The organism is Novosphingobium sp. RL4 (assembly GCF_035658495.1).
In the GTDB taxonomy this organism is placed as follows: Bacteria; Pseudomonadota; Alphaproteobacteria; order Sphingomonadales; family Sphingomonadaceae; genus Novosphingobium.
The window spans coordinates 460,370-517,766 of sequence record NZ_CP141945.1 but is presented as its reverse complement, the minus strand read 5'-3'; the positions used below and the strand labels follow the sequence as shown (position 1 = coordinate 517,766).

Sequence of the window (57,397 nt, the reverse complement as noted above, 5' to 3'; positions counted from 1 at the left end):
GGGTACTCGTCGTCGGAGCCGGAGGCTTCATCGGGCGGCATCTGGTAGGACGGCTGGTAGTCGAAGGACTGCAGGTCGTCGCTGCCGGGCGCGAACCGAAGAGCCTGTCGCGCAGGCTTGCAGGTGTGGAAACCATCGCCTGCGATCTCGCCCGCGACGATCGCGCGCAATGGGCCGAAAGGCTGCGCGGGGTCGACGCGATCGTGAACTGCGCCGGGATCATCGGACGGGGAGCCGACTATGCCGGCGTGCACGAACACGGTGCCACAGCGCTGTTCGACGCGGCTCTCGCGGCAGGGGTCGGCAGGGTGATCCAGGTTTCGGCGCTGGGGGCTGACCACACCGGCGTCACGCCTTACCATCGCAGCAAGCGCGCGGCGGACGATTATCTCGCGCGGCTCGGAGCGGATGGGACAGTGATGGGCTGGGCGGTCGTGCGGCCGTCGCTGGTGCTCGGCAGGGGGGGCGCGAGCATGGCGTTGTTCGCGGCGCTCGCCGCCTTGCCCATCGTTCCGCGTCTCGGAACCGGGCAATGGCAGGTGCAGCCGATCCATGTCGACGATCTCGTCGATATCCTGCTGCGTCTGCTTCGAGCGCCTGCCCCGCTGCATCATCGCCTCGATGCCGTTGGGCCTGAGCCGATGACCACCGATGAACTGACCGCCGTCATCCGGCGCTGGCTGGGCCGGGGCAGGGCGCCGCAGCTTGCTGTCCCCCGCAATCTGCTGGCGCTGGCCGCTCGCCTCGGGATCGGTCCGGCGACACCGGAGAGCCTGGCAATGCTGGAGGCGGGGAATACCGCGCCGATGGCGCACCTTCTTGAAGCGACGGAGGGCAGGCCCAGCCCCGTCGAGCAGATGCTTGCATTGCATCCGGCGACGGCGGCCGACGTGGCGGCAGCCCGGCTGGCGCCGGTGATCCCGGTGGCGCGGTGGTTGCTGGCGCTGGTCTGGCTCGCAGGGGGACTGGTCTCGATCGGAGCGGCGCCGGGCTTCGCGATCGATGCCTGGCTCGCAAAGCTGGGATTGGGCGGCGCGGCTGCTTTCGCCGTGCTCTGGGCCGGATCGCTGGCCGACATTGCGGTGGGACTGGCCATTGCGGCCCGGCGGCACGGTGCCGCGCTTGCGGGCGTGGCGCTGATGGGCGTCTATACCGCGATCCTCACCACGATCGCCCCCGAACTCTGGGCGGACCCGTTCGGGCCGCTCGTCAAGAACCTTGCCGTGCTCGGCCTTTCGCTGGTCGTGCATGTTCTGGAGATGCGCCGTGGATGATTACCTGCTTCTCAAGCTGATCCATATTCTCAGTTCCACGCTGCTGTTCGGGACCGGCCTCGGCACCGCGTTCCACGGCTGGATGGTGAACCGGAGCGGACCGCTGGCCGCGCGTCGGGCGGTGAACCGCAATGTGGTTCTGGCAGACTGGCTGTTCACGACACCCGCCGTTATCGTCCAACCGGTGACGGGCGTGTGGCTGGCGCGGATCGCGGGCTTTCCGCTGACGAGCGGCTGGCTGGTGCTGGCCATGGCGCTCTATGTCGTTGTGGGGGCCTGCTGGGTACCGGTGGTCTTCATCCAGATCGCGATGCGCCGGATCGCCGACGAGACCCCTGATGGCGAAGCGCTGCCGGCGTGCTACTTGCGTCTCTCGCGCTGGTGGTTCGCGCTCGGCTGGCCGGCATTCGCCGGGGTGATCGTCATCTTCTGGCTGATGGTAGCCAAACCGGAGATCGTGTTGTGAGCCCGCCGTTGTTTCGCCAGTTGCTCGGAAAAGAGATGGATGCACTGCCGCCGCTGCTGCAGGAGGCGCATGACGCTTCCGACAGACAGCGTTGGGAGGGGCTTGCCGACATCACGGTCAGCCGTAATCCCGCCGCTTGGCTGCTGTGCCGAGTGATGAATCTGCCTGCGCGGGGCCGGGGCGTGCCGGTTATGGTGATCTTCGAGAGAAGTGAGGGCCATGAGAACTGGCTGCGGACATTCGCTGGCCGCAGCTATCGAAGTGATCTCTCCGTCAAAGGCGGGCGCGTGGTGGAGCGGATGGGACCGGCCACAAATGTTTTCCGGCTGTCGGTGAAGGACGGACGGTTGCTGCTGGACCTTGAGGAATTCCGGTTTCTCGGCCTGGCCCTGCCTTCCTGGATGCGGCCTCGCTGCCACGCCAGCGAGCGGGAGGAGCGGGGGCGCTACATATTCGACGTGCCGGTCAGTCTTCCTTGGCTGGGCCGTGTCATTCGCTACACGGGCAGCATGGAACGGCGCGATGCCTGAAGGTCACCCAATCATCCTGTTCGACGGGAACTGCGTACTTTGCTCCGCCAATGCGCAGTTCGTCCTGAAGCACGACCGGGCGCGGCGGTACCTTCTGGCGCCGATGCAGGGCGAGATCGGGGCCGCGCTGTTCCGGCAGCACGGCGTCGATCCTCTCGACCCTGACACGATTCTGGTGATCGACGGTAAGAAGGTGCTTCGGGACAGCGATGCCGTCATTTCCATCTACGCGGGATTGGGATGGCCGTGGCGCATCGCCGGCGCGGCCCGCTTCGTCCCTCGTTTCGTGCGGGACCGCGCCTATCGCCTGATCGCGCGCAACCGCTATCGGATCTTCGGCCGCCGGGAGACGTGCTGGTTGCCCCTGCCGGAGGATGCGGATCGCATGCTCTGACAGCCGCCCGGATACGGTACGGCGCTCTGCCTACAATTCGCGTCCGATGGGATAGAGCCCTGCGCGGTCGTCGCCGAACGGCGTATGGGCAACAAGCCAGGCAAGGCGGGCATCGGCATCGTTCGCGAATTGCGCGTCCTGCGCCAGCCTGCTCTCGAATTGGGCGCGAACCTGGGGGTCGGCTCGGAGCAGTTCTTCCGCCACGGACAGGCTGGCAAGGCGGTCAGGTGTATCCGGCATCTGGATAATGCCGGGAAAGAAGCCCCAGGCGAGAAACGAATCCACTGCTTCGGGTTCCAGCAATTCGGCGGCAAGCAGCCCGCGCGGCTGATCCCGCGGAATGCGCAGGGAGCCTGAAGGCATCGTTTCCCGGCGGGTCTCGTGAATCATCTCGCCGCCTACCGTCATGCGTCCTTCGCTCACCGGGCCGGGCCGGGCGTGGATCAGCCGCACCATGTCGAGATCCAGGGTGCGCGGAGCCTCGATGCGTTCATAGGCGATGCCGTGCAGGTCTAGCCGCCGGATCACTTCGGTGGCGCCCGCAGGAACCCACCAGGCTTCGGGCAGGGTGACGGTCAGCACGGGCTTCTGCCCGAACACCGGTATTCGCAGTTGGTGGGGCCTGGCGAGGTAGCGCAGTTCCATCTCGCCCGTGGCCGGGGAGCGATAGGTCTCGTGCGCCACGCCGGAAAACGTGATCCATTCCAGCGGACTGTCATCCCGCTGCCAGCGCAGGGCGAGCGTTTCGGGACGCTCGGCACGGTCGCGGGAAATGGCTCCCTGCAAGTGCGGCAGGTCCCGGGCGGTCTGGCGCAGTGCGGCTTCCATCATCGCATAGGCGCCCAGCACCCGCTGGCGGTAGGGCTTGAGGTTGTGCATTTCGACAAGGACCGTCGGTATGCGCGCGAAGTCGCCATAGCCGGTCGAATAGCGCGGTCCTTCGGCGGCGATGCGCAGGCCCTTGTCGAGATCGCGGTCGTCATTGGCGCTCGGATAGAAATGGGGGTTGTGTCCCATCCCGCGCAGGAAGGCATCCACGCCGCTGCGAAACGGGCCGTTCAGCCATTCTGTTATCGCCTGCGACTGGAAATGCCGCCCCCAGCCTGCCGAAGTGTACGTCACGTCATAGGCGTGGTCGAAGCCTTCCGAGACGTGCATGTCAATGTAGAGAACTGGGTCCAGCCGGCGCAAGAGAGACAGCATCGCCTGCGTTTCCGGTGCATCGGCCTTGGCATAGTCGCGATTGAGATTGAGACCTTGCGCCGTGGCGACCGTGCCCGGATTGTCGGGGCCGCGCAGGTGCGGGAAGTTTCGCGGGCTGGCGCGCTCGTGGCCGTCGGCATTGTATATCGGAACGAAAACAAGATCGACCTTGTCGAGCAGGTCTGCCTTGCCGCGCAGCGCAATGTCGCGCAGCAGCATGAGACCGGCGTCCTTGCCGTCGATCTCGCCAGCGTGGATGCCTGCCTGTATCAGCACGACCGGCCTGTTGCTGCCGCTGCTGGCGCGGACGTGATAGAGATCCCGGCCTTCGGCGCTCTTGCCGAAGTTCTCCAGCGCCAGCAGCGGCGAGGCGGCGACCAGTTTCTCCAGCCAGGCCCGCGTTTCCTCGTGACTGGGCGTTTTCCGGAAGCCGGCCCATTCGGCGGGGGTGATCCAGGGATCGTCCATCCGGGCGATCGACCTTTCGCTTTTCCCCGACCAGGGCAGCACCGGCGGGAGCGCAGGACGCTCCTGCGCGGCTGCGGGGCCGATGGCAAGGAGCAGGCCGATCACGCCCGTTGCCGCCCCTCTCAGGGAGCGAGACGGGCATCGCAGGCGTCGCGATGGGGTAGACGATTTGTGCACGGCGATTTCGGCCTTTTTGATCTTGCGTAGCTCGGCGCCGGCTTTATGTGACAATATATCATTACGCAATTGCTCCCGCCGAAAATCGGCCGCGGGCAACACTTTGTCAGAAAGCGCTTCGACCATGCGGACCCCGCAAATGCCCGATCGTCCGGTTTCCAACGTGCTTGGTGCCGCTCTCATGCTTGGTGCTGCCACGGCGCCTCTCCCGGTCCTTGCCGCCGAAACCGATCGCGAAGAGACGCGTGCCCGGGAAGAGGATCGCGATCACGACCACGCCTCGGTGGACGAGATCGTGGTGCTTGGTCGCAGCCGGATCGACCGGGTAAACGGTTCAGACCTCGTGACCGAGCGCATGTCGCAGGCGAGCATTGCCCTCGACCGGACGATCCTTGACGATTACGGCGTCCGCCGCCTCGCCGATGCGCTGGAACTGGTGAGCGGCATTTCCCAGCAGAACAATCTCGGCGGGCTGCGGGACAATTACGCGATCCGCGGATTTCTAGGCACGCCCGATACGGGCGCGGAGTATTTCGTGGACGGCTTTCTTGCCAATCGCGGCTTTGGCCCGCCGCGCGATCCCGCGAATGTCGAGCGGATCGAGGTGCTGAAAGGCCCGGTGGGGGCGGTGTTCGGTTCGGTGGACCCGGCCGGCGCGGTCAACGTGGTGACCAAGAAGCCGCAATTCGAGCAGGGCGGCACGATGACCGCGAGCGCGGGCTCCTTCGCCACCTGGCGGCTGGAGGGCGACGTGGAATCGCTGCTTGCCGCAAACCTTGCCATCCGGCTGGTCGGCGCGATCGAGAACAGCGACGGTTTCCGAGACCATGTGGATTTGCGCCGCCGTCTCTTCGCGCCCTCGATCGGTTGGCGCCTCGCGCCGGGCACGACCCTGATCTACCAGGGCGAGTACATCGCCTTCCGCTCCCCCTTTGACCGGGGCATCCCGGCTATCGGCACGGATACCGAAGCGGTGCCGCGTGACCGTTTTCTCGGCGAGCCTGGCGACGGACGTGTCTCATCGACCAACTGGCGGCATCAACTCACCGTCGAGCAGGATCTGGGGCAGGGCTGGTCGCTGGTCGGCGGGGGTGCCTACCGCGATGCGCGCATCCACGGCTTCTCCTCGGAAGCCTCGACGCTGCTTGCCGATGGTACGGTGCGCCGCCAGCGCCGTTTGCGTGACTGGAATCTTGAAGACCGGTCCGCGCGGGCGGAGCTTCGCGGTGTGTTCGAGGCATTCGGCACGCATCGGCCCAGCCTGGGGGTGACGTGGTACGATCTCGACTTCGACACCTGGCAGGCCCGCTTCCGCCCCACTGCCGACAATTCCTATCCGATCGATGTCTGGAACCCCGTCTATGGCGGCGCGGCAGGATTGCTGACGCCTTTCACTTCGACACTGGAGCACCGGCAGGCCAGCGCCATCTACGCACAGGATATGTGGGAGGCGACCGACAGTCTCAGTTTCGTGGCGGGCATGCGTTACGAGCGTCTTTCGCAGAGCATAGACAACCGGCTGACCGGGCAGTCCAGCAGGATGAAGCGCAAGCCGCTGGAGTTTCGCGGAGGTGTGCGTTTCCGGCCCGATCGTCGCATTGCGTTTCACGCCAACTGGGGTGAGGGCTTCCGGCCCAACTCCAGCGTGGGCAGGGACGGCAACGCCTTCGCGCCGGAAACGGGGAAGGGCTATGAGATCGGCGCAAAGCTGGTGTTTACCGCCTTCCGCGCCGGTGTAAGCTGGTTCAGTGTGTCGAAGCGCAATATCCTGGCGGCCGATCCCGCCGATGCAAACTATCTCGCCACGGTGGGCCGCATCCGTTCGCGAGGGGTGGAGTTCGATGGTGAGATCGATCTTACGTCCCGCATCCGGCTGATCGGCAACTACGCCTACACCGATGCTGAGGCGCGCGATCCGGCGTTTCCCGGCAGCGACGTGCTCAACGTTCCGCGTCATTCCGGAACCGTGCAGCTTTTCGCGAAGCTGCCTCTGGCCGGACGCGACCTCGATCTGAGCGCGGGCGGCACTTATGTCGGGCCGCGCGCGGCGGCGCTCGACGGCGGCGACTTGAGGCTGGACGGCTACCTCAAGGCCAAGGCAAGCCTTGCTTACCCGATTACGCGGCAGCTTACGGCACGGATCGAGGTGGACAACATTCTCGACCAGACTTACGCGCAGAGCAGCTACAGCGCCTTGTGGATCTACCCGGGGGCACCGCGTTCCGTCACCGGATCGTTGGCGATGCGCTTTTGAGGAAACGCGGTTAGTGCTTCTTGCGGGCGCGTCCCTGTTCCTTTCGGGACAGTCGCGCGCCCGCTTGCAGGTTACGGGTTACAGCTTGCCGCGCAGGGTCACCGTGACGTTGCGCGGCATGCCGTAGCGGGCGCTGCCGAGGAAGAGGCCCGAATAATACGTCTTGTCGAAGACGTTATCGAGGTGGACCGCAAGCGACAGGCGCTGCGAGAAGCGATAGCTAGCCAGCAGGTCGACGACCGCAAGGCTGCCTTGCGTGTAGACTTCGCCGTTGGGCCCTTCACCTTCCGCCGTGGTTTTGCCCTGCCAGCGCAAGTTGCCGCCCAGGGTCAGTCCTTCCAGGTTTCCTGGCAGGCGGTAGGAGGTGAACATCTTAAAGCTGTCCTTGGCGATTTGCGGCAACTGGCGCACGCCGTCGCGGTCCTTCGCCTTTGCATTGGCGAAGCCGCCCGCGACCAGCCAGCCGGGCAGTATCTCGCCGTTCACTTCCAGTTCGAAGCCGGTCGACTTCATGCCCGACACCGCGTGATAGGCGGCGCTGCCGTCGGGTGCGAAGATGCCGGGGCCATCGGCCATGGCATAGTTGTCCTGCTTCATGCGGAAGACCGCCGCGCTGGCGCTCAGCTTGCCGTCGAGGAAATCCGCCTTGAGACCCGCTTCGTAAGTATTGCCTTCGAGCGGGGCGATCACGTTGCCGTCGACGGTGCGCTGGGTCTGCGGCTCAAAGACGCTCGCATAGCTTACATATGCCGAAATGGTCTTGCTGAAGTCCAGCACGAGCCCCGCATAAGGCGTGAAGACGGCCTTTTCATCCGTTTCCCGCGTCCAGGTGCGGATGCCTGACGTGTCCTCGGCATAGCTGTCGCCCTTCCACCAGGTAAGTCGGCCGCCCGCGATCACGGAGAGCGGGGCGATCGGCTTGAGGCGGGCGACACCGGCAGCGGCGCTGGTCCGGATGCGATTGCCGGCAAGGTCGCCGGTGGGCGTCAGGTCGGGCTTGAAGGTCTCGCCGTTCTCGAAGAATTCGAAGGCGTTGACCGATTTCATGTAGTCGCCGCCATACCACCAGCCGGGGTAGGGGGTCTGGTCGTCGTCGAACTGGGCGTGGCTGAGCGACAGCGCGACATGCTGTTCCTGTCCGAATGCCTCGAAGGTGCCGCGAAGGTTGGCATATACCGCATCGAGCGTGAGGTCGGATGCCCACCGGGTGGAATAGAGCGTGCCGCCAAGGCCGGTGTCCTTGTCGATCGCGGTGCCGAAGAAATATCCGATCGTCTCGTCGTAGGAACCGGACTTGTGCTCGGCATCGACCTGCAGGTGCCAGTTCGGGCTGAAATCGTGCGCCACCGAGGCGAACAGGTTCACGCTCTTGCGGCTGAAGTCGGACCAGTTCGCGCCGCCGTTGGTGGAGCGCGAGAAGTGCGTCCGGGTGCCGTCCGTGAAGTAGAGCGGAACGCCTCCGCGTGAAGCGCCCTCGTTGCGGAAGTTCTGGTATTCCACCCCCGCGGTCAGCAGCGTGTTCGGGCCGAGGTCCGCTTCGACCACGCCATAGAGCGCCTGCCGCTTGGCGTGTTCGCGATCGATGAAGGTCTGGTTGTCCTGCCATGCCCCGGCAACGCGGGCGCGGACGTGTCCATCGGATGTCACCGCGCCGCCAAGATCGCCTTCGAGCCGGTACATGTCCCACGAGCCGAGCGTTGCCGAGACGCTGGCGCGGGTGGTTTCACCGGGGCGCTTGCGGATCATGTTGATCGCGGCGGAAGGCTGGCCGGTGCCGGTCATCATGCCGGCGGAACCGCGGATGACCTCGATCCGCTCGTAGGCGATCATGTCGGCGGTGTCTTCGGTGAAGCCGTAGAGGTTGCTCGGGCGCGCAACGCCGTCCACCAGGTAGTTCTTCACCTCGAAACCGCGCGCGGTGTAGTTCGTGCCGTCCGTACCCAGCGCGCTGGATCGGTTCGTCTGGATGCCGACGATCTGCTCCAGCACTTCGGAGATATCGTAGAGCCCCTGTTCCTGCATCCGCTCGCTGTCGATGACCGTGACCGACTGCGGCGTCTCGCGCGAGGAAAGGCTGAGGCCCGTCGTTTCGGTGGCGCCGGTAACGACGATCGCGTCAGGGTCAGGCCCTTCGGTAACGGCTGCGTCAGGGGCGGTTTCTTCGGTGGCGGCTGCGGCATGGGCATTGGCAGCCGTCAACAGGCTGATCGCGAGCACGGATGAAAGGGAACAACACGCGCGGATCTTGGCTCTGACGGACATTCTGGGTTCCCCTCATGGCGATGTCCGGAGAACCCGGCATCAGTTGGGGGCGGCCACTAATGAGAATGCTTCTCACATGCAATATACTGGCAATGTTCGATTGGACGAACAGCAATTTATCGGCCGGATTATGCTATGTTGTTGCAAATAGGTCGCAGTATCGCTTCAAGGGCGACCGTCAGCCCGCGCTGAAGCGTAGCGCGGCGCCGTTCATGCAATAGCGCAGGCCCGTGGGCGGCGGTCCGTCGTCGAAGACATGGCCGAGGTGCCCCGCGCAACGCGCGCAGCGAACTTCCTTGCGGATCATTCCCAGGCTGCGGTCCTGCCGCAAGGTGATCGCGCCGGGAAGATGATCCTGGAAGCTGGGCCAGCCCGTGCCGCTGTCGAACTTGGTTTGCGATGAAAACAGCGGCAGGGCGCAGCCGGCGCAGAGGAACCGGCCCTTGCGGTGTTCGCCGAGGAGCGGGCTCGAATAGGCACGTTCCGTGGCGCCCCGGCGCAGGACGGCGAAGGCCGGCGGCGGCAGGCGGGCCCGCCATCGGGCGTCCGACAGCGAGAGCCACGGCTCTGACGCCGCGCCGAGGCATGGGGCCGAGCAGAGGGCCGCGGCGATGAAGCCGCAACCGGCAAGGAATGCGCGGCGGCTGGGCCCTTGATCCTTGGGGTCTTGATCCTGGGTGTTCATCGGCCGTCATCCTGAAGGATTGCGGAGGCCGTCCACGGGAAGTCGGCTTCCGCCGGAATCCCGTGGATGAGCCGGTTCATCATCTCACGGCATCAGCACCGTGTCGACGACATGGATCACGCCGTTGGACTGCATGACGTCCGCGATGGTGATCCTGGCCTTGCCGCCCTTGGCATCGGTCAGCCACCATGCGCCTGCCTTGTCCTTCCACGCGGTCAGCATTTCGCCTTGCACGGTGGTAAGCATGGCCTTTCCGCCGTGAGCCTTGGCATTCGCGGCGATATCGGCGGCGCTCATCCGTCCCGGCACCACGTGATAGGTCAGTATGCCAGTAAGCATGGCCTTGTTCTCGGGCTTCAGGAGCATATCTACCGTGCCCGCCGGAAGTTTGGAAAACGCGGCATTGGTCGGGGCGAACACCGTGAACGGCCCCGCGCTCTTGAGCGTGTCGACAAGCCCGGCCGCCTTTACCGCGGCGACAAGGGTGGTGTGGTCCCTGGAATTGACGGCATTGTCGATGATGTCCTTGTTCGCATACATCGCGGCCCCGCCGACCATGGGGTCCTTAGCTTCGACGGCCGCCGCGCCGGTCATGAGAACGGCGGTGGCGATGAGGGCTGCTAGTGTTCTGGATCGCACTTTCATCTGAGGCATCCTTCTTCCCGCACTCCATTCTTCTGGAATGCGCGGAAGATACGGAGCCGAAGCGGCGATGGACGCAGCGGCCTTCAGATAGTGGTGATTTTTCCGGTGAGGATCGGCGCGGTGCTGGGTGCCTTGTGCGGCGCGCCGGCGCTGTCTTCCAGCGTGATCGCCAGCGTCGCCCCGTCCGTCAGCATCGGGCGCATGTCGGGCGATATCGCCAGGACCGCCGATTGCATGACCCCCAGCGAACGCGGCACGCCGTCCTCCGGGATGACCCATAGTTCCGGGCTCTTGCCGTTGCCGCCCAGCGAATGGGGGCTGAGGTGGAGCATTCCGGCTTTGGGATCGTAAGCGACCGCCATGGTGGCGGAGCCTTCGGCCCCCGCCAGTTGCGAAACCGACATGGGCATCTTCGTGCGATCTTCGGCCGGACGGACGAGGATGAACAGGGCCAGGCAGGCGGCGATGGAAGCGGCGAAAATCGCGCCCGCGCGCCAGGCACGCAGACGGCGGATGAGCGCCGGTTCCGGGTTCCGGGGCGCGCCGGAATCGATGCGGGCGGCAACCTTGTCCCAGAGGTGTGCTGGAGGTTCTGCCGCAGGGATCGCCGCCAGCAGGGGTGACAGGCGCGCGGCCCATGCATCCACTTCGCCCGCGAAGACCGGATCGGACAGGCGCAGGCGCTGTGCGGCGGCGCGGTCCTCGCCTTCGAGCAGGCCGAGAGCCAGTTCCGCCGCCACATCACTGCGGCCGAAGGGATCGGCGGGGTCAGCCATCGCTTAGGCAGTCCTTCAGTCTCTGCATTCCGCGCCTGATCCAGCTCTTGATCGTCCCGAGCGGCGTTTGCAACTGGTCGGCGAGCTGCTGGTAGGTCAGGCCATCGAGAAAGGCGCGTTGGATCGCGTTGGACTGGTGGCTGTCGAGCCCTTCCAGGCAGCCGAGCAACCGCCGATTTTCCTGCTCATCGGCAAACACGGCATCCGCCAGGGGCGCTTCGTCAGGGATGGCCGCCAGAATTTCTTCCGACACCGCGACATGCCGATGCTGAGACCGGCGCCAGTCGATCGCGCTGTTGTGTGCGATCGCCGCGAGCCAGCTTATCGGGCTGGCGCGCTCCGCATCGAATGCGCCTGCACGGCGCCAGACCTTTACATAGACATCCTGCAAGACATCCTCCGCGGCCCCCCGGTCGCCGCAGATACGCAGGCAGATGCCGAATAGTTTCGGCGCGGTCATTTCGTAGACGGCGCGCAGGCCGGAGGGTTCGCTGGCCGCGGCAAGATGGAGCGCGGCGACGAGCCTTGCCCGCTCCTCCGTTGGTTTAGCGCTGCTCCCGTTTCGCACTGCCAGCTTCTCCGATGCGGCGATCCTGCCCGTTCGCCGCGAGGAGATCAACGATTGTCGCTCGCCGCCTGCCGGCTCACGGCCGGACAAGGACGGGCGTCCTGCGATAGAGCGCGGGGAAGGCCCTTTTGAGCGCGGCGATCTTGGGCTGGTCGTTCGCGCGGATATAGGCGGAATCGGGGTGGAGCGTCAGGAAATCCTGATGATAGGCTTCGGCGGGGTAGAAGCCCTTGAACGGTTCGATGCGCGTGACGATCGGCCGCTTCCAGACGCCTGCGGCCGCAAGCTGGTCGATATAGCGCCGGGCGATCTCCTGCTGCCGGGGGGACTGCGGGAAAATGGCGGTTCGATATTGCGTGCCGTGGTCCGGTCCCTGAAAATCGCGCGTGGTCGGGTCGGCGGCCACGGTGAAGAAGATCTGCAGCAGCTTGCCGTAGCTGACCTGTGCCGGATCGAAAGTGATCCGCACCGCTTCGGCATGTCCGGTCCGCCCGCTTGCGACGGCGGCGTAGCTTGCGTTCGTGCGGTCGCCGCCCGAATATCCCGAAACGGCGCTGCGCACGCCCTTGACGTGCTGGTACACGCCCTGGATTCCCCAGAAGCATCCACCGGCAATAACGGCGGTTTCGCTTCCTGCAGGGTTGGGACTGTCGTGGAGAGGGGCGGGAACCTGCACGGCTGCGCGCTGCGGGGCCGCAGTGGAGCGGCTCTCCAGAACGGGCGCCGCGACGGCGAGGCCGCAGGCAAGGAATACGAGGCTGCAAGGAAAAGCCTTCATTTCGTCCTCCCGGCAAAGTTCGAGTACCGGAAGATACGTCCCGGAAAGCCGGAAAGATGCAGGCGCGAAAATATAGTTTCCGATGCGATCGCGGACAGCGCAGGTTCATGCGCCGATGCGCCTGATCGGCAGGCTTCATGTTGGAGGAAACAGCCGATGATCCTCTTTGTCCTTTCCTATCTGGGCGGTGTGCTGACCATCATTAGTCCGTGCATCCTGCCGGTTCTGCCCTTCGTCTTCGCGCGGGCCGATCAGCCGTTCCTGCGCAGCGGATTGCCCATGCTGATCGGCATGGCGGTGACATTCGCGGGCGTTGCCACACTGGCGGCCGTGGGCGGGGGCTGGGCGGTTCAGGCCAACGGCCTGGGGCGGATCGTGGCTCTGGTGGTGCTTGCGCTGTTCGGCCTGCTGCTGCTTTTCCCGTCGCTGGCCGATCGCGCGACCCGGCCGCTGGTGGCGATGGGCGCGCGGCTGTCCCGTTCGGCGGAAGGAGACATGGGTGGCTCCTCCGCCACGTTCTCCGCGTCGCTCCTGCTCGGGGTTGCCACCGGGCTGCTCTGGGCGCCTTGCGCGGGACCGGTGCTCGGTCTTGTCCTGACAGGAGCGGCGCTGAACGGCGCCAGTGCGCATACCTCCCTGTTGCTGCTCTCCTATGCGCTGGGCGCGGCAACTTCGCTGGCGCTGGCGCTGCTGGTGGGCGGGAAGGTGTTCGCCGCGATGAAGCGATCCATCGGCCTTGGCAACGGTGTTCGCCGCGTGCTGGGCTTGGCGGTGCTCGCCGGGGTGGCCGCGATCGCGCTGGGGCTGGATACCGGCCTTCTCACCCGCCTTTCGCTTTCGGGCACGGCGCAAGTCGAAGAGAGGCTGCTCGCCAAGTTCCGCCCCGGTACGCCTGCCGCTTCGGCCATGCGCGCCGGCCGGGCCGAATTGGGAGACGAAGGCGCGTTTCCGTCTTTGGCAGGGGCGAGCGAATGGATGAATTCGCCGCCGCTCACCGCCGAGGCGCTGCGTGGGAAAGTGGTCCTCGTCGATTTCTGGACCTACAGCTGCATCAACTGCCTGCGCTCGCTTCCCTATGTTCGTGCATGGGCGGAAAAGTACAAGGATCAGGGTCTCGTCGTCATCGGCGTTCACGCGCCCGAATTCGCCTTCGAGAAGAACCCGGCGAACGTGAGCCGGGCGATACGCGATCTCGGCATTTCCTATCCAGTGGCGCTCGATAACGATCGCGCGATCTGGCGCGCCTTCCAGAACCTCTATTGGCCCGCGCATTACTTCATCGATGGCAAGGGACGGATCCGCTACCATCATTTCGGCGAGGGGGATTACGCGGAATCCGAAAGGGTCATCCAGCGCCTGCTGGCCGAGAGCGGCAATGCCCCGCCCAGCCTGGAGGTCGTGGCGGTCAAGGGCTCCGGCGTGGGCGAGGCGCCGCAGAAGGCCACCAATCGCTCGCCCGAAACCTATCTGGGCTATTCACGAGGCGAACGTTTCGCTTCGGCGGGCGGTTATGTGCCGGACCGGCCCCACAGCTATGTGCTGGGGCAGTTGCCCGGCCGCAATGACTGGGGAATTGCGGGATCGTGGACCGCCGGGCCGGAGTTCGTCTCGCTGGATGCGGCGGGCGGGCGTATCGCTTTCCGCTTCCATGCCCGCGATCTTCATCTCGTGCTGGGGCCGGGGCCGCAAGGACGCCCGGTCCGCTTCCGCGTCACCGTGGACGGCAAGGCTCCGGGCGGCGATCACGGCATGGACGCGGACGCGGCCGGGCAAGGCACCGTGACCACGCAGCGGCTCTATCAACTGGTTCGCCAGCAGGGCACCGTGACCGACCGGACCTTCACCATCGAGTTCCTCGATCCGGGCGTGCAGGCCTTCGCCTTCACGTTCGGCTGAGGAGGCGGCGCGCCGTTTCGGCCCGTCATGCGGGGCTCAGCCGTAGGAAGGGTCTTCCAGCGCGTTCATCCAGGCGGGACATTCGTTCTCCACGCCGCCACGGAACGAAGCGCTGTTGAAGGACAGGAAATCGTGCGCGGCGTCGCGCGCGGTCATCGATGCGGGGATACGATAGCTGGCGGCAACCGCATCGCCGCAGGTTGCCGTCCATCCGGCGATATCCCGTTCGCGCTGCATCCACAGCTGGACGAGCCAGAGGAAGTCGTGTCGCTTGTCCTGTATCGTGGGCATCCCTCGGTCCTTCAAGGTTTCGGATGCCCTAGGTTGCACAACGGCTTTATTCCCGCAATATCCGCCACTTGCGGCACAGGCCGGAAAGGGCGCCGCCCCGCCTCGTTATCCGGGAACTGCCGAAGGGCTTGCATGGCCGCTGTCTTGCCGCCAATCGGTCCGGATGCGTATTGCTCTATTCGAACCCGAAATTGCCGGAAACGTCGGCGCCGTGCTGAGGCTTGGCGCGTGCCTGGGCGCGAGCGTGGATATTATCGAGCCGATGGGCTTCGTATGGGACGATCGGCGCGTAAGGCGGGCTGCCATGGACTATATCGACCATGTCACGATTACACGGCACGCCAGCTTCGATGCCTTCAGGGCCGATATCGGGCTGAGCAGGCTGGTGCTGTTCACGACCAGGAGCAGCCATTCGGCCTATGAATTCGGATTCAGGGCAGACGATGTCCTGCTCTTCGGAAAGGAGAGCGCAGGGGTGCCCCCCTCAGTGGCGGATGTCTGTGATGCGCGCGTGCGCATACCGCTGCGGCCGGAGGTGCGCTCGCTGAATCTCGCCACGTCGGCCGCGCTCGCGCTTGGCGAAGCCCTTCGCCAGACCGCGACTTTGCCGGGGTGACGGCTACCCGGCCCGCTTTCCCGGCGCGGCGGGCGAAAGCATCGCCGTAACAATACCTCACCTGCCAATACACTCTTGAACACATTTCTTGCGTGGGTTAGCGGACTGCAACCGTTTCCTTCTTTCGAAGGCGGCGGGCAAGATCGCGCCGGTGCCTCGAAAGAGGCTTAATAGGGAACGCGGTGAGAGGGCTTCGGCCTTCGAATCCGAGGCTGTCCCTGCAACTGTAAGCGGTGAGCGCGATGCATATCGCGGCAGGCCAAGGAGCCTGGCCGCAGCCACTGGGCCGGACGCTAAATCCTGCGAGGCCTGGGAAGGCCGTGCATCAAGCGATGACCCGCAAGCCAGGAGACCTGCCGGCGTCTGGTCGCTCTCGCTTTGGTCCAGGGGATGGCCGAGGCCCGGTAATTTTTCCGTCTGAGCGACGAACGAGCGGTGGAAGCCGCATCGGTTCGTGTCGCGGTCGCCTCGGGCGTCCGGCCGATGGCGCGTGCCGACCGTCTTGGACGGCACGCTTCCACCCCCAGTCGCAGGCGCCGGGGGAATTGTTATGCAAATCAACACAAAGGCGGCATTCGCCCGCCTCGCCATGGGCGGGATCGTCGCGCTTGCCTCCGTTCCGGCTCTTGCCGGCGAAGTGGCTTCGGACGGGTCGGCTTCGGATGGCGGCAACAGCGAAATCCTGGTTTTCGGACGGGGAGAGACCAACATCGGCGAAGCCCATGCCGCCAGCGAAGGCAGCGTGGCAGGCTCCGACCTGCTGGTCCGTCCGCTGCTGCGCGTGGCCGAACTTCTCGAGGCTATTCCCGGCATGGTCGCCGCCCAGCATTCGGGCAGCGGCAAGGCGAACCAGTATTTCCTGCGCGGGTTCAACCTCGATCATGGTAGCGATTTCACGACCTATATCGACGGCGTGCAGATGAACCTGCGGACCCATGGTCATGGGCAGGGGTATCTCGATCTCAACGGTTTGATCCCGGAGATCGTTGCGCGTGAAGACTTCCGCAAAGGGCCTTATCGCGCGGACGGCGGCGATTTCGCCTTGGCGGGCACGGCCTACATGACGACGATCGCCGGCTTCGACCGCCCGTGGGTTTCGCTTGAGGGGGGCTCCTACAACACCGGCCGTCTTGCGGCGGGCGGCACGATCAAAGGGCTTGGTTCCGGCGATCTTACGGTGGTGGGGCAGGCGAAGCGCTATGACGGGCCGTGGCAGCAGGAGGAACACCTGCGCCATTATGCGGGCTTTGCGAAGTACAGCATGCCGCTGGGCGAAGGTGCGCTCCAGGCTTCGCTTCATGCCTACCACGCAACATGGCGTCCAACCGAGCAGATTCCCGAGCGGATCGTCGGTTCCGACATATGCGCTGACGTGTTCTGTTCGCCCGACCCGACGGCGCGCGGCCGGACCACGCGGTTCGTCGGCAATGTGGGGATCACGCAGGCGAGCTGGAGCGCCAACGTCTACGCCCAGTATTACGACTGGAACATGTATTCAAACCCGACTTATGCCGATCCCGACGGGACCAGCGGCCAGATCGACCAGTTCGACAAGCGCTGGGTTACCGGCCTCACGGCACGCAAGCACTGGAATCCGGCGCCGGAACTGGAACTCTCCATCGGCACCGAGAACCGCTTCGACCATATCGGCAGCGTTGGCGTGAATCGCACGGAAAGTCGCGAATTCCTGTACTCGCTGGGCCGTTATCACGTCGAGGAACTTTCCGGTGCGATCCATGGCGAGGCAACCTGGCAGCCGTTGGCGGGCCTGCGCCTGACGGGCGGTCTGCGGGGCGACTACTATCACTATTCCGTGCGCGCCAGAAACGCAGCGGCGGAAGAGCTTGGTGAGGGAAGCGGGCACGATTCGATCGTTTCGCCCAAGTTCTCGGCGGCCTATGAAGTTACCCGGCAGTTCGAACTCTATGCCAACTGGGGGCGCGGATTCCACTCCAACGATGTGCGAGGGGCGGTGAATGCCGAAACGCCGGTGCCTGTTCTGGTACGCGGCACCGGCAAGGAGCTGGGCGCCCGTTTCCAGACGGACGGTTTCTCGCTGACAGGAACCTACTGGTGGCTCGACGTTGGAAGCGAACTGCGTTTCGTCGGTGATTCCAACGCGGTCGAGCCGACCGGCGCCAGCAAGCGTCATGGCTACGAACTTGTCGCTTTCTGGCGGCCGCTGCCCTGGCTTGCGCTTGATGGCAACTATACCGCCAGCCGTTCGCGATACGACAATGGCGACCGCATTCCCAACGCCTTCGAGAATGCAGCGTCAGCGGGGGCGTCCATCGTGCTGGACCCGTGGGAGACGAGCATCCGCATTCGCCATCTCGGCCCGTACCCCCTGGTCGAGGACAACAGCGTGCGGGACAGCGGCAGCACCGTAGTCAATGCCCGTGCCGCCTGGAAGGGAGGCCGGATCGAGATATATGGTGAAGTGCTCAACATCCTCGACAGCCGCGACAAGGACATTGCCTATTATTACGAATCCTACATTCCGGCTTACGATGCGGCAGGTCCCGTCGATGGGCGCCTGAGCAGGGTGATTGAGCCGCGCACTGTCAAGATCGGCGCGCGGTACACCTTCTGAGGACAGGGCGTGCCGCGGCCCTCATGCGCCGCGGCACTACTTGGTGGTTCTAGGTGGTGCTTCCGGGACCGATTGCGGTCATTCGAAGAAGGTGTAAGAGCGCCGCGAGTGCAGTGAATCAGGAACAAGAGACATGCTGGCGGCAATCGAACCGGGCGCGACCTTCAAGGACAATCTTCAGCTATTGCCGCCGATTGACGGCCTGGAACGCATCGACCTGGTCGATGATGCGGGGAACGTGGCGGCCTCCATCGCCAACCAGCCGGGCAAGCAGGGTTCGCTCGCCGTCTACAACTACCTGAAGCAGCGGTTCGACCACCTGGATGCGGCTGCCGCCGAGCATGGCCTTGTGGTGTTCGCCGAACATACCGCGGATGCACGCGAGCGTCCCGGTGCGCATCCGAATGTCGACCTTCTGCTGGATATCGCCGCACGCGGCGGCCGGCTGGGCATCGAGGTCATTCCGGCCGGGCATTGATCGCAGGTACGGGCGGGGGTTGGACCTGACGTCACCCTTTGCGTACGAATTATTCAGTAAAAATTGTTAATCTTACGGATGGGATCTTAAGTATAGTTCCCATTCGATCGCGCGTTTACTGTTGTCTGCCCGCGTTGGAAATGTCACTCATTGTCGTGTGCGAAGCGGGGGCTTTGCAGATTGTCATTTCATGACAGCTATCGGGGGGCAGGAATGTGTCCAGCGCACCTACCGGAGAAGAAATCGCGCCGGAACGGCGTGCCGATGCGGCTGCGCCGCTTGCCGAACCCAAGCGGATCGTCGTGTTCTCGGACGGCACGGGCAACAGCAGCCGCGCGTTGTTCCGCACGAACGTCTATCGCCTCTATGATGCGCTCGATCTGGGATCGAGGCCCGGCGGCCCCGATCAGATTGCCTATTACGACAATGGCGTAGGCACTTCGAGTTTTCGTTTCCTGGCGGTTCTGGGCGGCATTTTCGGCTTCGGGCTGAAGCGCAATCTTCTGCGGCTCTACGAATATGTCTGCCGCAACTACAATGGCCAGTATCCCGGCACGGACAAGGGCGACACGATCTATGCCTTCGGGTTCAGCCGGGGCGCGTTCACGATCCGGCTTCTCGTGGCGCTCATCTGCACGCAGGGCATCGTTCCTTATGAGGACGAGCGCGAACTGAAGCGCAATTGCGCCGATGCGGTGCGGCGCTTTCTGGGCGAGAATGCGCCGGACCTGTTCCCCTGGCTCTTCCAGACCGTCCGCTGGTTCAGGGACAGGATCATACAAGGCTGGCGCCGGTTGCGGGGGCAGGCTTTCAACCGCGAGGCGGAGAGTTTCCCGGACATCGAGTTCGTGGGCGTATGGGATACCGTGGCCGCCTATGGCGGGCCCATCGTGGAGATCACGCGCGGTATCGATCAGTACGTCTGGCCGCTAACCATGACCGATTACGAGCTGCATCGCCGGGTCAAGGTGGCACGGCATGCGCTGGCGCTCGATGATGAGCGGGACAGCTTCTGGCCGCTGCTCTGGGATGAAATCGCCGATCAGCGGGCGCATGCCGGCATCAACAAGGAGTGCAGGGACTGGAATGCGGCGGAGCGTCTGCGGGCCGGTTCGCGGTTGAAGCAGGTATGGTTCGCCGGCATGCATTCGGACGTGGGAGGAGGTTATCCCGATGACAGCCTCGCCTATGTGTCGCTCAAGTGGATGATCGACGAGATCAACGCCCTCGGGCCTGACCGGCTGGCGCTGATCCAGAGCGAGGAAGCCCGCATCCGCGCCTTTGCGAACCCGCTGGGGCCGATGCATGATTCCCGAAGCGGGCTTGCCGGATACTATCGCTACCAGCCGCGCAAGATCGCAGCCATGCTTCATCGCAGCATTGCCGATACCGTTGGCATGAACCAGACGCGGGTCCTGCGCGATCCGATCATTGGGGAAAAGCGCCATCGCCCGCAGGGCCTGTTGACAGCGTGCCATGTCCATCGCAGCGTGATCGAGCGGATCTGTCTCGGCAACGACAACTATGCGCCGATCGTGCTGCCCCGCAAGTTCGAGATCGAGCCCCCCTATGCCCCTGCGGACAAGTCCGCGCTGGCCGCCGCGAGCCGCACTTTGCAGGAGCGGGACCCGGCAAAGGGGCGAGGCGAAATCCAGGAAAATGCCTGGGACAATGTCTGGCTGCGGCGGACCTGCTATTTCGCCGTTGTCCTGCTGACCGCGTTCCTGGCGCTCGCTCCGTTCTGGGGGGACGGGTCGGGCTTCACGCCGGGAATGGATTCGCGATGGGTGCTGAGCGACATTTTCGTGCTGGGGCGCAAGTTCGTGCCTTCCTGGCTCCTGGCATGGTACGATCCCTGGACCGCCAACTGGGCCTTGAGCCTTGTGATCCTGGGGCTCATCGGGCTGATAGCCAATGCGATGCGGGCGCTGGAGGCCGACCTCAGGGACCGTGTCCGTATTGCCTGGTGGGACGCGCTGGCCGGGCAGACACTCGAACGGTTCGAGCCCACCGCCCTGCGCGCGCTTCGCAACAGCCTCGGCTATCAGGCAGTGATGCAGTTCTGGAAATGGCGGGTCCTGCCGTTCCTGTTCGGTGTTTCGATCCTCCTGTGCGTACCCTGGCTCGTTCTCGTACTCTGGACGCAGACGAGCCTGATCGGGCTGGAACGCGGCGTGGCCTTCTGCAAGGAATCCGCCGAAAACGATACCCCGGCAGCCGTACTCAAAACGCGATCCGCTCCGCTGGCACTCGATCCCAAAAACCCCTGCCTGCCGTTCGCGCCGCTTGCAGCCGGGCGGGGGCAAGCATCGCCCGCGATACAAAGCAAGGCGGCAGTGGCGGCGCACGGCACCGTCGTCAAAGGGCAGCGCTATTATGTCATCCTGACCTGGCCCGAACGGGGCGATCCGTGGCGGGACAAGACTCACCCTGTGGCTGCGGCAGGGCGCAACACTTTCGATTTTCCGTTTCCTGCGAATGTCGTGATGGCGGGCGGGGCGCCGCTGCGGCGCGTGGTCCTCGCGCGCTGGCTTGAGCCGCTGGTCGAGATCCGAGACCCGAAACCTGACCTGTCGCCCAGTGGCTATCGCCGCACGATCATGATCCAGCGGCTGACGCCTGTAGCGCCGGTCATCAAGGAAGCAGACGAGAGCGACAAGGGCCAGCGCAAACCGCCCGCAATCCGCTGGATGGGTTCCTTCGTTCCCACCATGAGCGGAACGGCCTGGATATTCCTCAACGACGCCGCGCTGCCGGAAGGCACGGGAGGCGCGACCTACTTCTATGCCAACAACAAGCGTACCTTCGACAATTCGCCCTCGGCAGGGGCCACGCTGTGGAAAGGGCCGGACTTCGAGCAGACCGCCCGCCAGTGCGAGGCGGCACTCGGAGATTTCGCGAAGATATCCGAATGCCTGAGACGTAAAGGCATCGACCTGAGGCCCACCGCTACAGGCGACCCCGGCTAGCGCCAGAATGTCATCCCCGGCCGGAGAGGCGAAATGTGGCCCAGATCGTGAAGGCGGCCTCTACCGCAGCGGTGCCGAGGGCTTTCCGAAGATCATGAAGCTGGCCCACATCTTCGGATCGTTGGCATAGGGTCTTTCGCCTTTTGCGTTTCGGGCATTCATCGTGGCGAACTGGGCCTTCTGCATGGCGATTTCCGGTACGTCCCCGGCCTTCAGCCGCTCGACGAACCGGGTCATCAGGATTGCGGTGGCCTGATCGCTCACATTCCAGAGGCTGGCCACGACCTGTCCCGCGCCTGCTGTAGTCCAGCTGCGGGCAACGCCGAAGCCGCCGCCGTCGAACACGCGGCCCAGCGCGGTCTGGCAGGCGCTGATGACGACCAGCGGGTGGTGCCGCTTCCAGTCCGGGAAACGGGCCTGCCGGATATCTCCGGCATAATAGTGCCCCTCCTTGCCCGACATGGCGATGAACCCGCGGGTAAGAGGGTTCCTGGGGTCGGACACCGCGTGTGTCGCCAGATAGACCAGTCCGGCGTCCGGCCGTGCTGCGATGGCTCGTGTCAGGTTGCCGCGCGTGGCCTGTGTTCCCGTCATCAGCACCGTGGCGGGATCGTCCAGTTCCCTGGAGACCATGACAGCCTCTCGCTGTGCGCCGGGAAGCGGCGCCCAATCGAACTTCCTATCGCTCGACAAGTCCGGGTTGCCCACGACAATGGCCTTGCCGATGTCGAGCGCGCGATAGTCGAACGTGGGATCGGCGCCTGTCAGCGTGTCGACATCGGGAAGGATCACGAAAGACCAGTGCGACACTGCAGTCCCATTGCGAAGCGGCAGCGCGGCATAGGGGGCGGTTCCCGTGTCCATCGCCGGGATCACGAGAAGCCGGCCGCTCCGCGTTCCCAGCGCATCGCCCACCGCGCCGGGCAGCAGCATTTCGCGGGTGCGCTCCAGTGTTTCTCCGCGCAGTTGCACGGCCTCGGGGGAGCGGTCCCGGATCAGGTTGCCGCGTTCGACATCGGGCGGCGGGGGCGGCGTGCCTTTGGGCCGGTTGCCGCGCGTGGCGGCGAGACGGCGCACGCCCAGTCCGTCAACCATCAGCGACAGTCCGGTGTAGTCCCGATCGTAGAACCCGTGCGCCACGGCCCCGTCGGGGCCGATGAGCCAGGCGTTCATCGCCGCGCCGCCGCGCAAGGTGTGGATCAGCGCGAAGGTCGGCATGCCATCGCCGGAAAGTGCTGCCAGCCGTTCGCGAATGGTGGCAAGGTCGCGTTCGGCCTTGGCCAGATCGCGCTCCTTTCCAGGCGCCACGACTTTTCCGGTGCGCTCCTTGTTGCGCAGGACCCTGGCGAACAGTTCGGAGCCCGCGATGGCTTCCAGAAGCAGCGCGCGATCCCCGGGGGTAAGCTCCGCAGGCATCGGTGCGGGGGGCGGCGCGGCAGAAGCTGGCGGGGCGGGGGAAGCGGCCTTGCTCTCGCTGCTTGCCGCGCGGTCGGCAGGCGGCTTTCGCGGCTCGGCGTTGCAGCCGGAAAGAACCAGCGCAGACAGGGCGAGGACGGCGACCGGGATCTGGCGCGGTCGCTTCATACCGGAACCGTGATCTGCTTTCCGGCGAAGACCGCCTGCCAGCTTTCGATCTCGGACACGACGATGGAATCCATGTCATGCGCAAGCTGCGCCACCACGGCATAGTCGATCCGCGCCTCATCGTCGGCGGCGAGAATTTCGATACGGCGGTCCAGCCCGTCGAGGCGTTCGGCGGTGATCCGGGAGATTGCGGAAAAGCGCTCGAAATCGCCGAAGTAGCGGATACCCGCGATGGCCGCGCCGAAGGTGGGGAAGCATACGCCGAGGAAAGTGAAGACCTTCGATGCGGCGTGCGGGAACCCCTCGGCAAGCAGGCCCGTGGCCGCGGCGATTTCGATCAGCAGGTAGATTGATACGGAAACCACTGCGAGAATGAACAGCGTCTCGGAAATACGGTCGAGGCTGTGATGGACATGCCGCAACCTCCGTGCCTTGCCGATGTGATAGTCCCGCTGCTCGGCGACGTGGGGGCTGAGCAGGCGCGTCATCGCGGTGCGCAGGTATTCATGCGTCATCGGTGCGGCGGGCAGGCCGACCTCGCGCAAGGCGGCACGTGCATAGTATTCCGGCCAACTGGTGTAGATCCCCTGGGGCCAGCGGCCCGGCGGGCGCGCTACGCCAAGGGCGAGCAGGATCGGGGCGTGACGCAGGTATTCGGCGACCCGGCGGGTGGTGAACCAGCGGCTGTGCCAGCGCCGCCGCACGCCCTGCCAGGTAATCAGGATGATGGCGATCAGCAGCAGGAATTCGATTCCGGCGAAGAACCACTTCTGCGCGCCGAGAGGCTGATAGGCGATGCCGGCGGCGATCGCGAGCGAGGAAAGCACGAAGTTCGCCACCATGCCGCCGCGATAAGCATCGGACAGGTGCGTCGATATCCCGTCCGCCCAGGCGAAGCGGCGTAGCAGGGATCGCTCCACGTTGCCGACAAAGTCGCCGTCCAGTCCTGGAAGGGCACGTATGTCGGCCAGGAGCGGCGCGCCGCTGCCGCTGGCGAAGGCCTCGGGCGGTTCATAGCGCAGGGCCAGCGGGCGGAACGGCCTGCCGTCGCCGGAAAACATCGCCTCGATCCGGCGGTATCCGCCTGAAAGCGGGTGACTGCGGGAGGGCCAGGCCTCGTCCCCGAGGCTGGCGACGCCTGCCGGAAGCTGGGCATCGCTTTCCGGGCGCAAGGCGGATCGGATGAGCCGGCGCAGCACGGCGTCGCGGCCTTCCGCCGGTGGACGCGTGACGAGCGCTTCGGGAGACTGCATGATCCGCCAGTCCGAAGGCGCGGCGGGATCGATGCAGATCACGGCGCCGTTCTGTTGGAGCGTCCTTGCGATGGTATGCCCGGTACCGCCTACAAGGCTCCGGGTCGCGCCGTCCCACACCGCGATCACGATGTCCGCCTGTTCGATCATCACCCGCCCCGCCAGCGCCACCCGCTCCGAACAGCAGGCGGAGAAGGTCTGGGTCTTGGCGGCACAGCCGGGATCGTCCAGCATGGCGAGAAGAGCGTTCGACACTTCGCTGTCACGTTCGGCCAGTTCGAACAGCCGGACCGTCTCGAAAATTCGATCCAGCGCGAGCGCGCGTTCCAGCACTTGCGGATCGGCGGGAGGACGCCCTTCAAGCAAGGCGCGCGCGTCAGCCCCGGTGGCTGTGTGGCTGGCCACGGCCCGGTAAAGCGCCCGGCCGAACGGCAATGGGGCGATCACTTCCCAGCCGAGCGCCAGTGCCATCGCGGCGACCATCTGGTCGGTTCCGTCAGCCAGCAGGCCGTAGAGGCGCACCGGTTCGATCGGCCCCAGCGCCAGCGCCAGCGCTTCGCCCGCGAGGCCGGACTGGATCGTATCGCAAATCTCGGCAAGCACGGCGGCAACGGCGTGGCGGTGGGCGGCGAAGGAGGGATTGTCTTCCCGGTGGCCGGTAACGCCCAGGGTCAGGCGAAGGGCAGGCAGCGGCGGAACTTGAACCATCTGGCGGCATCCCCCGGATTGCATGGAAACATATCCCGAATTGCCGCCGGTGACGGTAGTGCAAAGTTCCGCGTGTTCATGTTAACAGTCAAGCTATCCTAACGTCTAATACGATAAGGGCGGCGTTCTGCTCAAATTCGGGGGAAGCATGGAAAATTCCTCGCCCGATGAAATAGTTGTCCGGACGATATTCCTCAGCTACTCGCGCGATGATCGCGATCGCGTGTTGCCGATCATTGCTGCGCTGGAAAAGCGCGGCCTGATCGTGTGGTGGGACGGTTTGCTGGCGGGCGGGCAACGCTTTGCCCACACCACCGAAAGCGCGCTGGAAAGTGCCGACGTGGTCGTGGTGGTGTGGACGGCCCGCTCCATCCAGTCCCATTGGGTTCGCGATGAAGCCACGCGCGGCCGGGATCGTGGCCGCATGGTCTCTGTCACGCTGGACGGCGCCGAACCGCCGCTGGGCTTTCGGCAGGTGCAGTACATCGATCTCGGCAATTGGGGAAAGCGGACGGCATCCCCGGCATTCCGGGAGCTGCTGCGCGCGATCGAGGCGGTTGCGGCGGACCCCGGAAACTCTCTCAGCGTCGAGCGGCCCGTTCCGGCCGCGCGAGAGGGCGGGACGAAGCTGTCACGGCGGCGGGCATTGATCGCGGGCGGGGCCTGCATCGCGGTGCTGGGCGGCGGGCTTGCGGCATGGCGGCTTGGCGTGCTGTCGCCTAAGGCGGATGGCAACAGCATTGCCGTCCTGCCGTTCGAAAACCTCAGCGACGATCCCGAGCAGACCTATTTCTCCGACGGCCTCTCGGAAGAACTGCGCGCCGCGCTCAGCCTCAATCCGCGGCTTTCCGTTGCCGCGTTGACATCGTCCGACGCCTTTCGCACCGGTGCCCGAACGATTGCCCAGATCGCGCGTGCGCTGGGCGTGGCTTTCGTGCTGGAGGGGAGCGTGCGTCGGGCCGGGGAAAGCCTGCGGGTGACCGCGCGGCTGGTCAACGGGGCGACGGGGTTCCAGTCCTGGTCGGAGACTTTCGATCGCAAGCTGGCCAACGTGCTCGACGTGCAGAACGAGATTGCGGCCAATGTCGTCGATTCCCTGATCGTCTCGCTCGGCGGCAGCGGAGACGGGGCGAGCGGCAAGCAGAGGATCGGAGGCACGTCCAGCGTCGCCGCGTTCGACAGCTATCTGCACGGCATGGCGCTTTACAATCTGGCGGCGGACGAACCCTCCGACCGGGGGGCGCTGGCGGCGTTCGACCGGGCGTTATCCCTCGATCCGGGCTATGCCGCAGCGCAAGCGGCGCGGTCCCGCGCGCTGACGGTGATCGGCAGCAGCTATGCAAGCGGCAAGGAACTGGCCGGGTACTTCGACAAGGCTATCGCCGCGGCCCGCGAGGCGATCGAACTGGCGCCCGGACTGGCGGAGGGCCATTCCGCACTGGGCTTCGTGCTCTCCAACGGGCGGCTCGATCTTGCGGGGGCGCGGCAGCCTTATGAGAAGAGCTTCGAGCTGGGCTATGGCAATGCCGCCATCCTGGGCAGTTTCGCGCTTTATGCCGCTTTCACCGGGTCCTTTGCCGATGCCCGCAAGGCCGTGGCCCGGGCGCTGCGGCTGGATCCGCTCAATGCCTCGGTGCTGCGGACCGAGGCTATCGCCGAGTTCTGTGCGCGCGCTTACGACGCCGCGCAGCAGGCCGTTCGCGGTGCGCTCTCGCTCAATCCCAAGGTCAACAACGTCCATCGCATCCTTGGCGACATTGCCCTGGTGCAGGGCGATTATGGGGCGGCACGCGGCTATTTCGAAGCGGAAACCAGCCCGTTGTCCCGCATTCGCGGGCTGGCGATTGCCGACGCGCGCCTATCAGGCGAAGCCGCCGGACAACGCCATCTGGCGGAAATGGAACGGGAATACGGGGATAATTGCCTTTACCAGCAGGCGCTGGTCTTCGCGCAATGGGGCCGCAAGGACGATGCGCTCGCGGCGCTGGAACGCGGCCTCGCTATCGGAGACGCGGGCCTCGTGCTTGCCAATACCGATCCGCTGCTGGACCCGATTAGACAGGAACCCCGCTTTCAGACAGTCTTGCATCAGATAGGAATCGACCATGATCGAGTCGTTTGAAGGGGAGATGCCATGACAAGGACCTGGATAGCCGCATTGATGGGAACGGCCGTGCTCGCGCTCGCCGCTTGCAGCCCCTCGCCGGATACGACGGTGGTGCCCGATCATACCGAAACCCCGACCTCGCAGCCCACGGCGACTTTCGCGCCGCTGCCGACCGGCGAGCCGACCGCAGACGATGCAGGAGCGATGGTCGACGATGCCGTGCCGGATAACGAGCGTGGCAACGACACGGGACGCAGGCCCTGAGCGGCTGCCGGCTCTTTCGTCAGAGAGCTTCGACTTTGGCGCGTTCTTCCGCAAGGTCGGCAGAGTCCAGCGGGAGATAGCCGTTTTCCTCCCTGCTGTGGCGGGCGATGATGGACTGGCCCTGGTCCGAAAGCAGAAAGCGCAGCAGCGCCTTGGCTTCGGGCGCTGTGCGGCTGCCTGACCCCGGTTCGGGCCGGGCGTCGACGTAGACGTTGAAGAAGTAGGAGATCGGCCATTCGCCCCGGTGGCCATCGGCTGCTGGAAGAACGTAAGGGCTGCCCTGCCGTTTCGACAAGGGAAGCACGCGCACGCCCGCAGGCGCATCTCCCGCATCCATCCACGTTGCATAGCCGATGGCAAGCGGGTCTGCGGCAACGGCGGCGAGGATCGCCTTGCCGCTCGCCATGCTGCGATAGCGGGCGCTGAAGGGCAGGCCGTCCAGCTTCGAGAGGCGCATAGCGGTGCCGAAGCCGCCGTCATCGCGGGCGCCGTAGACGTGGATCGGTGCGGACCGGTCCGAATGCGGGGCGCCTTGCAACTGTCCCCAGTCCGCGATGTCCCCGCCATCGGCACCCGCCGCGAAGATGCGGCGGACCTGCTCCATGGTCAGACCGGAAACAGGATTGCTCGCATTGACGTAGATCGCGGGCGGGGTCTTGCCGTCGGGCCGGGGGCCATGGCTGGCGTAAGCGATGCGGATGCGGGTGGGGGCGTAGCCTTTTACCTGCCGGAATGCATCGATATCGTTCTGCCATGCCTCCCGCCCCATCGGCGCGATCAGCGATGTTCCCGCCGAAAGCGCGGGCATCGCCGTAGAGGAGCCGCGCAAGTCGGTCGTGAACCGAACGTCCGGCGCGCGGCGGGCATAGGCCTGCAGGATGTCCGGTAGCAGTTCGGTAAGCGTGTCACTGCCGACGATCGCGAGGGTGCCGTCCTTGGCCCTATATCCAGAACCGGCCTCTGCGTAAGTCGCGCCGGGAAGGGCGGAAAGAGCTTGCAGGGCCTCGTCCAGCTTTTCAGGAGAGAGCGGCTTGTAGGCGGGCAGAGAGCGGGTCAGTGCCGTCTGGCCGCCGGGCGCGAGCAGGGACGCCGCGATCGGCAGGGCGCGTGCGTCGACCGTGCCCGCCGCGTCGCGGCGAAGATGGGCGTAAAGCCCCTGCATCAGCGGCAGCGTGAACGGCACTCCGCCGGAGAAACGCCGTACCGCGGCGCTTTCCATGGCTGTCAATGTGCGCGGCAGGATCGCCAGCATGACCGTGCCCTGCGTGAGCAGCGGCACTGCGCCGTCAGGGCCGGATATCCGGGCCGTCAGCTTGCCTGCCGCCGCGCCTGCCACCTGTTCGGCCTCCGGCCCGCCGCCGATCGTCAGTCGCCCGTCCTCGGCGCGATACCGCGCAACGAGAGGTTTGGGTTCGGGGATCGCCCCTTCCTGCGCGAAAGCGGCAAGGGGAACGAGGGCCGCCGCCAGCAAGGCTGCATATCGCCCGGCCTTCATTTCTTGGCTCCGCAGCTTTTGCGTCCCGATGCCGCCCATGCGATCGCGGCGTCGAACAACTTTCGGCCGGTATCGGTCATCCGGGCGAAGCTGTTGTTCTCCATGCCGATGAACACGCGCCGCGCCGGGGCGAGGTGATCGTGGTCCATCGTTACCCCCGCCTCGTAGCCGAACAGCGTCGCCTTGTCCGGTTCGCCCGGCCAGGTCATGATGATGTCGGCGCCGAGGCCGGGCTTGCCCCAACCGGCGGGCGTGCGGGCCTCGGTCCAGGTTCCCAGCCCGGCAGGAACGCCTGCCGCCAGAGGATGCGGCGCGCGGACCAGCCAGATGTAGTGCCCGGTTTCCAGCTCGCCGAAATCGGTATCGCGGCGCAGCCCGGTCATCCACAAGTCGTCGAGCAGGTCGTTCTCCCAGGTCACCAGCGGTACGCCCATGTCGCGCAGCCGCGTGATGACGGTGCGATCGGCGGTGAACTGGTTGGACCGCACCGTGGACGACATCACCACGAGATCGAACCCGCAGGGATCGGGCATAGCGGGCAAGCCTTCGCTCGCGGTCACCCGGTAGCCGAGCTGCTCCAGATGCGCCTTCACTTGCGGATCGGCCGAGCCGCCCGGAGGGTCCGCGCGCATCAGGAACAGGATGCGTCCCGCATCCGCCGCCTGGACGGATGCAGGAAGGACGGCGCCTGCGAGCAGCAGGGCAGCGGCAAACGCCCCCCGCATCGTCAGAAGCTCCCGCTCAGTCCGACGAGGAAGCTGCGGCCTTCACCCGGCACGACCTGCGAGCGCGAAACCGAAGATTCCATGTAGTAGTCGTTGGTGATGTTCTTGACGTTGAGCGTCAGGCGCACCTTGTCGGCCAGCTTGTACCACAGGCTGCTGTCGAGCCGCGTATAGCCGCCGATCGAGAAGGTGTTTTCGAGGTTGCCCTGCCGGTTGCTGGCCGCAAACACGCCGCCGCCCACGCCGAAGTCACGCAGCGGGCCGTCGACCGGCTCCCAGGTCAGCCACACGCTGCCGCTCCACTTGGGCACGCCGATCAGCTGGTTGCCCTTGGCATAGTCGGTCGATTCCCGCACCGTCGCGTCGGTATAGGCGCCGTTGGCGATCACCTTCACGCTGGGGCTGATCGATCCCGACATGTCCAGTTCCACACCGCGAGAGCGCTGGACGCCGGCGTTGATGTTGTAGCCGACGTTGTTGGGGTCCTGCTGCGTCACGTTCTCGCGGGTGAGTTCATAGACCGCCAGGGTGGTGCCGAGCCTGCCGCCGAATAGTTCGGCCTTGATCCCGGCTTCGTACTGCTTGCCCTTCTCGGGATCGATCGGCTTGCCGTCGATCGTCGGTTCGGGCTTGGACTGGAACGAGCGGGTGAAATCGGCGAACAGCGATACGTTCTCGATCGGCTTGTAGACCACGCCGACGCGCGGCGACCAGGCCTTGTCGTTCGACGCATATTGCGTGGTGCCGAAGTCGGACTGCTTCGCATGGTCGTAGCGCACGCCTGCCAGCAGGTTGAAGTGATCGCCGATGTCGATCTGGTCCTGGAAGTAGGCCGAATAGGACTTGGCCTGCACCTTGCGGTCGGCCGCGGGGACGAAAGTGCCGGGCTCGGCGCCGTAGACCGGGTTGTCGATGTCGATGGCCGCCAGCGTGGCGCGGGCGAACGTGCGGAAGCGGTAGGACTTCACATATTCGCCGCCGACGACGACAGTGTGGCCGATGCCGCCGGTGCTGAAGCGCGCGACCATGTCGGCCTGCGCGTCGTAGTTGTGGTTGTTCTCGTGCTGCTCGACGGCGGTGCGCGTGATCGTGCGGGCGCCGGTGGTGGCGTTCACGGCCACGCTGTTGCCGTAGTTGATGCCGAACAGGTCGAGCTTGCCTTCGTCGTAGTGGCCGATCTGGCGGATCGTCAGCCAGTCGGTCAGTTCGCGCTCTATGCGGTAGTTGAACTCGTAGCGTTCGGATTCCGTGGTCGCCCAGCGTTCGCCGAGGAACCGCGTACGCGGGAGATTGACCACCAGATCGCCGTCGGCGTCCGGGGTGGCGACGATGCCGCGGTCCGTCTGGTTATGCTGGTGCGCGTACGTGAGGCTGGCGATCACGCGGGTCTTGTCGTCCGGCTCCCACAGCACCGATCCGGACAGGAACTGGCGGCGGTAGGGCTGGAAGATGTCACGGAAGGTGTCGCCTGTCTGGGCGGCGGCTATGAAGCGCACGGCAAGCGTCTTGGCGGCATCGACCGGGCCGGTCACATCGAGCTGGCCGCGCGCGAAGTCGTTGCTGCCGGCCTGGACCGAGAAGTTCATGCCCCGCTCGAAGCGCGGCTGCTTGGTCACGATATTGATGAGGCCGCCCGGATCGCCGCGACCGTAAAGCACGGAGGCGGGCCCCTTGAGCACTTCGATGCGCTCGATGTTGGCCATGTCGCGGTAGCTGTCGTTGGTCTCGATCGCGGGGCTCAGCATGATCGAGTCGACGGCGTAATAGGATGAACGGAACCCGCGGATCGTGAAGCTTTCCGAACGGTTGCCGGCATTGGTCCCGGCCTGGATGCCGCTGACATTGCGCAGCGCGCTGGTGAGATCGAGGACCTGCTGGTCGTCTATCACATCGCGCGGCACGAACTGGATCGATTGCGGCACGTCCATGATGTCGGTGCCGGTGCGGGTTGCGGTGGTGAGCTGCTCGACCTTGTAGTCCTCGCTGCGCTGTCCCAGCACGGTGATTTCGGACGACTTGACCTGATCCGGCGCGGCCTCGGCTTCATCGGCATGGGCGGCTTGCGGCAGCGAGGCAGCAAGCGCGAGCGTCCAGGCGAGCGTGAGCGAGCAGGCACGGCGGCCCACGGCAAAATCTGACATTCGAAGGTTTCCCTGTTCGACCCTTGTTGGCCGCCAACTATTAAAACTGCGAGTCATTTGCAATAGCAACGATTGCATTTCACGTTCGCTACAGGAAACCGCCTGGTTTCAGGGGCGGTTCTGGTATCGCAGGGCGCGAGAGGCGGTGCCTTTTCGTTATCTTTGCAGTGTGCCTTCGGCGGCGCCGGGCGTTGTCAGATCGCTGGAAACGCGGATTTTTTTCGAGTCGCTATTGCTCCGCAGGCGCAGGAAGCAGCGTCTCGATCACGTCCTCCATCGTGGCGCCAGATTTGATCAGATGGACGGTTCCTGGTTCGCTCGCCCTGACCAGGCAGATTGCGTGCTTCGGACAGATATCCAGGCAGGAGACCGGCACCACCTTGTAGCGGCCCTTCGTCTTCAGTTCGGACTTGAGCGCTTTTTCAAGCCGCTGTTCGCCCTTCTTGCCGAAACCGCCGGGGAATTTCCTGCTGCACTTGCGGCAAACCAGCAGCACTTCGTCCCACTTCGCCGAAATCTCGCGAATGTGGCTGTTCCCCTTGGCGGCCATTTTCTGGTTCCCTGCATGATCGAGAATGCCACCCTGACACTTCGGCATGGAACCGGCGAATGCGAACTTTCGCTTTGTGAAAACGGGCGGGACGATCAAGCCTGCCGGGAGGCAGGCCCGCCCGTCCGGATTTCAGGCGTTCTGGGCGGTTGAAACCTGATCGCGCATGGCACGGGCGAGCGCGGAGGAGCCGAGCGCGTCCACGATTTCGCCGAATGTCTGCGGGGTTTCGTCCTGCCCCAGTTTGAAGCGCGCATGGCTGGATACCACGCTTGCCCGGAACGCAACGACATGGCGTGCGAGTTCGCCGAACCTGCTGCCCATGCGGGACACGTCCCAGGCGGTGCCTTCCATGGCGAAGACCAGTTCGCGGATCGCTTCCGGCGCGCGTTCCTCCTCAAGCCGGATATCCACTTCGAACTGCGCGAAACGGTAGTTCCAGGTCGGCCCCCAACCGGGCGCGGAAACCATCGAGGGGGAGATGTAGCCATGCGGCCCCAGGAAGGTCACGAGTGCGCGCGGTGTCTGGCGAACCCGCTCGCAATGCGGGTTCGCGCGGGCGAAGTGGCCGACGAAGCCGGTCACCGCGCCGTCTTCGTCGATTTCCGCAAGCAGGGGCAGCGGCGTCGCCAGATAGCCGAGGTCGTCGTGCGTCGTCACCAGGCCGAGCACTTCCTCCGCCACGAGCCGGGCCACGTCTTCAGGGCCGCGCGGGTCGAACAGTCCCATGTCAGTTGGCCAGAGCCGCGAGATCGCCGTGCACCGGCGCGCCCTTGAACAGCGTGACCATGACTTTGGCCGTGCCGATCTGGCGGGCCGGAAGGCGGAAGATATCCTTGTCCAGGACCACGAAATCGGCGCTCTTGCCGGGCACGATGGAGCCGGTTTCCTGGTCGAGGTGGTTCACATAGGCAACGTCCAGCGTATAGGATCGCACTGCCTGCGCGAGGGTCACGGCTTCGGAGGCGCCCAGCGGCGCGCGATCCTCGCCGGGGGCGATGCGGGTGAGGGCGACTTCGATGCCCAGCAGCGGATCGGCTGAGGCAACCGACCAGTCCGCGCCGTAAGCCACGCGGCCACCGAACTTCTCGATGCTGCCCACCGGATAGATGTACTGCGAGCGGACCGGGCCGATGCGCTCCTTGGTAAGATCCATGTAGGGTTCGTTGCAGGTCCAGAGCGGCTGGAAGATCGCGGTTACGCCGAGGCGTGCGAAGCGCGGCTGGTCGGCCGGGTCGATCACGTTCATGTGCGAGATCATCGGCCGGGTATCGGCGGTGCCGTCGAACTTGCGGGCGGTGGCAACGGCGTCGAGCGCCTCGCGCACGGCGGCATCGCCGATGGTGTGGTAGTGCGACTGGATGCCCGCTTCGTCGAGCGCGGTCGTGGCGGCGGCCAGCACGGACGGCTGGATCTGTGGCTTGCCCACTTCCTGCGTGCCTTCATAAGGCTTGAGCATGTAGGCGGTTTGCTGGGGGATCACGCCGTCGATGTAGAACTTCACGCTGCGCGCGGTGATGCCGAGCGTGCGGGCGCGCTCGGAAGCGCGCAGCAGGCCGGGAAGCTGTTCCAGTCCCTTGTCGTTCTTCCACTTGAGGTCGATGGCGACATCGACGGTCAGTGCGCCCTTGTCGGCAACGGCCTTGTAGGCGTCGATCACCGCGCTGGAGCCGTCGTCCTCCCACTCGATCCCGGCATCGTGCCAGCTCGTGATCCCGAGCGAATTGAAGTGGCGCACGGTGTAGGCGATGGCATCCTGGAGATCCTGTGCAGTGGTTTCCGGCATGATCCCGTCGACCAGCGCCTGCGCGGCTTCCTGGAGGCCGCCGACCGGTTCGCCGGTCTTCGGGTCGCGGTCGATCTTGCCGTTCACCGGGTCGGGCGTGGCTTTGGTGATACCGGCAAGCTGGAGCGCTCTGGAATTCACCCAGAGGCTGTGCCCGCCGACCGAGCGGAAGATCAGCGGGCGGGTGGTGGACAGCGCATCGAGGATGTCCTTGGTGGGAACGCCGTTTGGCGGGAACAGGCCGTCTTCCCAGCCGACCCCGAAGATGACCCCACCGTTCGGGCCGGTTTCGGGATTTTCGGCGATGCACCGGGCGATGATGCGGCGATAGTCGTCGATCGACTTGCCCGCGTGAAGCGAACAGCGGGCATGGCTCATGCCGCCGAACACGGGATGGTTGTGCGCATCGCCAAAGGAGGGCAGCAGCAGGCGTCCCTTGAGGTCCACCACGCGGGTCTGCGCATTCTTCTGGGCCGCCACTTCCTTCGCGGTGCCCACGGCGATGATCCGCCCGTCCCGGACGGCCACGGCTTCGGCCCAGGGATGCGCTTCGTCCACCGTGTAGATGCGTCCGTTCGTGAGGATGAGATCGGCCATGCCCTCGGCCATCGCCATGGCCGGCGCGGGCGCCAGCGCGGTGAGCGCGGTCGTCGAGGCTGCCGCCAGCGAAAGCGTTGCAATCGCGCGGCGCATGGCGATGCGGAAGGGGGCGTGCTCGGAGCGGATCATGCGCGGGAAGTCCTTGAATTCGGTACGCCGTCAGGCGGAAAAGCGGGAGCCGGTGAGGGCCGGCTCCCGCAGGCAGGGTGGATTGTCAGAACGAGCGGCGCAGCGTCGCCATTACGGTGCGGTCCTTGCCGAGGTAGCAGTAGCCCTCGGTCGCGCTGGGATCGTAGTTGCACAAGGTGTAGGTCTGAACGTCGAAGATGTTGCTGGCGTTCAGGCCGAGCGACCACTTGCCGTAAGTGACCTCGAACATGGCATCGACCAGCGTGTAAGACGGCGTCGTGAAGTTCTCGAAGCTGTCCACTTTCTCGCCGGTATAGCGCACGCCGCCGCCGATGCGGGCGCCGATGTCCTGCGTGAGGGCGAAGTTCTTCGAAGCCCAGATCGAGGCGGCATGTTTCGGCAGGTTGGCGACCTGGAAACCTTCCCGGCCGGTGGTGTCTTCAAGCACCTTGGCGTCGAGATAGGTGTAGGCGGCCGAGACCTGCACGTCGCCGGGCATGCGCAGCGTGCCTTCCAGTTCGATGCCCTTCGAACCGACCTTGCCCGTCTGGATCTGGTTCTGGATGTTGTCCGGGTCGCTGGTGACGCCGTTCTTCTCCGTGATATCGAACACCGAAGCGGTAAGCAGCGCGCCCCGGAAGGGCTGCCACTTGACGCCGGCCTCGTACTGGCGGCCGGTGCGCGGAACGAAGTTCACGCCTTCCACGTTGCGGCCGAACACCGGCAGGAACGATTCCGAATAGCTGACATAGGGCGAGATCGTGTCGGTGAGGTCCGCGACGAGACCCGCGCGGAAGGTCCAGGCGCTGTTGGTCGGCAGCTTCTCGCCGTTGAGTTTCGACGTGGCCCGGTCATGCCGTCCGCCCAGCACGAGCGAGACGCGGTCCCAGGCGCGCATCTGGTCCTGGAAATAGACGCCGAGCTGGGTGTTGGTGGTGCGCGTGAAGTAGAACAGCGAGGCGTCGATTTCCTGGCCGTAGACGGGGTCGTAGATGTCGAACGGCGGAAGGTCATACGCCCAGCCTTCGTCGCTGGACTGCTTGAAGCGGGTATAGTCGATGCCGACCAGCAACTGGTGCTCGATCGGGCCGGTGTTGACCTTCACCAGCAGCCGGTTGTCGGTGCCGATGCCCTTGTCATGCTCAAGCCGCTTGTACCATGCGCGGGCGACCTGGGTGCGTTCCGCGTCGTAGTAGCTGGCGAGCCCATAGACTTCCGCATAGTCGACATCGGTGTCGAAGTAGCGGGTGCTGCTGCTGAAGGTCACGTTCGGGCCGAAGCGCTGGGTGAGCAGCACCGTGCCGGCCTTGTAGTCGGTATCGGTGTGGTTGAAGCCCGGTTCGCCTAGGAACGTGTCGGACGAGATCTTCTCGCTGTCGTTGTCCGCGCCGATGGTCTTGCTGATGGGCAGGTAGGTCTGGCTGCCGAGGCGGTCCTTCTGGTAGAGGCCGATCAGCGTGATCTCGGTATCCGGGCCCGGCTTGAAGGTCACGGCAGGCATCGCCAGCAGGCGGTCGTTGCGCTGGCCGGGCTGCTGAAGCTCCGCATCGCGCGCCACGCCCACGAAGCGGGCGGATATGCCATCGGTGATCGGGCCGGTGACGTCGAGATTGAACTGCTTCATCGAATCGGTGCCGACGATCACATCGGCCTCGCCGCCGAAGGTCTCCTGCGGACGCTTCGAAACGCCGTTGAACAGGCCGCCGGCACCGCCCGCGCCGTAAAGCACCGAGGACGGTCCGCGCAGTACCTCGGCGCGTTCCAGCGTGAAGATGTCGAGGCGGCCGCCGTAGACGAAGCTGGGCATCCGGTTCACGCCGTCGAGATACTGGACGGTGGCGAAACCGCGCGCCGCGAAGAAGTCGCCGCGGGTATCCACGCCCTGCGTCTCGGTGGAGACACCGGCGCTGTAGCGGAACACATCCTGGAAGTTCACGGACGCGCGGTCGGTGAATTCCTCGGTGGTGATGACGCTGACCGACTGCGGCAGCTGCATGATGTCGGTGTCGGTCTTGGTGCCGGTGTTGGAGCGGCCGGTGGTGACGATGATGTCGGACTTCGGATCGGCCTCGGCCTGCTGGGCCAGTACCGCGGACGGCAGGAGCGCGACGCCGCAGCAGGCGGACATGACGGTGAGGCGAAGGCGCGCCATGCGGACGCGACCTCGCGAGCTGTACGGGATGCCCATGTTATTCCCCTTGTTCAAAGACGTGGAACCAGATCCCGTGGCTGTTGTTCTGGCCTCCGGGAGGATCCTCCTGCTGAGCCCGCATTCAACAACAGGGCGGCCCGGGAACCACGTCATAATCAGGGTAATCGGGGTGTTTCGACGGGTAAGGTCGCGGCCTGGAGAGGGTCAGGCACCGGTTGGAGGCAGTAAATCCGCCTCTTCGGCGGGAGCGCTCCCGCCCGGAAGCAGGCCCCGCTCATGCGAGACGCGCACCGCGTCGCGGCGCTTGTCGACGCCGATCTTGCGGAAGATCGACTTCAATCGATACTTCACCGTATCGGGCGACATGCCGATCAGCCGGGCGATCTCCTTGTTGGAGTAGCCATGGCTGAGATGAAGGAGGATTTCCGCTTCGGCTTCGTTGAGCACGCCGTCGTCCGGGGGCTGCGCCTGACATGACAAGGCACGCGCCAGTCCGCCAAGGAACTGCGCGCGATAGCGGTTTCCTTCGCCTGCTCCGCCGCCCGCATGATCCAGCGCGCCCTGCACGAAGCCGCGCCAGTCCACGAACGGACGCACCAGCGACTGGAACATGGCATTGCCTACGGCCTCGTCGAAAGCGGCGCGGGAATCGCTTTCTTCTCCCGCTTCGCGCAAGGCGTGGGACTGAAGGATGAGGATATCGACCAAGGCGCGGCCGGCGCCGTGTCGTTCCGCCCAGCGCCGGAGCACTGCGATATCCGCAAGCGCGCCTGCATGATCGCCCGCCGCCAGCCTGAGTGCCGCGCGGCACTTCGCGGCGGCGGTGGCGACCGGGCGGTAATGCGGCGATTCCAGCGCCATCTGGTCCGCCAGTCCGTCCAGCCCGATGGCGCCGGCGGCGTCTATTGCCGTTTCGAGCGGGCCCTGCGCCGCGATCGTGATTTCGAGCCTGCACAGGGCGGCAAGCAGGGCGAGCTGCCGGAACCGGCGGGCCGCGGCGACGGCCTGCGCGCGTTCCAGGATCGCGAAGGCCTCCTCCGGCGCATGGCGTGCGGCCGCGCAGCGCGCGGCGGTGAGGTAGGCGGCGGCATAGACGTCCACCCAGCCGTCGGACTGCTCCATGTGCGGCAGCGCCCAGGCCAGCAGCGCGCCCGCATCCTCGATCCGGTTCTGCTCGTAGAGGATCTCCGCCTCGAAGGCCGCGCAATTGGCGGCAAGGTCGGAACGGGGGCCGAAATGGGCCTCGATCAGCGTGCGGGCCGAGGCGATGATTGCGGCGGCATCGTTGATGCGCCCCTGGGCATGGCGGATACGCGCTTCGAGGAAGTGAGTGAAGACCTCGCTATAAGGCGATCCCAGCGCCTGATAATGCCCGCGCGCGTTGAGCACCGGTTCCAGCGCACGCTCCAGCCAGCCACCTTCGAGGTACTTGGCGGCGAGGGTCTCGGTGAAGTTGGCAAGCACGAGATGATCGTCGGCGGGGAGGGTGCGCAGCAGGGCCTCGCGCGCCAGCAGGTCATCCAGCGTGACCGGCAGGTTTTCGTAATCGGCCAGAGTGTCACCCACCACGCGCAGTTCGGTGCGCAGGTCCGCCGGCACTTCGCCGTCCATGGCCTCGGCGGCTAGCCTGTCATAGGCTTCTCGTGCGGCGGCCAGTTCGCCGTGCTTGATCTGGAGGTAGATCGCCGCGAGCCCCAGCCTTGCGCTGGCCGAGATCTGGTGAGGGGATATCCGCCCGAGTGCCGTTTCGATCATGGCCTGATGGCCCTGCGGGATCAGGCGCCAGCCGCCGCTCTCTTCCAGGATCGTGCCGACCAGTTCGCGGTCCTCGGCAAGCAGGGCATGCTCGACCGCCGCGGAAATCGCGCCGGAATCGGCGAAATGGCGCGCGGCGCGCCCATGCAGCAGCCGAAACCGGGCAAGATCCTGCCGCGCCAGCCGGTCGCGCAGATATTCGGCGAAAAGCTGGTGGTAGCGATAGGATTCGCGAGCCTCGCTGGCGGGGGCAAGGAAGACGCCCTGTTGCTCCAGCCGTTCGAGCACGAGCCAGCCGTCGGTCCGGTCGCACAGTGCATTCACCGCCTCTCCCGTCAGCCGGTCGAGCAGGGCGGTGCGGATCACCAGATCCTGCGTTTCCGGCGGCAGCGATGTGAGCACCTGCTCCGACAGGTAGCGGGCAAGATCGGAACTGGAGCCGCTGAAGCGCTCCATCAACTTGATGTGATCGATCCCGCGCTTGAGCGAGAGGGAGGTGAGTTGCAGCGCGATCGGCCAGCCTTCGGAACGTTCCACGAGGCGTTGCAGCACGTCGTCCGGCAGTGGCGGCACGTCCGCGCGGTCCAGCAGGGCTTCGGCTTCGGACCGGTTGAACTTTAGATCGTCGCTGGTCAGTTCGATCAGCTGTTCCTCGGCGGCGAGCATCGACTGGCCCAGCCAGGGATAATCGCGCGAGGCGATGACGAAGTGGCAGTTGCCGGGCGCGAGCCGGATCAGGGACTGGAGGAAGGCATTGACCTCGCTGCCCTCCGCGCGATGGAAATCGTCGAAGATGAGGACGACCGGGCGAGGTTCGCGCGCGATACGGTTGACGATCGCGGAAAGGGCGGAGCGGGGCGGCAGGTCGGCCGCCGTGTTTTCGCCGTCCTCCCCGGCGGATTGCCCCGCCGCTTCGTCCAGCGCGAGCAGGATGTAGCGCGGCAGGCGCTGGAGGTCCGAATCCTCCCGTTCCAGGGTAAGCCATGCGGTGACGATGGCGCCATGTTCATGGCGGCTGCGCCACTGCGAAAGCAGGCTGGTCTTGCCGTATCCGGCCGGAGCATGGATCACCGTCAGCCGCCGGGACAGGGCGCCGTCCAGCCGTTCGAGCAGGATGTCCCTGCGGATCTGGCTCCCCAGCCAGATTGGAGGGGCTACCTTTGTGCGGATCAACTCATGCACGCGTCATCGTCCTGTCGCGAAACCCGATTATACTGTTTTCAGGCGTGCTCTCCCTTCGCGGAGCCTATGTCACGCAGCGGGGATGCTCAAGGGGCGATGCTTGCCGCCTGCGGTCGCTACCCGCGCCGGTGTGCCCGATTACCCGTTTTGTCACGAACCGCACCCGTCTTGCGCGTTGCCGCCGACCCGGCCAGCCTCCTACCCCGTTGGCATTGCTTTCCCGTGGTGCTGCAAGGAGGTTCGTGTGCGGATTGGCGTCGATGTCGGGGGTACGAACACCGACGCGGTACTGATGGACGGCGGGCGCGTGCTCGCCTGGACCAAGCAGCCGACCTCGGCCGATGTGGAGGGCGGCGTTACCGCCGCGATCCGCGCGGTGCTGGAGGATTTCGGCACGAGCGCGGCCCATGTCTCGTCCGTGATGATCGGCACCACGCATTTCGTGAATGCCCTGGTGGAGCGGCGCGAACTGGACCGTGTCGGCGTGCTGCGGCTTGCGAGCCCGTCGGGAGAGGCGCTGCCGCCCTTGACCGGCTGGCCGGAAGACCTCGCCGCCTGCATCGGCCGTCACTATCACCTGCTTCCCGGCGGCTACGAGGTGGACGGGCGGGAAATGGCGCCGCTTGACGAAGTGCGGCTGCGGGATGCCGCGCTGGACCTGAAGGCGCGCGGCATCGCCGCGATCGCCGTGAGCTGCGCCTTCTCGCCGATCAATGCGGCGATGGAACAGCGCGCCGCTGCGCTTCTAAGCGAGGTCTGGCCGGAGGCCGCCATCACCCTTTCGAGCGAGATCGGCCGGATCGGTTTCATCGAGCGCGAGAATTCCGCGATCCTCAATGCGGCGCTCACCAGTCTGGCCACGCGGGTTGTCCGCTCGTTCGGCCGCGCCGTGGCGGCTCTCGGGATCGAGGCGCCGCTGTTCATCTCGCAGAACGACGGTACGCTGGTTTCCGCCGCGCAGGCGGAAGCCTATCCGGTGATGACGATGGGCTCCGGGCCGACGAATTCGATGCGCGGCGCCGCGTTCCTCAGCGGCGTGGCCGATGCGATCGTCATGGACGTGGGCGGCACCACGACCGACATCGGAGTGCTGGCTTCCGGCTATCCGCGCGAATCCTCGATTTCGGTGGATATCGGCGGTGCGCGGACCAATTTCCGCATGCCGGACATTCTGGCCATCGGTCTCGGCGGCGGCACGCGCATTCACCTCGATCCCGCGCTTTACGAAGCCGGGGAACCGGCCGGGGCGGCGCTGCGTGTCGGCCCGGATTCGGTGGGCTACCGGCTCGCGCAGGAGGGGATGTTGTTCGGCGGCCAGACCCTGACGGCCAGCGACATCGCGCTGCGCACCGGGCAGGCCGATTTCGGCGATCCCGCACTGCTCCCGGCCATGTCCGACGCGGTCGTGGCGGCGGTTGACGGACGCATCCGCGCCATCCTCGAGGAGGGGCTGGACCGCATGAAGACCGGCCGTGACAAGGTGACGATCCTTGCCGTGGGCGGCGGAAATTTCCTCATTCCCGACAGCCTCGGCGGTGCCGCGCAAGTGATCCGCCCGCCTCATGCCGTGGTGGCCAATGCAGTGGGCGCGGCCATCGCGCAGGTCGGCGCGCAGGTCGAGCGGGTCGTCAGTTACGATGCCCTGGCCCGCGAGGAGGCGATCGAGCAGGTTGCCGCGCTCGCACGGGAGCAAGTGCTGGCGGCGGGCGGCGATCCGGCGAGCCTGACCCTTGCTGATGTCGAGGAAACCTATCTCAGCTACTTGCCGGGCCGCGCCGTGCAGATAAGGGTTCGCGCAGTTGCGGACCTTGCCTTTGAGGCTCCTGCGGGCGGCGAAGCGGCAGCCATCGGAGTTCCTCATGAAGCTTGACCGTCAAGCCCTCGGCGACCTTGCACGCGGCGCCGCCTTCCTCGGATCGGGCGGCGGCGGCGATCCCTACTACGCGCAGCTCCTTGCCGAAGCGGAATTCGAGCGGCGCGGCCCCTTCGAGGTGATCGGCCTCGATGCGCTGGCCGACGATGCCCTCGTGGTGCCCTGCGGCTGGATCGGCGCGCCGACCGTCTCGGTCGAGAAACTGCCCAACGGCCGTGAGGCGGTGGACGGGCTGAAGCGGCTGGAGCAGATCGTCGGGCGCCGGATCGACGCGGTGATCCCCATCGAGATCGGCGGCAGCAACGGCCTGGCACCCCTGTTCGCCGCCGCGCAGTTCGGCGTTCCAGTTCTGGACTGCGACGGCATGGGCCGCGCTTTCCCGGAATCGCAGATGGCGATCTTCAACATTCGCGGCCTGTCCGCCTGCCCCTCTATCCTGACTTCGGCCTGCGGCGCGCTCAGCCTGATCGAGACGGACGACAATCTCATGCACGAACGGCTCGCCCGCGCGCTTTCGGTGGCGGTGGGGGGGATCGCGCACCTCGTCGAATATCCGCTGACCGGGCGGCAGGCGAAGGACCATGCCATCCACGGCACGATCAGCGCGGCACGGGCCGCCGGCGCCGCGATCCGCGAGGCGCGCGAGAGCGGGCAGGATCCCTTCGCCGCGATGTTCGCTGCACTGGCTGCCACCGGGCTCTATCCCCATGCGGGCGTACTGTTCGACGGCAAGATCGTGGATATCGAGCGCGAGACGCGAGGCGGTTTCTCGGTAGGCCAGGTCTCGTTCGAGAGTTTCGACGGCACGAGCCGCATGGAACTGGATTTCCAGAACGAGAACCTCATCGCCCGCCGCGACGGGCGGGTGGTGGCGATGGTGCCCGATATCCTGACGGTGATGGACCGGGAAACTGCCGACAGCATCACCACCGAGCGGCTGAAGTACGGCCAGCGCGTCAAGGTGGTGGGGGCGGCGGCGCCGGCCGCCCTGCGCGAACAGCGGGCGCTGGACTTCGTCGGTCCGCGCGCGTTCGGTTTTGCCGAAGACTATGTACCCATCGAGGAGATCGACGCTTGGCTGAAACCGTGAGCGGGCCTGCAGGCGGCCCGGACGCCCATCACGAACCGGGCGACCAGTACGCCAATGCCCCGCTGCCGGAGCGACTGACCGTGGGCGGCTGGCGGGTGGCGCTGATCATCGCCAGCTTCTCGATCTCGCTGCCGACGTTCCTGAACGGCGCGCAGACCTCGCTGGCGCTGGGCCTGTGGCCTGCGGTGCTGGCGGCTTTCCTTGCCGGCGCCTGCCTGTGCCTCGGCGGCTGTCTCACCTCGCTGGTGGCGGTCCGTTCGCGGCTCAACACGTATCTGCTGATCCGCCGTTCGTTCGGACGGGGCGGGGCAGGACTGGTGAACGTCATCATCGCGGCGGTGCATTTCTGCTGGTTCGGCGTGAACGTCTCGTTTCTGGGGGACGCCATCGCGGCCGCGGGCGAGGGCTTCGGGTTCGCGCCCGATTTCCCGGTCGTGGTGATCTGCGGCGCGGTGCTGATGGCGCTGACCACCCTGGTCGGTTTCCGGGCGCTGGACCGGCTGGCGATGATCGGCGTGCCGCTTCTGGCGGCGATGATCGTCGCCGTCTGCGTGGCAGCTGCCCGCCGCCACGGGATCGTGCTCGCCGCGCCCGCGCAGAGCGAATTCCACATGACTTTCGGCATAGCGCTTTCGGCGCTGATCGGGGCTGACATGCTGACGATCACTACCCTGCCGGACCTTTCGCGCTATACCCGGACCCCGCGCGGCGCGGTGATGAGCATGGCGCTGTCCTACCCGATCACCGCGCCGCTGCTGATGGCGGGCGCGGGCATCGCCGCCCTGGCGACGGGCGAGACCGACATCATGCGCATGATAACCGGCTTCGGCTTCGGTGCCTGGGCGCTGCTGCTGCTCGTCATGCCGACATGGACGCTGAATTCGCTCAACCTCTATTCCGCCAGTCTCTCGCTTTCCGCGACCTTCCCGCGCGTGCCGCGCTGGGCCTTCATCCTGCTGGGCACGGTGATCGGCACCGGCCTCGCGCTCGCCGGGATCATCGAGGGGTTCATTCCCTTCCTCGTCGTTCTCGGCGTAACGATCCCGCCTTTCGCGGCGATCTATGTGATCGACGGGTTGACGAGGTTCAGGGGCGCCGATTCCGCGCGTTCGATCGAGAACCTCCAGGGCATACACTGGCCGGCGGTGGCGACGTGGGCGATCACCAGCGGTCTGGCCGCGATCGCGTTGCATCATGACTTCTCGATCAGCACGGTGCCCGCGCTTGACGCCACGGTCTTCGCGAGCCTGCTCTACCTCGCCCTGCTTCACCTGGCAGGGCGGCGCCCTTTCGCAGCTGTCCCTGCCTGAACGGGGTTCAGGCAGGGCGGGTGCTTGCAACCTAATCGAGCGCGTCTCCCAGCGGCTGGCCGTCAACGAAGACCTGGCGGCGCGTTACCTCGCGGACTTCCACGCGTCCGGCTTTCAGCGCGGCTTCGATGCGGTCGTGCGCTTCCTTGCCGGTGATAAGCGGGCGGGCCGGACTGGTGCTCCACCTGCCGCCCTCCTGCTTCCACAGGTTGCTTTGCGTGCCGGTGACGATCACGGCCTCCTTGCTCCCCGGCTGGTACAGGACGGTGCAAGCATCGCCGAGCGAGCAGGCGTTGTATTCCAGCAGATGCTCCTGCAGCGCTTTGGGGAGCTGCGTGCCGCGCGGCAGGACGAGCAGCCGCTTCGGGTCTATCACCGGATTGTCCTGTTCTATCGAGACCGGATCGATGGCCCAGCGGCTTTGCGCATCGAGCGCCTTTTTCGCGGCCGCCCGGATGTCCGGCGTAGAGCCGCCAGCGGCAAGCTTCCGTGTGGCCGCTTCGCCCGCGCGGCCGAAGTCGAACCGCAGGGCCCGCCAGTCGAACTTGTCCGGCGAAGTCCGGCCGCTGTTCAGGCGGGCGACCTGATCCTGCGCGGAAAGGGCGCCGAAGTTGATCAGCGGTGTCGACAGGACAAGCGCCAGAAGGCACAGCCCCCCTGCGAGGCGCAGGTTCGCCATGCGCAGGTGCGGCGCGGCCGCCACCCTCCAGCGCAGCAGCACGACGAGGTAGGCCAGTCCGTAAGCGCAGGCGATGCCGGTGAAGACCACGGCCCAGAGCCGGTCCGGCGTCAGGCCGTATTGCTGGATGCGCAGGCCGGTGGAAATCGCGGCGATCACGCCCAGCGGCAGCATGGCGACGCTCAGCGCCGCGACGCTGCCGCGCAGGACCGGGCTGCGCGGCTCATGCGCGGTTTCGTCGCCGATCACGGCATTGGCAAGCGAGAGGGCGCCGATCACGCAGCCGAGCAGGATCGGGCTGGTCGAACGGGTTGCATCCCACAAGGGCGCAAGGCCAGTGAACGGGATCGCCGCAAGGAAAACCAGCAGTCCGATCGCCAGCACCGGGGCAAGGACCGAGAGGATCGTCGTCACCACCCGCTGGAGCAGCCGCAGGATGCCGTCGCGATCGCGCAGCAGCCCGATGCCGGCCCCCAGTGCGGCGCCGGTAAGCAGCAGGATCGCCCAGTTCTTTTCGATCAGGTCGTTAAGGAGGTTGATGCCGATGAGGCGGAACAGCTGCCCGAGCAGCAGCACCATGGCCCAGCTCACCCCTACGAAGACCCAGGCCGCGCACCACAGGACGACATTGGTCCAGGCATGGCCATGAGCCTCGGGATAGGGAATGGCGAAACGCCGCCCTTCATCCGCGCTTTCCGCAGCGGTCCGCGCATCCCGCCAGGCCTGGAACAGCGGGGCGGCAATGACGACGGCCAGCACCGCGCAGACGATCCGCCACGGCTCCTCGCCCCTGGCCGCACCGAAAGGACCGTTCCAGTAGATCGTCAGCGCCACTACCGCCGCACCGATCGCCGCGCTGGCTACGCTCCAGTGAATGCGCGTGCGTTCGACCAGAAACCCGAAGATCAGCGTGCCGATGCCGATGAAGGTGGCCATCGCCATGCGCAGCTGCATGGCGTCAAGATTGCCGGACGCACGGTCCGGCCGGACGATCCAGTGGACCGCGAGACCGGCCAGCCCTCCCAGCAGGGCCAGGCCCCAGGATCGCAAGGGCCAATCGGCGGCAGGTTCGCCGGACGGCAGTGCTTCGGAACTTTCGGGGCTGGTCATCGCCGGTCCTCTCGATCTTGGAAGGTCGCGCTCTAGGTTCGGCAAGCGCTATCGTGTAATTAAGCGATGTTCAATATAAAATTGTACGCTGTACATTTTTTAAGAGGCGATTAGAATCGCCGGCCATGGGAAGACGATCCGACCACAGCCGCCAGGAGCTGGAGCAGATGCTCATCGTCGAAGGCCACAAGCACATGGCCGACGTCGGTTTTTCGCGGTTTTCCGCGCGCGAGGTGGCGAAGCGGATCGGCTACTCGATCGGCACGCTCTACAACGTGATGGGCAATTACGACCAGCTCATCATCGCCATCAATACGCGCACTTTCGTATTGTGGACGGACTACATGCGCGAAGCGCTGGCCGCTTCGGGCGAGGATCGCGTGCGCTGCCTGGTGGAAGGTTATTTCGGTTTTGCGCGGGCCAATCGCAATGCCTGGACGGCGATCTACGACCATCACCTGCCGCCTGACATGGGCCTTCCCGAAGAGCATGACCTGATCCGGGGCAGGCTGACCGATCTCGTGGTGGAGGAAGTGGAGAAAGTCCTCCCTGCGGACCTGCGGGCAAAGGCGCCCCGGCTGGCGCGGTCGCTGGTGGCGACGGTCCATGGCCACTGCGTGTTCGATATCAACGGCAGTTTCGCGCTGATGGGCGAACGGGAGCCGGTGGAAATGGCGCTAGCCCGTGTGCGGGAAAGCCTGGCCGCCGTGCAGGCCGAGGATTGAAGCAGCCGCTTTCCCGCCTTCGCTTCGCATCGGGTTCATCCATAATAGTCACACCTCCGGCGCGCCGCGTGACGCGCCCGATGTGCTAGTCTCCGGCGCCAGCAGCAACTGAAAGAGTCGCTGGAGGGTGCCATGACGGAACCGCTCGACGAGGCGAGGCTTCATGCCTTTGTCGGAAAGATGCTGGGAGATCTCGGCGGCGCGCTCAGCGTGCCTACCGTCAGGATCGGAATACGACTTGGCCTGTTCGATGCGCTGGCGCAGGCACCGGCTTCGGCCGAGGAACTGGCAGGCCGGGCCGGGGGTCTTCACGAACGCTATGTCCGCGAATGGGCGATGGCGCAGGCGGCGAACGGCTATCTGGCCTACGATCCGGCGAGCGGCAGGTTCAGCCTTTCACCCGAGCAGGCGATGGTGTTCGTTCACCGGGACAGTCCGGTCTATCTTGCCGGAGCGTTCGAACTTGCCGCCGCGATGATCGAGGCCGAACCGAAGGTGGAGGCGTGTTTTCGAACCGGGGAAGGGGTGCGCTGGGGCGACCATGCCGGATGCCTGTTCTGTGCCACGGGGGCATTTTTCCGCCCCGGTTACGTCAACAACATCGTGCAGAACTGGATACCCGCACTTCACGGTGTGGAGCAGCGGCTGCGCGCCGGCGCCGCGGTTGCGGACGTGGGCTGCGGCGTGGGATTCTCCACGCTGCTGATGGCAAAGGCTTATCCCGAGAGCCATTTCACCGGATACGATTTCCACGAACCGTCGATCGAGGAAGCGCGTCGCCATGCTGCCGAACATGGCCTTGCCGAACGGGTCGACTTCCGGGTCGCCAAGGCGAAGGACATTGTGGAAACCGGGTTCGACCTCGTGACCATGTACGACTGTCTGCACGACATGGGCGATCCGCGCGGCTGCGCTGCTCACATGAGGCGGATTCTGGTTCAGGGCGGCACCTGGATGATCGTCGAGCCAATCGCGGGAGACCGGCCAGAAGACAATCTCAACCCCGTCGGGCGGCTCTATTACAATGCCTCCACGATGATCTGCGTTCCGACTTCGCTCGATCAGGAGGTGGGTGAGGGGCTCGGGGCGCAGGCCGGGGAAGCGAGGCTGGCGCAAATCCTTCACGACGGCGGTTTCCACGCTGTCAGGCGGGCCACGGAGGGTCCGTTCAACATGGTTCTGGAAGCCCGATAGACCAGTTCTTTAAATACTATTGCGAATCATTAGCATGAATTATAGGCTTCGTCCCCTTACTGGAAGGAGCCGTTCATGCGGATGCAAACCTCGATCCCCGTCCTTTCCGCTGCTTTCGCGTTCCTGCTTCCCGCCACGGCACTGGCGCATCCGGGCCATGAACATAAGGCCAGCTTCATCGAAGGGTTCGTGCATCCGCTGTCAGGGGCCGACCATGTTCTGGCGATGGTGCTGGTGGGTCTGCTCGCCGTGCAACTGGGCGGGCGGGCGATCTGGATTTTGCCGGCGACGTTCCTTGCCGGCATGGCGGCGGGCAGTTCGATCGGCGCTGCGGCGATCGGCGCGTCGGCCGTCGAATTCGGCATCGCTCTATCGGTTATCGCGCTCGGTTTGATCGTCGCGCTGCAGGCGCGCCTGCCGCTGGCGGCAGCGGCAGTGCTTGTCGGAGCCACCGCACTCCTCCACGGCCATGCCCACGGCGCCGAAGCGGACGGGATGGTGTCCAGCCGCTATATCCTCGGCTTCCTTGCCGGCACGCTCGGCCTTCATGCGGCAGGCATCGCGGCGGGCGTGGCCATGGCGGGGCTTGCGCAGGGACGCGCCCGGTCGGCAGCCCGGATCGTCGGCGGTGTCGCGGCCGGGGCCGGGTTGCTGCTGGCGGCGGGCTGATTGCTGTTCGCGCTTTGTCGCCGTTTCGGCAATGTCGCGGTGGATGGAAGCTGTGCCCGCGCGATCGCGCTGCAGTTCATTGACGAGTTTTCTCCCAGACATTGAGGGATTGCCGATGTTCTTCATCAGAAACATGCTCGACCGGATTCCCGGCATCGAGGAAGCCCAGGCCCACTGCGACATTCCCTGCAAGATCTACGATCCCGGCCCGGCGCTGATCGCGGCCGTTTCGGTGGTGCGGATGATGGATATCCTTCACGAGATCGCGGCGAAGGTCGATGCCGATCCGGTGTCCCGGCACAACACCATGTCGCGCAACATCGCGATGAAGGAGATCGAGGCGGAGAAGGTGAAGTCCGAAATCCGCGTTATCTGGGGCGACTATTTCAAGGCGCCCCAGATCGAGAAATATCCCGAGATCCACGACCTGGCGCACCGGATCATGATGGTCGGCAGCGCCTGCAAGCAGGATGTGCACCGGGCCGACGGCGAAAAGCTGGTCGAACTGGTCAATCGCTTTGCCGAGATATTCTGGGTGACCAAGGACATCGAGACGGTGCGCCGTCCCTGTCCCTATCCGCCGTCGATCGAGGTGGTCTACCCGGTGCTGTGAGCGCGGGCTGGTGGCTTGGCTGGATGCTCGTCCGGGTCCGGGGGCGCAGCATGCTCCCGACCTTGCGCGAGGGTGACTACATCCTCCTGCGGCGGCGCGGGCGCTGGTTTTCGCCGGGTGAGGGCGACATCGTCTGTGTGCACCGGTGCGGAGAGCCGATGATGGTCAAGCGGCTCGGCAGGCGGGCGGGTGACGGCACATATGCGCTGTCGGGCGATGGTGCGGCCTCGCAGCCATCGGTCGATCTGGGCCGGGTCTCCCCCGAAGAGGTGGTGGGCCGCGCTGTCGCCTGCCTGTCGGGGGGATCGATCCGTTTGCTGAGGCGCAGGCCGGGCCGCGCAAGTCGATGCCGCTTTACGCGTTGAATCTTGCGCTTCGTGCAACCAAATGCGGTTCGGGTGAATTGCCTTGCGCAGTTTCGCGAGTCTCACGGCATGTCGCGTCCGTTGCGATGCAATGGAGGGCTGAGTTGTTGTCACCGCAAGCGTGCGCCTCAACCCTGATCGGGGCCAATTCGCCGTCGTGATTGCCAAGAGGATGGCAGTCGAACCGGCAGCGGTATCCGCCTGTATCGACATTCAATCCGCAGAAATCGGACGTTTTAAGACATTTCGTAGCGGAAGGCCGCGTCTTGCGTTGGACGTGCAGGGGCACACTTTACGGCTCGGGGAAGGCCAAATCGGTGGGTTGCGCGATTTGCAACCGAAGGCGAGGTGCTTGCATTTGCAGCGAGGGCCATCGGGGATCACATAGCAGACATGTTGCAATGCAGCAGAACGCTGCTTCACGAGGTATCCCGATGTTCTCTCTGATGTCCCTCTATTTCGCCTATCGCCGCGATGTCGTGATGGCCGAACGTCACATGCCCGCTCTTGCGGAAACCGCTGCTGCTGCCGAAGCGCCCGTCGCTGCCGAGCCCGAGACTGTTGCCCGCGAACTGCCGCTGGCTGCCTGAGAGCCAGGGGCGCGCGTGTATCGCACGCACACCCTTGGACTCCTGATGCAGGTTGCCCGTTAGGGGGCCTGCCGCGCGGATGGTCGATTTCGGCCCGCGCCGCCGCCATCGCCAGCGGCCTCTATTCGCAGCGCGCATTCCTGCGGCTGCACTTTTTCCCATTCGCGAGGATCGACGCGCCGGATGGCGCGCGCTGCGAATGTCGGTGCGGGCGGGCGAACCTCAGCGTTTCGCGCTTTCCGCCGTGCTTTCCTGACGCCATCCGCCGCCAAGGGCCTTGAACAGGTCTACCCGATCCGACGAAAGCTGCGTGAGTGCGGCTGCATGGACGGAGCGTGCTTCCAGCATCGCCGATTGCGCCACCAGCAGGTCGAGCAGCGAGATCGAACCCGCGCGGTAGCGCAGGTCGGCAAGGGCCCACGCCCGCTGGGCGCTGGCTTCGGCTTCGGCAAGATCGTCGAGACGGCGCTGGCCCTGGGCCACGCGGGCAAGCGCCTGTTCGACTTCCTTCAGGGCGGTGAGCACGCGGCCGTCGAACGTCGCCAGCGCCACGTCGCCCTGCGCTTCGGCCTGCCGCAACCGCGTGCGTGCGGTCGCCATGTTGGGGAAGCTCCACGAAACCAGCGGGCCGAGCGAGAAGGACAGGGAATCACTGCCCTTCACCGTTTCGCTGCGCAGGAAGCCGCCAAAACCGCCAAGGCTGATCCGGGGATAGAGATCGGCCGTCGCCACCCCGATCCGCGCGGTGTCCGCCGCCAGCCGTCGTTCGGCCTCGCGCAGGTCCGGCCGGCGCCTCAGCAGTGCGGCGCCGTCTCCTATCGGCAGGGGCGGTGCGCCGGCGAGATCGGGCGGGCGGGAGCAGGCCTGCGCCGCAGCGGGGATGGAACGCGGTGTCTCCCCTAGCAGCGCCGCCAGTTCGAACAGCGCGACCTGCCGCTGCGCTTCCAGCGCCGGGATCGCGGCGCGGGAACCGGCCGCGGCGGTTGCGGCGCGCTCGACATCGAAGCGGGCGGCTGAGCCTGCCTTCTCCTGCGCGGAAACCAGATCGCGGCTGCGGGCCGATGCCGCGGCGGATTCGCGGGCGACCTCCAGCGCATGGGCATTGGCGCAGGCGCCGAGATAGGCGCGGGTGGTTTCCGCCGCCACCAGCACGCGCACGCCGTCGCGCGCGGCCTCGACCGCTTGCGTATCTGCCTGCGCGGCCTCGACTGTGCGGCTCACGCGGCCGAACAGGTCGGCTTCCCATGACAGCGATGCGGAAGCGTTTCCGGACCACTGAGCGCCTGCCAGTTGGGCCGATCCGCCCTGTCCACCGCCGAACTGCACGGAATCGCCGTAGCCGCCGCCCGCCGAAAGCGCGGTCGAAGGCAGGTGCCCGGCGCGCGCTTCGGACAGGACCGCGCGTGCCTTGGCGAGGTTGGCGGATGCCGCGCGAAGATCCGTGTTGGCGGCAAAGGCGCGGGCGACGAGATCGTCCAGCACGGGATCGTTGTAGAGCCGCCACCAGTCGTCGGGCAGGGGAGACGCCGGATCGATCCCCTCTGCGCGGGTCACGAAGGCTTCTCCGGCCGAGGCGGGGGCGGCAGGGCGGCGGTAGTCCGGCCCCGCCGCGCAGGCTGCGGCGAGCAGCGTGCAGAGCGCGGCTGCGATCGGGCGCTTACGCATGGGCCAGCCCTCCTTCGCCAGGCGCGCTGTCGGCCTCTGCCAGGGCTTTCGGGCGATGATCTCCGGCAAGCAGCGTATAGATCGTGGGCAGGACGAAGAGCGTGAACAGCGTGCCGATCAGCATCCCCATGACCACCACGATGCCGATGGCAAAGCGGCTGGCCGCGCCCGCGCCGCCCGCGAAGAGCAGGGGAACGAGGCCCGCGACCATCGCCGCCGTCGTCATCAGGATCGGGCGCATGCGCACGGCGGCGGCATGGCGGATCGCTTCGGCGCGGTTCCAGCCGTGGGCGTGCTGCATTTCGTTGGCGAAGGAGACCATGAGAATTCCGTGCTTGGAAATCAGCCCGATCAGGGTGACGAGGCCGATTTGCGTGTAGATGTTGAGCGTGGTGAACCCGAGGTAGAGCGGCACCAGCGCGCCCGAGACCGCGAGCGGCACGGTGACGAGGATGACCAGCGGATCGCGGAAGCTTTCGAACTGGGCGGCCAGCACGAGGAAGATCACCACCAGCGCGAAGGCGAACGAGACGGTGAGCTGGTTGCCCTCGTGCACGTACTGGCGGCTGTTGGACAGCCAGTCGACGGTCATGCCCGGCGGCAGCGGCTGGGCCTTCAGGAAGTCCACCGCCTGCCCCATCGTGACGCCGGGCATCAGCACGGCAGAGATCGTCGCGGAGTTCATCTGGTTGAATTGCGGCAACTTGTTGGGCTGGGGATTGATGGTGATGCTGGCCACGGTGGACAGGGGCACGAGACTGCCGGACCCGGTCTTCACGTAGAAGCCGCCGAGACTGTCCGGCGTCAGGCGCCGGTCCTGCGGGACCTGGGTGATGACGTCGTAGGACCGGTCATGCCAGTTGAACCGGTTGACGTAGTTTTCGCCCACCATCAGCGCCAGCGTATCGGCGATCTCCGCCATCGAGACGCCCAGTTCGCCCGCCTTGGCGCGGTCTATGGCGACGTGGGCTTCCTGGCTGTCGAACGCGAGGTCGGCATCGACGAAGGCGAATAGCCCGCTGCCCCATGCCGCGCCCTTGAGCGCTTCCAGCGTGCGATGGATTTCGGGAAACTCGTCAGACGAGCGGATCACCATCTGCACCGGCAGGCCGCCGCTGCCCGCCGGGAGCGGGCTGTCCTGGAATGCGGCGGTGTAGACCCCGGTGACGGCGGCGGCCGACCCGGCGATCTCGGCCTGAACCTGATCGGCGCTGCGGGTGCGGTCCGCCCATTCCTTCAGGATGATGCCGCCGAAGCCCATGTTGGCGCCGTTCGCGCCGCCCATGTCGAACCAGCTGTCCGCATATTCGGGCACCTTGTGGAACAGCGCCTCGACTTCGGCGCTGAACCGCGCGGTGTAATCGACATTGGCGTATTGCGGGGCCTTGGTCTGGACGAAGACGTAGCCCATGTCCTCCTGCGGGGCGAGTTCGCGGGCCGCGCCGGTGAAGAACACCACGCTGGCGCCCATTATGGCAACGCCCGCCAGAAGCACGGCCCCCCGTGCGGCAAGAGTGCGGCCCAGCAGGCGGTCGTACCGTGCGGTAAGGCCGTGCATGGCGCGCTCCAGCGCCTTTTCCAGCCTGCTCTCGCCCATCTTGGCGTGAAGCAGGCGGCTGCTCATCATCGGCGACAGAGTGAGCGCGATCACGCCCGAGACGATCACCGAACCGGCCAGCGTGAAGGCGAATTCGCGAAACAGCGCGCCGGTCATCCCGCCCATCAGGCCGATGGGGGCATAGACCGCCGCCAGCGTGATGGTCATCGCGATTACCGGGCCGACGATCTCCCGCGCGCCTAGCAGCGCGGCCTCGATCGGGCTGGCGCCGTCCTCGATATGGCGGTGGATGTTCTCCACCACGACGATGGCGTCATCCACCACCAGGCCGATCGCCAGCACCATCGCCAGCAGGGTCAAAAGGTTGAGCGAAAAGCCGAAGGCCAGCATCAGTGCCGCCGTGCCCAGCAGCGAAAGCGGGATGGTGACGACAGGAATGATGACGGCGCGGAACGTGCCGAGGAACAGGAAGATCACGACGATGACGATGGCCACCGCCTCGATCAGCGTATGTTCCACCTCGTCGATCGAGGCTTCCACGAAGTGCGCGGTATCGAACTGGCTGCGGACTTCGAGACCCGGCGGGGCGACGCGCTGCATCTGCGGCAGCAGGGCCTTCACGCCGGCCACGATTTCCAGCGGATTGCCGTCCGGTGTGGGAGCGATCGCCACGGTTACGGACTTGTGCCCCGCCGAAAGTGCCTGCGCGTCGTAGTTCTGGGCGCCGAGTTCGACCGTGGCGACATCGCCAAGCCGCACCAGCCCGCCGGAAGAGCCGCCCTTGACGACCATCTGGCGGAAGGATTCCACATCCCGCAGGTCCGTGCCCGCGGTGATGTTGATCGCGGTGCTCGCGCCCTTGAGCTGTCCGGGGGCGGCCTGGACGTTGTTGGCGCGCAGGGCCGCGCCGATATCGCCGGCGGTAAGGCCGCGTCCGCCGAGTTTGACGGGATCGACCCAGATGCGCATCGCGGGCGGCGCGCCGCCGCTGATCTCGGCCGAGGCGACGCCCGGCACCGAAGTGATGAGCGGGCGCGCCACGCGGTTCACGAAGTCCGCGATCTGCGAGGCGGAAAGCCGCTCGCTGGTGAAAGCGACGTACTGGATGGCCGAGGCGCCATCGGTGATCTTGGCGATGGCCGGATCGGTGACGCCTTCCGGCAGCCGGTACTTGACCTGCTGCACCTTGGCGAGAACCTCGGTCATGGCGCGGTCGGCATCGGCGTTGAGCACGAGCTTGGCGGCGATATGGCTCCGCCCCTGCGTGGAGGTGGAGGTGAGGTATTCGATGCCGCCGGCGGTCGCGATGGACTGGGCGATCGGCGTCGTCACGAAGCCTTGCATGACGTCCTGCGTCGCGCCGGGAAGGCCGGTGTCGATGGTGATCGTGGCGCTTTCCATGCGCGGATACTGGCGGATCTGGAGGGCGAAGACCGCGCTCAGGCCGACGAGCAGGATCAGCAGGCTGACCACGATCGCCAGGATCGGGCGGCGGATGAACAGATCGGTGAAGCGCATGTCAGCGGGCCTCCTGCGCGGAAAGCCTGGTGACCCTGACCTGCGCGCCGGGCTGGACGCGAAGCTGGCCTTCGGAAACGATGACGTCTCCCGCGCGGATGCCGTCTGTCACGACCACCGCGTTGCCGATCCGCGTGCCGATCTGCACCGGCACGATCTCCGCCGTGCCGCCCTTGCGGGCATCCCTGCCGCGCACCGCGATCACGCTGTCGCCCTGTGCGGATGTCTGGATCGCGGTGGCGGGCACCACCAGCGCGTCCTTGCGCGGAGGCAGGGCGATTGCGGCGGTGACGTACATGCCGGGTCGCAGCGCGCGATCGGGATTGGCGAGCCGGGCCTGCACCGTGACGTTGCGCGTGTCCTTGCCGATCTGCGGCTCCACGGCATTGACGCGCGCGGTGAAAGTGCGTCCGGGGAAGGCGTCGGTGGAGACGGCGACGCCGGCACCGGGCTTGAGCCGCGCCAGTTCCTGCTGCGGAACCGCAAATTCGACGTAGAGCGCATCGAGCGCCGTCAGCGTGACGACGGGATCGCCGGGGTTGAGATACTGGCCAAGATTGACGCGGCGGATGCCGAGCTGCCCCGCGAAAGGCGCCCGCACCTGCTTCTGCACCAGCCTAGCGTCGATCTGCCTGACCGATGCCAGGCCCTGGTCGCGTTCGGCGCGGCGCTGTTCGAGCAGTTCGCGCGGTTCCGCGCCGGTGGGCGCCAGTCCGTTCGAGCGGGCGAACTGAAGCTGCGAGAACTGCGCCCGGGCCGCCGCCGCCTGCCTGTCGGCGCGTTCCGGCCCGTCGTAGAGTTGCACGAGCAGGTCTCCGGCGGAGACCTGCCGCCCGGCTTCGAACTGGATCGCGGAAACGCGTCCCGCCACTTCCGGCGAAAGCGTGACTTCGCGCACCGCCGTCAAGGCGCCGATGGCCTCGATCGCCTGAGGCACTTCGCGCGGCGTGGCGATCACCGCGGCGACAGGGACGGCCTGCTGCGGCCATTGCTCCTCGGCGCCGCTGCGCAGCCCGCGCCAGAGGAAAAGGCCGCCGAGAAGAGCGGCGAGGGCGACGCCGGTGACCGCTATGGTACGAACCGGCCGGGCGCGCGTTTCGCCTGACGAAGTCTCCTCCATGGCCGTCACCCCGCCATGCCATGGCCGGAGGTGCCGCCATCCGCCTGGGGAAGCGCGGCGGTGCAGGGCGGCGCTTGCCGCCCGGTCCCCATCCGGTGCGCGGCAGACTTGCCGAGCGGCGTACGGATCGCCGGGTTCAAGGGCTCGTAAAACAGGATCATGTCGGCTCCTCTTGGGGATTTCCCATGGGGGGAAGCTTGCGCGGAGCAAGCCGACACGCCTCTTACAACCTCAACTATAGTTAAGGTCAATATCGTATTTTCCGATCAGGATGCCGGTGTTTAGCGATTATGTTCGCGCGGTTTTAACGGCTATACGCGCGTGGAAATCCTGAACCATGATTGAGGAATAGAGGGTGGCGGAAAATAGCCGGTCGCTGACCGTGGGCGAAGTGGCGCAGCGCAGCGGCGTGCCGGTGTCGACGATCCACTTCTACGAGAAGAAGGGCCTGATCGAAGGCTGGCGAACCGAGGGGAACCAGCGGCGCTACGAACGCCGGATATTGCGGCGCGTGGCGATCATCAGGATCGCCCAGCGCGCGGGCCTGCCGCTTTCGCTCATCAAGGAACATCTGGACCGCTTTCCCGCCATGCCGATCACTGCGGCGCAGTGGGACGTCCTGAACCGCGACTGGCGCGCGATGCTGGACGAGCGCATCACCAGCCTGATCCAGCTTCGCAACCAGCTGGATAGTTGCATCGGTTGCGGATGCCTCTCGCTGGAGGATTGTCCGCTGCGCAATCCGGGCGATCAGCTCGCATCCGAAGGTCCGGGCGCCCGGCTGCTTGCTGCTGCCCAGTCGGAAAAGGCGCCGGAGTAAGGCCGCCGCCGTTTTCAGCTTGCGGCGATGCGCTCGTAAAGGCGGATCAGGGCGAGCGAGAGCGAGGCCACCACCGCGCCGAGGATCATGTCGATCAGGTAATGGGTTCCCTCCACCGGGGTGGAGAGCAGCATGGCCGCATTGAGCGCCACGATCGGCCAGCGCAGCGATGCGTTGCGCCAGCCTGCCACGATATAGAGGACGGCGGCGGCCGTGTGGAAGCTGGGCGCGGACACGATGCCGCGCAACTGGCCGAGGTCCACCACATGCACGGCATGGGCACGCAGGGCCGGGATCAGGCCCGATTGCCACAGCTCGCTTTCGGGCATGTAGGCGATCGGCCCGTGCCAGAGGTGCGAGAACGGGCCGACTGCGGGCATGAGGCTGAACACCACCAGCGTGACGATCGCCGCCAGCCAGAACCCGGCGATGAACCGGTAGGCCTCGTCCTGACGACCGCTGCGGGCGGCGGTCCAGAGCAGGAGCACGGGCGTCACGTAGATGCTGCGATAGGCCACCGTTCCCAGGAACTGGAGCGCGGGGTGGGCCGCGACCAGCCGGTACCATGCGAGCCAGTCGAACCCCATGGCCATGTCCATTCGCTGCAGGGCCACGTCGGCATAGCCGTGGGTCAGCGCGGCGACCGGGTAGCTGGCGGTAGCGCCCATGAGCGAGATGAGCGTGAAGAGCGCTGCGTATTCGCTGAATCGGGCCACTGCCTCCGCATGGCGCCAGCTTGTCCGG

Annotated in this window: 46 protein-coding genes and 1 riboswitch (2 of these 47 cut by a window edge); of the genes, 22 read left to right on the top strand and 24 right to left on the bottom strand. The window is 65.9% G+C overall.

All coding sequences use genetic code 11. The features are described from left to right. The 4 genes in view from U9J33_RS19495 to U9J33_RS19480 are tightly spaced (each overlapping or abutting the next) and all read left to right on the top strand, a layout consistent with a single transcriptional unit that may run on beyond the window. A protein-coding gene (locus U9J33_RS19495; RefSeq protein WP_324699746.1) for an SDR family oxidoreductase crosses the window boundary here: on the top strand, positions 1-1,274 show its 3' portion. The gene continues 4 nt to the left of window position 1, outside the view; 1,274 of the gene's 1,278 nt are visible here — the last part of the coding sequence; its start codon lies beyond the left edge, outside the window; its stop codon occupies positions 1,272-1,274. After that, a complete protein-coding gene (locus U9J33_RS19490) occupies positions 1,267-1,740 on the top strand; it encodes a DUF2269 family protein (RefSeq protein WP_054436377.1) in 474 nt (157 codons plus the stop codon). Before U9J33_RS19495 ends, U9J33_RS19490 begins: the two co-directional genes overlap by 8 nt. Next, a complete protein-coding gene (locus tag U9J33_RS19485; protein WP_324699745.1) occupies positions 1,737-2,270 on the top strand; it encodes a DUF4166 domain-containing protein in 534 nt (177 codons plus the stop codon). Before U9J33_RS19490 ends, U9J33_RS19485 begins: the two co-directional genes overlap by 4 nt. Then, complete coding sequence (locus U9J33_RS19480; RefSeq protein WP_185999872.1) at positions 2,263-2,664, top strand: thiol-disulfide oxidoreductase DCC family protein; 402 nt, start codon at positions 2,263-2,265, stop codon at positions 2,662-2,664. Before U9J33_RS19485 ends, U9J33_RS19480 begins: the two co-directional genes overlap by 8 nt. 30 nt (positions 2,665-2,694) lie before the next feature. Here the strand turns inward: U9J33_RS19480 and U9J33_RS19475 are convergent, their stop codons facing one another. After that, entirely contained in the window at positions 2,695-4,440 is a 1,746-nt protein-coding gene (locus U9J33_RS19475; protein WP_324699744.1) for a M14 family metallopeptidase, read from the bottom strand. Between the two features lie 211 nt (positions 4,441-4,651). Between U9J33_RS19475 and U9J33_RS19470 the strand changes: the two genes are divergently transcribed. Beyond that, a complete protein-coding gene (locus U9J33_RS19470) occupies positions 4,652-6,766 on the top strand; it encodes a TonB-dependent siderophore receptor (protein ID WP_324699743.1) in 2,115 nt (704 codons plus the stop codon). A 78-nt stretch (positions 6,767-6,844) separates the two neighbouring features. On the opposite strand, the gene U9J33_RS19465 is transcribed toward U9J33_RS19470, so the two are convergent. The 6 genes from U9J33_RS19465 to msrA all read right to left on the bottom strand — a co-directional run bounded on the left by U9J33_RS19465 (position 6,845) and on the right by msrA (position 12,480). Continuing rightward, positions 6,845-8,965, bottom strand: coding sequence for a TonB-dependent siderophore receptor (locus U9J33_RS19465; protein ID WP_324699742.1), 2,121 nt, complete (start codon positions 8,963-8,965; stop codon positions 6,845-6,847). A gap of 241 nt (positions 8,966-9,206) precedes the next feature. Beyond that, entirely contained in the window at positions 9,207-9,713 is a 507-nt protein-coding gene (gene msrB / locus U9J33_RS19460) for a peptide-methionine (R)-S-oxide reductase MsrB (RefSeq protein ID WP_324699741.1), read from the bottom strand. Positions 9,714-9,797: 84 nt separating this feature from the next. Next, positions 9,798-10,358: a fasciclin domain-containing protein gene (locus U9J33_RS19455; RefSeq protein WP_054436391.1), complete on the bottom strand. Its 561-nt coding sequence runs from the start codon at positions 10,356-10,358 to the stop codon at positions 9,798-9,800. Positions 10,359-10,441: 83 nt separating this feature from the next. After that, complete coding sequence (locus tag U9J33_RS19450; RefSeq protein WP_324699740.1) at positions 10,442-11,134, bottom strand: anti-sigma factor; 693 nt, start codon at positions 11,132-11,134, stop codon at positions 10,442-10,444. Beyond that, a complete protein-coding gene (locus U9J33_RS19445; RefSeq protein WP_324699739.1) occupies positions 11,127-11,753 on the bottom strand; it encodes a sigma-70 family RNA polymerase sigma factor in 627 nt (208 codons plus the stop codon). Before U9J33_RS19445 ends, U9J33_RS19450 begins: the two co-directional genes overlap by 8 nt. A 25-nt stretch (positions 11,754-11,778) precedes the next feature. After that, positions 11,779-12,480, bottom strand: coding sequence for a peptide-methionine (S)-S-oxide reductase MsrA (msrA, locus tag U9J33_RS19440; protein ID WP_324699738.1), 702 nt, complete (start codon positions 12,478-12,480; stop codon positions 11,779-11,781). Between the two features lie 156 nt (positions 12,481-12,636). Between msrA and U9J33_RS19435 the strand changes: the two genes are divergently transcribed. Further along, the gene (locus U9J33_RS19435) at positions 12,637-14,376 is read left to right on the top strand and encodes a cytochrome c biogenesis protein DipZ (RefSeq protein WP_324699737.1); all 1,740 of its coding nucleotides are present in this window, start codon (positions 12,637-12,639) and stop codon (positions 14,374-14,376) included. A 36-nt stretch (positions 14,377-14,412) separates the two neighbouring features. Here U9J33_RS19435 and U9J33_RS19430 read toward each other — a convergent pair whose 3' ends face one another. Next, complete coding sequence (locus tag U9J33_RS19430) at positions 14,413-14,667, bottom strand: hypothetical protein (protein ID WP_054436368.1); 255 nt, start codon at positions 14,665-14,667, stop codon at positions 14,413-14,415. 163 nt (positions 14,668-14,830) lie between these two features. Between U9J33_RS19430 and U9J33_RS19425 the strand changes: the two genes are divergently transcribed. The 4 genes from U9J33_RS19425 to U9J33_RS19410 all read left to right on the top strand — a co-directional run bounded on the left by U9J33_RS19425 (position 14,831) and on the right by U9J33_RS19410 (position 21,323). Next, entirely contained in the window at positions 14,831-15,283 is a 453-nt protein-coding gene (locus U9J33_RS19425; RefSeq protein ID WP_054436367.1) for a tRNA (cytidine(34)-2'-O)-methyltransferase, read from the top strand. Between the two features lie 132 nt (positions 15,284-15,415). Next, a riboswitch (cobalamin riboswitch) is annotated at positions 15,416-15,659 on the top strand. 174 nt (positions 15,660-15,833) lie between these two features. After that, on the top strand, positions 15,834-17,876 hold the full coding sequence (locus U9J33_RS19420) for a TonB-dependent receptor (RefSeq protein WP_243692651.1): 2,043 nt from the start codon (positions 15,834-15,836) through the stop codon (positions 17,874-17,876). 133 nt (positions 17,877-18,009) lie between these two features. Beyond that, on the top strand, positions 18,010-18,354 hold the full coding sequence (locus U9J33_RS19415) for a DUF2322 family protein (protein WP_054436366.1): 345 nt from the start codon (positions 18,010-18,012) through the stop codon (positions 18,352-18,354). Positions 18,355-18,569: 215 nt separating this feature from the next. Beyond that, entirely contained in the window at positions 18,570-21,323 is a 2,754-nt protein-coding gene (locus U9J33_RS19410; protein ID WP_132469217.1) for a DUF2235 domain-containing protein, read from the top strand. A 60-nt stretch (positions 21,324-21,383) separates the two neighbouring features. Here the strand turns inward: U9J33_RS19410 and U9J33_RS19405 are convergent, their stop codons facing one another. Both U9J33_RS19405 and U9J33_RS19400 read right to left on the bottom strand, forming a co-directional pair. Continuing rightward, on the bottom strand, positions 21,384-22,907 hold the full coding sequence (locus tag U9J33_RS19405) for a CHAT domain-containing protein (RefSeq protein WP_185999862.1): 1,524 nt from the start codon (positions 22,905-22,907) through the stop codon (positions 21,384-21,386). Next, positions 22,904-24,868 (bottom strand): hypothetical protein, encoded by a 1,965-nt coding sequence (locus U9J33_RS19400; RefSeq protein WP_324699736.1) that lies wholly within the window; start codon positions 24,866-24,868, stop codon positions 22,904-22,906. Before U9J33_RS19400 ends, U9J33_RS19405 begins: the two co-directional genes overlap by 4 nt. A gap of 148 nt (positions 24,869-25,016) precedes the next feature. On the opposite strand from U9J33_RS19400, the gene U9J33_RS19395 reads away from it, so the two are divergent. Next, positions 25,017-26,990 carry a TIR domain-containing protein gene (locus U9J33_RS19395; protein ID WP_324699735.1) on the top strand — a complete coding sequence of 658 codons (1,974 nt, stop codon included), beginning with the start codon at positions 25,017-25,019 and terminating at the stop codon, positions 26,988-26,990. 12 nt (positions 26,991-27,002) lie between these two features. Beyond that, positions 27,003-27,239 carry a hypothetical protein gene (locus tag U9J33_RS19390; protein ID WP_132469219.1) on the top strand — a complete coding sequence of 79 codons (237 nt, stop codon included), beginning with the start codon at positions 27,003-27,005 and terminating at the stop codon, positions 27,237-27,239. 19 nt (positions 27,240-27,258) lie between these two features. Here the strand turns inward: U9J33_RS19390 and U9J33_RS19385 are convergent, their stop codons facing one another. The 8 genes from U9J33_RS19385 to U9J33_RS19350 all read right to left on the bottom strand — a co-directional run bounded on the left by U9J33_RS19385 (position 27,259) and on the right by U9J33_RS19350 (position 39,754). Continuing rightward, on the bottom strand, positions 27,259-28,734 hold the full coding sequence (locus tag U9J33_RS19385) for a PstS family phosphate ABC transporter substrate-binding protein (RefSeq protein ID WP_324699734.1): 1,476 nt from the start codon (positions 28,732-28,734) through the stop codon (positions 27,259-27,261). Beyond that, positions 28,731-29,459 carry a hypothetical protein gene (locus U9J33_RS19380; RefSeq protein WP_132469220.1) on the bottom strand — a complete coding sequence of 243 codons (729 nt, stop codon included), beginning with the start codon at positions 29,457-29,459 and terminating at the stop codon, positions 28,731-28,733. The genes U9J33_RS19385 and U9J33_RS19380 overlap by 4 nt, the downstream gene beginning before the upstream one ends. 2 nt (positions 29,460-29,461) lie before the next feature. Beyond that, positions 29,462-31,600 (bottom strand): TonB-dependent siderophore receptor, encoded by a 2,139-nt coding sequence (locus U9J33_RS19375; RefSeq protein WP_054436355.1) that lies wholly within the window; start codon positions 31,598-31,600, stop codon positions 29,462-29,464. Between the two features lie 229 nt (positions 31,601-31,829). Continuing rightward, positions 31,830-32,249, bottom strand: a complete 420-nt coding sequence (locus tag U9J33_RS19370; protein WP_324699733.1) for a (2Fe-2S) ferredoxin domain-containing protein — start codon at positions 32,247-32,249, stop codon at positions 31,830-31,832. Between the two features lie 33 nt (positions 32,250-32,282). Continuing rightward, positions 32,283-32,879: an FMN-binding negative transcriptional regulator gene (locus tag U9J33_RS19365; protein WP_054436353.1), complete on the bottom strand. Its 597-nt coding sequence runs from the start codon at positions 32,877-32,879 to the stop codon at positions 32,283-32,285. 1 nt (position 32,880) lies between these two features. Then, positions 32,881-34,665, bottom strand: coding sequence for an amidohydrolase (locus tag U9J33_RS19360; protein WP_132469221.1), 1,785 nt, complete (start codon positions 34,663-34,665; stop codon positions 32,881-32,883). Positions 34,666-34,750: 85 nt separating this feature from the next. Then, positions 34,751-36,817 (bottom strand): TonB-dependent siderophore receptor, encoded by a 2,067-nt coding sequence (locus tag U9J33_RS19355; RefSeq protein ID WP_165913248.1) that lies wholly within the window; start codon positions 36,815-36,817, stop codon positions 34,751-34,753. A 204-nt stretch (positions 36,818-37,021) separates the two neighbouring features. Beyond that, entirely contained in the window at positions 37,022-39,754 is a 2,733-nt protein-coding gene (locus tag U9J33_RS19350; protein ID WP_324699732.1) for a helix-turn-helix transcriptional regulator, read from the bottom strand. A gap of 244 nt (positions 39,755-39,998) precedes the next feature. On the opposite strand from U9J33_RS19350, the gene U9J33_RS19345 reads away from it, so the two are divergent. From U9J33_RS19345 to U9J33_RS19335, 3 genes are read left to right on the top strand one after another with little or no spacing between them, the layout of a single operon-like run. Beyond that, positions 39,999-41,624 (top strand): hydantoinase/oxoprolinase family protein, encoded by a 1,626-nt coding sequence (locus U9J33_RS19345; RefSeq protein WP_324699731.1) that lies wholly within the window; start codon positions 39,999-40,001, stop codon positions 41,622-41,624. After that, entirely contained in the window at positions 41,614-42,717 is a 1,104-nt protein-coding gene (locus U9J33_RS19340) for a DUF917 domain-containing protein (RefSeq protein WP_185999852.1), read from the top strand. The genes U9J33_RS19345 and U9J33_RS19340 overlap by 11 nt, the downstream gene beginning before the upstream one ends. After that, a complete protein-coding gene (locus U9J33_RS19335) occupies positions 42,702-44,027 on the top strand; it encodes a purine-cytosine permease family protein (protein WP_324699730.1) in 1,326 nt (441 codons plus the stop codon). Before U9J33_RS19340 ends, U9J33_RS19335 begins: the two co-directional genes overlap by 16 nt. A gap of 31 nt (positions 44,028-44,058) precedes the next feature. Here U9J33_RS19335 and U9J33_RS19330 read toward each other — a convergent pair whose 3' ends face one another. After that, positions 44,059-45,816, bottom strand: coding sequence for a DUF4153 domain-containing protein (locus tag U9J33_RS19330; protein WP_324699729.1), 1,758 nt, complete (start codon positions 45,814-45,816; stop codon positions 44,059-44,061). A gap of 125 nt (positions 45,817-45,941) precedes the next feature. Between U9J33_RS19330 and U9J33_RS19325 the strand changes: the two genes are divergently transcribed. The 6 genes from U9J33_RS19325 to U9J33_RS19300 all read left to right on the top strand — a co-directional run bounded on the left by U9J33_RS19325 (position 45,942) and on the right by U9J33_RS19300 (position 49,972). Continuing rightward, positions 45,942-46,541, top strand: a complete 600-nt coding sequence (locus U9J33_RS19325; RefSeq protein WP_054436345.1) for a TetR/AcrR family transcriptional regulator — start codon at positions 45,942-45,944, stop codon at positions 46,539-46,541. Positions 46,542-46,673: 132 nt separating this feature from the next. Continuing rightward, a complete protein-coding gene (locus U9J33_RS19320) occupies positions 46,674-47,735 on the top strand; it encodes a class I SAM-dependent methyltransferase (protein ID WP_324699728.1) in 1,062 nt (353 codons plus the stop codon). A gap of 75 nt (positions 47,736-47,810) precedes the next feature. Further along, a complete protein-coding gene (locus U9J33_RS19315) occupies positions 47,811-48,404 on the top strand; it encodes a HupE/UreJ family protein (RefSeq protein ID WP_324699727.1) in 594 nt (197 codons plus the stop codon). A gap of 115 nt (positions 48,405-48,519) precedes the next feature. Next, a complete protein-coding gene (gene sodN / locus U9J33_RS19310) occupies positions 48,520-49,017 on the top strand; it encodes a superoxide dismutase, Ni (RefSeq protein WP_324699726.1) in 498 nt (165 codons plus the stop codon). A 23-nt stretch (positions 49,018-49,040) separates the two neighbouring features. Beyond that, the gene (locus U9J33_RS19305) at positions 49,041-49,382 is read left to right on the top strand and encodes a S24/S26 family peptidase (RefSeq protein WP_324699948.1); all 342 of its coding nucleotides are present in this window, start codon (positions 49,041-49,043) and stop codon (positions 49,380-49,382) included. A gap of 446 nt (positions 49,383-49,828) precedes the next feature. Then, positions 49,829-49,972: a hypothetical protein gene (locus tag U9J33_RS19300; protein WP_292636567.1), complete on the top strand. Its 144-nt coding sequence runs from the start codon at positions 49,829-49,831 to the stop codon at positions 49,970-49,972. 222 nt (positions 49,973-50,194) lie between these two features. On the opposite strand, the gene U9J33_RS19295 is transcribed toward U9J33_RS19300, so the two are convergent. Genes U9J33_RS19295 through U9J33_RS19280 form a run of 4 tightly spaced genes read right to left on the bottom strand, consistent with a single transcriptional unit; the run spans position 50,195 to position 55,994 of the window. After that, complete coding sequence (locus U9J33_RS19295; RefSeq protein WP_324699725.1) at positions 50,195-51,637, bottom strand: efflux transporter outer membrane subunit; 1,443 nt, start codon at positions 51,635-51,637, stop codon at positions 50,195-50,197. Continuing rightward, positions 51,630-54,713 carry an efflux RND transporter permease subunit gene (locus U9J33_RS19290; RefSeq protein ID WP_324699724.1) on the bottom strand — a complete coding sequence of 1,028 codons (3,084 nt, stop codon included), beginning with the start codon at positions 54,711-54,713 and terminating at the stop codon, positions 51,630-51,632. Before U9J33_RS19290 ends, U9J33_RS19295 begins: the two co-directional genes overlap by 8 nt. Position 54,714: 1 nt before the next feature. Then, complete coding sequence (locus U9J33_RS19285) at positions 54,715-55,833, bottom strand: efflux RND transporter periplasmic adaptor subunit (RefSeq protein ID WP_324699723.1); 1,119 nt, start codon at positions 55,831-55,833, stop codon at positions 54,715-54,717. A gap of 5 nt (positions 55,834-55,838) precedes the next feature. Beyond that, positions 55,839-55,994 carry a hypothetical protein gene (locus U9J33_RS19280; protein ID WP_324699722.1) on the bottom strand — a complete coding sequence of 52 codons (156 nt, stop codon included), beginning with the start codon at positions 55,992-55,994 and terminating at the stop codon, positions 55,839-55,841. A gap of 194 nt (positions 55,995-56,188) precedes the next feature. Here U9J33_RS19280 and soxR point away from each other — a divergent pair, with 194 nt between their 5' ends. After that, positions 56,189-56,653, top strand: coding sequence for a redox-sensitive transcriptional activator SoxR (gene soxR, locus U9J33_RS19275; RefSeq protein WP_292636565.1), 465 nt, complete (start codon positions 56,189-56,191; stop codon positions 56,651-56,653). Positions 56,654-56,667: 14 nt separating this feature from the next. Here soxR and U9J33_RS19270 read toward each other — a convergent pair whose 3' ends face one another. After that, positions 56,668-57,397: the 3' portion of a phosphatase PAP2 family protein gene (locus tag U9J33_RS19270; RefSeq protein ID WP_420719915.1), read on the bottom strand. Its footprint extends 320 nt past the window's final position; only the last 730 of its 1,050 coding nucleotides appear in the window; its start codon lies off the right edge, out of view; it ends in the stop codon at positions 56,668-56,670.

What these genes read in the sequence shown, in the direction of transcription:
- U9J33_RS19480 (WP_185999872.1), top strand. Translation starts at nt 2,263, where the DNA reads ATGCCTGAAGGTCACCCAATCATCCTGTTCGACGGGAACTGCGTACTT.
- U9J33_RS19470 (WP_324699743.1), top strand. Translation starts at nt 4,652, where the DNA reads ATGCCCGATCGTCCGGTTTCCAACGTGCTTGGTGCCGCTCTCATGCTT.
- msrB (WP_324699741.1), bottom strand. Translation starts at nt 9,713, where the DNA reads ATGAACACCCAGGATCAAGACCCCAAGGATCAAGGGCCCAGCCGCCGC.
- U9J33_RS19455 (WP_054436391.1), bottom strand. Translation starts at nt 10,358, where the DNA reads ATGAAAGTGCGATCCAGAACACTAGCAGCCCTCATCGCCACCGCCGTT.
- U9J33_RS19450 (WP_324699740.1), bottom strand. Translation starts at nt 11,134, where the DNA reads ATGGCTGACCCCGCCGATCCCTTCGGCCGCAGTGATGTGGCGGCGGAA.
- msrA (WP_324699738.1), bottom strand. Translation starts at nt 12,480, where the DNA reads ATGAAGGCTTTTCCTTGCAGCCTCGTATTCCTTGCCTGCGGCCTCGCC.
- U9J33_RS19435 (WP_324699737.1), top strand. Translation starts at nt 12,637, where the DNA reads ATGATCCTCTTTGTCCTTTCCTATCTGGGCGGTGTGCTGACCATCATT.
- U9J33_RS19430 (WP_054436368.1), bottom strand. Translation starts at nt 14,667, where the DNA reads ATGCCCACGATACAGGACAAGCGACACGACTTCCTCTGGCTCGTCCAG.
- U9J33_RS19425 (WP_054436367.1), top strand. Translation starts at nt 14,831, where the DNA reads ATGCGTATTGCTCTATTCGAACCCGAAATTGCCGGAAACGTCGGCGCC.
- U9J33_RS19420 (WP_243692651.1), top strand. Translation starts at nt 15,834, where the DNA reads ATGCAAATCAACACAAAGGCGGCATTCGCCCGCCTCGCCATGGGCGGG.
- U9J33_RS19415 (WP_054436366.1), top strand. Translation starts at nt 18,010, where the DNA reads ATGCTGGCGGCAATCGAACCGGGCGCGACCTTCAAGGACAATCTTCAG.
- U9J33_RS19405 (WP_185999862.1), bottom strand. Translation starts at nt 22,907, where the DNA reads ATGAAGCGACCGCGCCAGATCCCGGTCGCCGTCCTCGCCCTGTCTGCG.
- U9J33_RS19400 (WP_324699736.1), bottom strand. Translation starts at nt 24,868, where the DNA reads ATGGTTCAAGTTCCGCCGCTGCCTGCCCTTCGCCTGACCCTGGGCGTT.
- U9J33_RS19395 (WP_324699735.1), top strand. Translation starts at nt 25,017, where the DNA reads ATGGAAAATTCCTCGCCCGATGAAATAGTTGTCCGGACGATATTCCTC.
- U9J33_RS19390 (WP_132469219.1), top strand. Translation starts at nt 27,003, where the DNA reads ATGACAAGGACCTGGATAGCCGCATTGATGGGAACGGCCGTGCTCGCG.
- U9J33_RS19385 (WP_324699734.1), bottom strand. Translation starts at nt 28,734, where the DNA reads ATGAAGGCCGGGCGATATGCAGCCTTGCTGGCGGCGGCCCTCGTTCCC.
- U9J33_RS19380 (WP_132469220.1), bottom strand. Translation starts at nt 29,459, where the DNA reads ATGCGGGGGGCGTTTGCCGCTGCCCTGCTGCTCGCAGGCGCCGTCCTT.
- U9J33_RS19375 (WP_054436355.1), bottom strand. Translation starts at nt 31,600, where the DNA reads ATGTCAGATTTTGCCGTGGGCCGCCGTGCCTGCTCGCTCACGCTCGCC.
- U9J33_RS19365 (WP_054436353.1), bottom strand. Translation starts at nt 32,879, where the DNA reads ATGGGACTGTTCGACCCGCGCGGCCCTGAAGACGTGGCCCGGCTCGTG.
- U9J33_RS19360 (WP_132469221.1), bottom strand. Translation starts at nt 34,665, where the DNA reads ATGATCCGCTCCGAGCACGCCCCCTTCCGCATCGCCATGCGCCGCGCG.
- U9J33_RS19355 (WP_165913248.1), bottom strand. Translation starts at nt 36,817, where the DNA reads ATGGCGCGCCTTCGCCTCACCGTCATGTCCGCCTGCTGCGGCGTCGCG.
- U9J33_RS19340 (WP_185999852.1), top strand. Translation starts at nt 41,614, where the DNA reads ATGAAGCTTGACCGTCAAGCCCTCGGCGACCTTGCACGCGGCGCCGCC.
- U9J33_RS19330 (WP_324699729.1), bottom strand. Translation starts at nt 45,816, where the DNA reads ATGACCAGCCCCGAAAGTTCCGAAGCACTGCCGTCCGGCGAACCTGCC.
- U9J33_RS19325 (WP_054436345.1), top strand. Translation starts at nt 45,942, where the DNA reads ATGGGAAGACGATCCGACCACAGCCGCCAGGAGCTGGAGCAGATGCTC.
- U9J33_RS19320 (WP_324699728.1), top strand. Translation starts at nt 46,674, where the DNA reads ATGACGGAACCGCTCGACGAGGCGAGGCTTCATGCCTTTGTCGGAAAG.
- U9J33_RS19315 (WP_324699727.1), top strand. Translation starts at nt 47,811, where the DNA reads ATGCGGATGCAAACCTCGATCCCCGTCCTTTCCGCTGCTTTCGCGTTC.
- sodN (WP_324699726.1), top strand. Translation starts at nt 48,520, where the DNA reads ATGTTCTTCATCAGAAACATGCTCGACCGGATTCCCGGCATCGAGGAA.
- U9J33_RS19305 (WP_324699948.1), top strand. Translation starts at nt 49,041, where the DNA reads ATGCTCGTCCGGGTCCGGGGGCGCAGCATGCTCCCGACCTTGCGCGAG.
- U9J33_RS19300 (WP_292636567.1), top strand. Translation starts at nt 49,829, where the DNA reads ATGTCCCTCTATTTCGCCTATCGCCGCGATGTCGTGATGGCCGAACGT.
- U9J33_RS19295 (WP_324699725.1), bottom strand. Translation starts at nt 51,637, where the DNA reads ATGCGTAAGCGCCCGATCGCAGCCGCGCTCTGCACGCTGCTCGCCGCA.
- U9J33_RS19290 (WP_324699724.1), bottom strand. Translation starts at nt 54,713, where the DNA reads ATGCGCTTCACCGATCTGTTCATCCGCCGCCCGATCCTGGCGATCGTG.
- U9J33_RS19285 (WP_324699723.1), bottom strand. Translation starts at nt 55,833, where the DNA reads ATGGAGGAGACTTCGTCAGGCGAAACGCGCGCCCGGCCGGTTCGTACC.
- U9J33_RS19280 (WP_324699722.1), bottom strand. Translation starts at nt 55,994, where the DNA reads ATGATCCTGTTTTACGAGCCCTTGAACCCGGCGATCCGTACGCCGCTC.